At 67.5% G+C, this 54,658-nt stretch carries 55 protein-coding genes and 1 tRNA gene (1 of these 56 cut by a window edge); 31 read left to right on the top strand and 25 right to left on the bottom strand.

What is annotated here, in order from left to right:
- Together D8S75_RS11390 and D8S75_RS11385 are read left to right on the top strand one after the other, a co-directional pair.
- Window positions 1-338, top strand: partial view of a histidine kinase gene (locus D8S75_RS11390; RefSeq protein WP_119966462.1) — the final stretch only. Its footprint begins 796 nt before the window's first position; 338 of the gene's 1,134 nt are visible here — the last part of the coding sequence; the start codon falls outside the window, past its left edge; its stop codon occupies window positions 336-338.
- Between the two features lie 86 nt (window positions 339-424).
- Window positions 425-1,105 (top strand): prepilin-type N-terminal cleavage/methylation domain-containing protein, encoded by a 681-nt coding sequence (locus D8S75_RS11385; protein WP_119966461.1) that lies wholly within the window; start codon window positions 425-427, stop codon window positions 1,103-1,105.
- Window positions 1,106-1,259: 154 nt separating this feature from the next.
- On the opposite strand, the gene rpmG is transcribed toward D8S75_RS11385, so the two are convergent.
- The 3 genes from rpmG to trxB form a co-directional block, all read right to left on the bottom strand.
- Window positions 1,260-1,430: a 50S ribosomal protein L33 gene (rpmG, locus tag D8S75_RS11380; protein ID WP_119966460.1), complete on the bottom strand. Its 171-nt coding sequence runs from the start codon at window positions 1,428-1,430 to the stop codon at window positions 1,260-1,262.
- Window positions 1,431-1,441: 11 nt separating this feature from the next.
- Complete coding sequence (rpmB, locus tag D8S75_RS11375) at window positions 1,442-1,675, bottom strand: 50S ribosomal protein L28 (protein WP_005797187.1); 234 nt, start codon at window positions 1,673-1,675, stop codon at window positions 1,442-1,444.
- Window positions 1,676-1,875: 200 nt separating this feature from the next.
- Entirely contained in the window at window positions 1,876-2,829 is a 954-nt protein-coding gene (gene trxB / locus D8S75_RS11370; protein ID WP_119966459.1) for a thioredoxin-disulfide reductase, read from the bottom strand.
- Window positions 2,830-2,999: 170 nt separating this feature from the next.
- On the opposite strand from trxB, the gene D8S75_RS11365 reads away from it, so the two are divergent.
- From D8S75_RS11365 to lolA, 3 genes are read left to right on the top strand one after another with little or no spacing between them, the layout of a single operon-like run.
- Window positions 3,000-3,674, top strand: coding sequence for a Crp/Fnr family transcriptional regulator (locus D8S75_RS11365; protein WP_119966458.1), 675 nt, complete (start codon window positions 3,000-3,002; stop codon window positions 3,672-3,674).
- Between the two features lie 48 nt (window positions 3,675-3,722).
- Complete coding sequence (locus tag D8S75_RS11360; protein WP_119966457.1) at window positions 3,723-6,062, top strand: DNA translocase FtsK; 2,340 nt, start codon at window positions 3,723-3,725, stop codon at window positions 6,060-6,062.
- A gap of 20 nt (window positions 6,063-6,082) precedes the next feature.
- Window positions 6,083-6,715: an outer membrane lipoprotein periplasmic chaperone LolA gene (lolA, locus tag D8S75_RS11355; RefSeq protein WP_119966456.1), complete on the top strand. Its 633-nt coding sequence runs from the start codon at window positions 6,083-6,085 to the stop codon at window positions 6,713-6,715.
- A 10-nt stretch (window positions 6,716-6,725) separates the two neighbouring features.
- Here the strand turns inward: lolA and D8S75_RS11350 are convergent, their stop codons facing one another.
- The 3 genes from D8S75_RS11350 to D8S75_RS11340 all read right to left on the bottom strand — a co-directional run bounded on the left by D8S75_RS11350 (window position 6,726) and on the right by D8S75_RS11340 (window position 8,123).
- Window positions 6,726-7,082 (bottom strand): DUF1304 domain-containing protein, encoded by a 357-nt coding sequence (locus D8S75_RS11350; RefSeq protein ID WP_119966455.1) that lies wholly within the window; start codon window positions 7,080-7,082, stop codon window positions 6,726-6,728.
- 67 nt (window positions 7,083-7,149) lie between these two features.
- On the bottom strand, window positions 7,150-7,737 hold the full coding sequence (locus tag D8S75_RS11345) for a uracil-DNA glycosylase family protein (RefSeq protein WP_119966454.1): 588 nt from the start codon (window positions 7,735-7,737) through the stop codon (window positions 7,150-7,152).
- Window positions 7,734-8,123 carry a DUF488 domain-containing protein gene (locus tag D8S75_RS11340; protein ID WP_119966453.1) on the bottom strand — a complete coding sequence of 130 codons (390 nt, stop codon included), beginning with the start codon at window positions 8,121-8,123 and terminating at the stop codon, window positions 7,734-7,736. The genes D8S75_RS11345 and D8S75_RS11340 overlap by 4 nt, the downstream gene beginning before the upstream one ends.
- Window positions 8,124-8,153: 30 nt before the next feature.
- On the opposite strand from D8S75_RS11340, the gene D8S75_RS11335 reads away from it, so the two are divergent.
- The 8 genes from D8S75_RS11335 (at window position 8,154) to D8S75_RS11300 (ending at window position 15,717) form a co-directional block, all read left to right on the top strand.
- Window positions 8,154-9,527, top strand: coding sequence for a replication-associated recombination protein A (locus tag D8S75_RS11335; RefSeq protein WP_232829025.1), 1,374 nt, complete (start codon window positions 8,154-8,156; stop codon window positions 9,525-9,527).
- Window positions 9,528-9,799: 272 nt separating this feature from the next.
- Window positions 9,800-10,729, top strand: coding sequence for a branched-chain amino acid ABC transporter permease (locus D8S75_RS11330; protein WP_119966452.1), 930 nt, complete (start codon window positions 9,800-9,802; stop codon window positions 10,727-10,729).
- Between the two features lie 13 nt (window positions 10,730-10,742).
- The gene (locus D8S75_RS11325) at window positions 10,743-11,819 is read left to right on the top strand and encodes an ABC transporter permease subunit (RefSeq protein ID WP_119966451.1); all 1,077 of its coding nucleotides are present in this window, start codon (window positions 10,743-10,745) and stop codon (window positions 11,817-11,819) included.
- Between the two features lie 21 nt (window positions 11,820-11,840).
- On the top strand, window positions 11,841-12,623 hold the full coding sequence (locus tag D8S75_RS11320) for an ABC transporter ATP-binding protein (protein WP_119966450.1): 783 nt from the start codon (window positions 11,841-11,843) through the stop codon (window positions 12,621-12,623).
- Between the two features lie 2 nt (window positions 12,624-12,625).
- On the top strand, window positions 12,626-13,351 hold the full coding sequence (locus D8S75_RS11315) for an ABC transporter ATP-binding protein (protein ID WP_119966449.1): 726 nt from the start codon (window positions 12,626-12,628) through the stop codon (window positions 13,349-13,351).
- A gap of 195 nt (window positions 13,352-13,546) precedes the next feature.
- Complete coding sequence (locus D8S75_RS11310; protein WP_119966448.1) at window positions 13,547-13,909, top strand: DMT family protein; 363 nt, start codon at window positions 13,547-13,549, stop codon at window positions 13,907-13,909.
- Window positions 13,910-14,036: 127 nt separating this feature from the next.
- Window positions 14,037-14,684, top strand: a complete 648-nt coding sequence (locus D8S75_RS11305) for a DUF47 domain-containing protein (protein ID WP_119966447.1) — start codon at window positions 14,037-14,039, stop codon at window positions 14,682-14,684.
- Window positions 14,685-14,706: 22 nt separating this feature from the next.
- Complete coding sequence (locus D8S75_RS11300; protein WP_119966446.1) at window positions 14,707-15,717, top strand: inorganic phosphate transporter; 1,011 nt, start codon at window positions 14,707-14,709, stop codon at window positions 15,715-15,717.
- 57 nt (window positions 15,718-15,774) lie between these two features.
- Here the strand turns inward: D8S75_RS11300 and D8S75_RS11295 are convergent, their stop codons facing one another.
- Window positions 15,775-16,242: a TM2 domain-containing protein gene (locus D8S75_RS11295; RefSeq protein WP_119966445.1), complete on the bottom strand. Its 468-nt coding sequence runs from the start codon at window positions 16,240-16,242 to the stop codon at window positions 15,775-15,777.
- Window positions 16,243-16,249: 7 nt separating this feature from the next.
- Window positions 16,250-16,771 (bottom strand): GNAT family N-acetyltransferase, encoded by a 522-nt coding sequence (locus D8S75_RS11290; protein WP_119966444.1) that lies wholly within the window; start codon window positions 16,769-16,771, stop codon window positions 16,250-16,252.
- A gap of 124 nt (window positions 16,772-16,895) precedes the next feature.
- Here D8S75_RS11290 and rpsP point away from each other — a divergent pair, with 124 nt between their 5' ends.
- The 7 genes from rpsP (at window position 16,896) to hisC (ending at window position 21,966) form a co-directional block, all read left to right on the top strand.
- Window positions 16,896-17,147, top strand: coding sequence for a 30S ribosomal protein S16 (rpsP, locus tag D8S75_RS11285; RefSeq protein WP_119966443.1), 252 nt, complete (start codon window positions 16,896-16,898; stop codon window positions 17,145-17,147).
- A gap of 74 nt (window positions 17,148-17,221) precedes the next feature.
- Window positions 17,222-17,791: a ribosome maturation factor RimM gene (gene rimM, locus D8S75_RS11280; RefSeq protein WP_119966442.1), complete on the top strand. Its 570-nt coding sequence runs from the start codon at window positions 17,222-17,224 to the stop codon at window positions 17,789-17,791.
- 9 nt (window positions 17,792-17,800) lie between these two features.
- Window positions 17,801-18,559 carry a tRNA (guanosine(37)-N1)-methyltransferase TrmD gene (gene trmD, locus D8S75_RS11275; RefSeq protein ID WP_119966441.1) on the top strand — a complete coding sequence of 253 codons (759 nt, stop codon included), beginning with the start codon at window positions 17,801-17,803 and terminating at the stop codon, window positions 18,557-18,559.
- Between the two features lie 119 nt (window positions 18,560-18,678).
- Entirely contained in the window at window positions 18,679-19,062 is a 384-nt protein-coding gene (gene rplS, locus D8S75_RS11270) for a 50S ribosomal protein L19 (protein ID WP_119966440.1), read from the top strand.
- Window positions 19,063-19,141: 79 nt separating this feature from the next.
- On the top strand, window positions 19,142-19,837 hold the full coding sequence (locus tag D8S75_RS11265) for a CoA pyrophosphatase (RefSeq protein ID WP_119966439.1): 696 nt from the start codon (window positions 19,142-19,144) through the stop codon (window positions 19,835-19,837).
- Between the two features lie 43 nt (window positions 19,838-19,880).
- Window positions 19,881-20,867, top strand: a complete 987-nt coding sequence (locus D8S75_RS11260) for a CobD/CbiB family protein (RefSeq protein WP_119966438.1) — start codon at window positions 19,881-19,883, stop codon at window positions 20,865-20,867.
- 16 nt (window positions 20,868-20,883) lie between these two features.
- Complete coding sequence (gene hisC, locus D8S75_RS11255; RefSeq protein ID WP_119966437.1) at window positions 20,884-21,966, top strand: histidinol-phosphate transaminase; 1,083 nt, start codon at window positions 20,884-20,886, stop codon at window positions 21,964-21,966.
- Here hisC and rsgA read toward each other — a convergent pair.
- From rsgA to D8S75_RS11240, 3 genes are read right to left on the bottom strand one after another with little or no spacing between them, the layout of a single operon-like run.
- The gene (rsgA, locus tag D8S75_RS11250; protein ID WP_119966436.1) at window positions 21,960-22,922 is read right to left on the bottom strand and encodes a ribosome small subunit-dependent GTPase A; all 963 of its coding nucleotides are present in this window, start codon (window positions 22,920-22,922) and stop codon (window positions 21,960-21,962) included. The genes hisC and rsgA overlap by 7 nt on opposite strands.
- A complete protein-coding gene (locus D8S75_RS11245) occupies window positions 22,922-23,257 on the bottom strand; it encodes a 4a-hydroxytetrahydrobiopterin dehydratase (protein ID WP_119966435.1) in 336 nt (111 codons plus the stop codon). Before D8S75_RS11245 ends, rsgA begins: the two co-directional genes overlap by 1 nt.
- Entirely contained in the window at window positions 23,254-24,570 is a 1,317-nt protein-coding gene (locus D8S75_RS11240) for a M48 family metallopeptidase (protein WP_119966600.1), read from the bottom strand. The genes D8S75_RS11245 and D8S75_RS11240 overlap by 4 nt, the downstream gene beginning before the upstream one ends.
- Before the next feature lie 28 nt (window positions 24,571-24,598).
- Here D8S75_RS11240 and orn point away from each other — a divergent pair, with 28 nt between their 5' ends.
- The 3 genes from orn to D8S75_RS11225 all read left to right on the top strand — a co-directional run bounded on the left by orn (window position 24,599) and on the right by D8S75_RS11225 (window position 28,889).
- Window positions 24,599-25,186, top strand: a complete 588-nt coding sequence (gene orn / locus D8S75_RS11235) for an oligoribonuclease (RefSeq protein ID WP_370807605.1) — start codon at window positions 24,599-24,601, stop codon at window positions 25,184-25,186.
- 256 nt (window positions 25,187-25,442) lie between these two features.
- Window positions 25,443-27,314: a DEAD/DEAH box helicase gene (locus tag D8S75_RS11230; RefSeq protein ID WP_119966434.1), complete on the top strand. Its 1,872-nt coding sequence runs from the start codon at window positions 25,443-25,445 to the stop codon at window positions 27,312-27,314.
- A gap of 147 nt (window positions 27,315-27,461) precedes the next feature.
- On the top strand, window positions 27,462-28,889 hold the full coding sequence (locus D8S75_RS11225; RefSeq protein ID WP_119966433.1) for a sensor domain-containing diguanylate cyclase: 1,428 nt from the start codon (window positions 27,462-27,464) through the stop codon (window positions 28,887-28,889).
- Window positions 28,890-28,905: 16 nt separating this feature from the next.
- Here D8S75_RS11225 and D8S75_RS11220 read toward each other — a convergent pair whose 3' ends face one another.
- From D8S75_RS11220 to D8S75_RS11200, 5 genes are all read right to left on the bottom strand, one after another.
- Complete coding sequence (locus D8S75_RS11220) at window positions 28,906-30,033, bottom strand: HD-GYP domain-containing protein (RefSeq protein WP_119966432.1); 1,128 nt, start codon at window positions 30,031-30,033, stop codon at window positions 28,906-28,908.
- Window positions 30,034-30,137: 104 nt separating this feature from the next.
- Window positions 30,138-31,373 (bottom strand): multidrug effflux MFS transporter, encoded by a 1,236-nt coding sequence (locus D8S75_RS11215; RefSeq protein ID WP_119966431.1) that lies wholly within the window; start codon window positions 31,371-31,373, stop codon window positions 30,138-30,140.
- A 140-nt stretch (window positions 31,374-31,513) separates the two neighbouring features.
- A complete protein-coding gene (locus D8S75_RS11210; RefSeq protein ID WP_232829023.1) occupies window positions 31,514-32,518 on the bottom strand; it encodes a sensor domain-containing diguanylate cyclase in 1,005 nt (334 codons plus the stop codon).
- 235 nt (window positions 32,519-32,753) lie between these two features.
- Window positions 32,754-32,829, bottom strand: a tRNA-Lys gene (locus D8S75_RS11205).
- Window positions 32,830-32,926: 97 nt separating this feature from the next.
- Complete coding sequence (locus D8S75_RS11200; protein ID WP_119966430.1) at window positions 32,927-33,823, bottom strand: NAD(P)-dependent oxidoreductase; 897 nt, start codon at window positions 33,821-33,823, stop codon at window positions 32,927-32,929.
- 126 nt (window positions 33,824-33,949) lie between these two features.
- On the opposite strand from D8S75_RS11200, the gene D8S75_RS11195 reads away from it, so the two are divergent.
- Entirely contained in the window at window positions 33,950-34,846 is an 897-nt protein-coding gene (locus tag D8S75_RS11195; RefSeq protein ID WP_119966429.1) for an alpha/beta hydrolase, read from the top strand.
- Between the two features lie 174 nt (window positions 34,847-35,020).
- Here the strand turns inward: D8S75_RS11195 and D8S75_RS11185 are convergent, their stop codons facing one another.
- Window positions 35,021-35,998 (bottom strand): GMP reductase, encoded by a 978-nt coding sequence (locus D8S75_RS11185; RefSeq protein ID WP_119966427.1) that lies wholly within the window; start codon window positions 35,996-35,998, stop codon window positions 35,021-35,023.
- Between the two features lie 206 nt (window positions 35,999-36,204).
- Window positions 36,205-37,023 (bottom strand): hypothetical protein, encoded by an 819-nt coding sequence (locus D8S75_RS11180; RefSeq protein WP_306419023.1) that lies wholly within the window; start codon window positions 37,021-37,023, stop codon window positions 36,205-36,207.
- On the opposite strand from D8S75_RS11180, the gene D8S75_RS11175 reads away from it, so the two are divergent.
- The 3 genes from D8S75_RS11175 to D8S75_RS11165 are packed head-to-tail and all read left to right on the top strand — an operon-like array spanning window position 37,022 to window position 41,101.
- The gene (locus tag D8S75_RS11175; RefSeq protein WP_119966426.1) at window positions 37,022-37,849 is read left to right on the top strand and encodes a motility protein A; all 828 of its coding nucleotides are present in this window, start codon (window positions 37,022-37,024) and stop codon (window positions 37,847-37,849) included. The genes D8S75_RS11180 and D8S75_RS11175 overlap by 2 nt on opposite strands.
- A gap of 1 nt (window position 37,850) precedes the next feature.
- Window positions 37,851-38,681, top strand: coding sequence for an OmpA/MotB family protein (locus D8S75_RS11170; protein ID WP_198673190.1), 831 nt, complete (start codon window positions 37,851-37,853; stop codon window positions 38,679-38,681).
- Window positions 38,682-38,725: 44 nt separating this feature from the next.
- Complete coding sequence (locus D8S75_RS11165; protein ID WP_119966425.1) at window positions 38,726-41,101, top strand: UvrD-helicase domain-containing protein; 2,376 nt, start codon at window positions 38,726-38,728, stop codon at window positions 41,099-41,101.
- 25 nt (window positions 41,102-41,126) lie between these two features.
- On the opposite strand, the gene D8S75_RS11160 is transcribed toward D8S75_RS11165, so the two are convergent.
- Window positions 41,127-42,884, bottom strand: coding sequence for a DUF3592 domain-containing protein (locus tag D8S75_RS11160; RefSeq protein ID WP_119966424.1), 1,758 nt, complete (start codon window positions 42,882-42,884; stop codon window positions 41,127-41,129).
- A 275-nt stretch (window positions 42,885-43,159) separates the two neighbouring features.
- Between D8S75_RS11160 and D8S75_RS11155 the strand changes: the two genes are divergently transcribed.
- Entirely contained in the window at window positions 43,160-45,367 is a 2,208-nt protein-coding gene (locus D8S75_RS11155; RefSeq protein ID WP_119966423.1) for a PhoX family protein, read from the top strand.
- Window positions 45,368-45,458: 91 nt separating this feature from the next.
- On the opposite strand, the gene D8S75_RS11150 is transcribed toward D8S75_RS11155, so the two are convergent.
- The 6 genes from D8S75_RS11150 to D8S75_RS11125 all read right to left on the bottom strand — a co-directional run bounded on the left by D8S75_RS11150 (window position 45,459) and on the right by D8S75_RS11125 (window position 50,276).
- Window positions 45,459-46,250 (bottom strand): FecR family protein, encoded by a 792-nt coding sequence (locus D8S75_RS11150; RefSeq protein ID WP_232829021.1) that lies wholly within the window; start codon window positions 46,248-46,250, stop codon window positions 45,459-45,461.
- Between the two features lie 10 nt (window positions 46,251-46,260).
- Complete coding sequence (locus D8S75_RS11145) at window positions 46,261-47,115, bottom strand: BPSS1780 family membrane protein (protein ID WP_119966422.1); 855 nt, start codon at window positions 47,113-47,115, stop codon at window positions 46,261-46,263.
- Window position 47,116: 1 nt separating this feature from the next.
- Entirely contained in the window at window positions 47,117-48,067 is a 951-nt protein-coding gene (locus D8S75_RS11140) for a homoserine kinase (RefSeq protein WP_119966421.1), read from the bottom strand.
- 67 nt (window positions 48,068-48,134) lie between these two features.
- Complete coding sequence (locus D8S75_RS11135) at window positions 48,135-48,488, bottom strand: hypothetical protein (RefSeq protein ID WP_119966594.1); 354 nt, start codon at window positions 48,486-48,488, stop codon at window positions 48,135-48,137.
- A gap of 59 nt (window positions 48,489-48,547) precedes the next feature.
- Window positions 48,548-49,756 (bottom strand): serine hydrolase domain-containing protein, encoded by a 1,209-nt coding sequence (locus D8S75_RS11130; protein ID WP_232829020.1) that lies wholly within the window; start codon window positions 49,754-49,756, stop codon window positions 48,548-48,550.
- A 100-nt stretch (window positions 49,757-49,856) separates the two neighbouring features.
- Entirely contained in the window at window positions 49,857-50,276 is a 420-nt protein-coding gene (locus tag D8S75_RS11125) for a hypothetical protein (RefSeq protein ID WP_119966420.1), read from the bottom strand.
- A gap of 142 nt (window positions 50,277-50,418) precedes the next feature.
- Here D8S75_RS11125 and polA point away from each other — a divergent pair, with 142 nt between their 5' ends.
- From polA to D8S75_RS11110, 3 genes are all read left to right on the top strand, one after another.
- The gene (polA, locus tag D8S75_RS11120) at window positions 50,419-53,211 is read left to right on the top strand and encodes a DNA polymerase I (RefSeq protein ID WP_119966419.1); all 2,793 of its coding nucleotides are present in this window, start codon (window positions 50,419-50,421) and stop codon (window positions 53,209-53,211) included.
- 250 nt (window positions 53,212-53,461) lie between these two features.
- Window positions 53,462-54,196, top strand: coding sequence for an AzlC family ABC transporter permease (locus D8S75_RS11115; protein WP_119966418.1), 735 nt, complete (start codon window positions 53,462-53,464; stop codon window positions 54,194-54,196).
- Window positions 54,193-54,498, top strand: coding sequence for an AzlD domain-containing protein (locus tag D8S75_RS11110; protein WP_119966417.1), 306 nt, complete (start codon window positions 54,193-54,195; stop codon window positions 54,496-54,498). Before D8S75_RS11115 ends, D8S75_RS11110 begins: the two co-directional genes overlap by 4 nt.
- Window positions 54,499-54,658: the final 160 nt, after the last annotated feature.

The following is a 54,658-nucleotide window of genomic DNA, read 5'->3' as shown; positions in this document are numbered from 1 at the left end:
CCATGGCCCAGGCGCTGGAGCGCGCGCTCGACAACATCTTCTCCAACATTGCCCGTGACCCGGTGGCCCGCCAGGCCGGCCACGCCCTGCGCAGCCTCTGGGCGGTGCGGGAAGGGTGCCTGCAGGGCGAACTGCATACGCCGCACCTGTCCACCCCCTGGCCCCGCCGGGCTTTCGAGCCCCTCAAGTCGCCTTCCGGCTCCGGCATGGGTCTATACCAGGCCCGGCGCAGCCTGCGCGATGTCGGGGGCGACCTGCATGCGCACAGCGGCCCTGGAGGGGTGGTTTTCGGCGTGCGGATGCCCTTGCCATTGGAAGCACAGCGTCAAGAAATTTGACTGTGCCGGCATGCAGCGGCTGGGCACAATGTTTTGCAGGAAGCGGCCAAAGGGGCCGCGGTTCCATGCAACCAGGAGACCCATCCATGAAATCATTGCCCGTGCGCCGCACGCGTCGCCAAGCCCAGTCCGGCTTCACGCTGGTCGAAATCGCCATTGTTCTGGTCATCATCGGCCTGCTGCTCGGCGGCGTGCTCAAGGGTCAGGAGCTGATCGAGAATGGACGCGTGAAGAATGCCGCCAACGACATGAACGGCATCAGCGCGGCCTACAACAGCTACCTGGACCGCTATCGCAAGCTGCCTGGCGATGATGGCCCGATCGCGACCTTGACCGGGCGCGGTGGCCAATGGACGACCGCAGGCATTGCAGCCGGCGACAACAACGGTGTGCTGGCCGTGACGGCTGCCCAGACCTTCACCGGCGGTGGTGAAAATGATAACTTCTTCCAGCACCTGCGGGCCTCGGGCTTCATCACCGGGAACCCGGGCGATGTGGGCGCCAACGCCATGCCGGTCAATGCCTGGGGTGGCCGCCTCGGGGTGACCAATGCCGTGGCCCAAGGCCGCCCTGCAGCGCGGGTGCTGGTGTGCCTGGGCAATGTGCCGGGCAAGGCCGCCGCCGCCCTGGATGTGCAGTTGGATGATGGCCTGCCGAACAATGGCACGTTCCGTGCGACCCAAGGTGCAAACAACGCTGTACCGGCAGGCGCTGCTGCGGCGTACAACGAATCGCAGACCTACACCGTCTGCCGCGATCTGGGCTGATGCCCTCAGCGCCCTCTGGGGTGCTGGTCTCGCGCTGCCCATGCCCGCCGGCCCCTGGCCTGCGGGCATTTTTCATGGGCGTGTGTGCTGGGTGCGGGCGAAAAAAAACCGCCGGGCTCGCGCCGGGCGGTTTTTTTGGCAGGGGCCGGGCTGATTACTTCAGCTTGGCTTCCTTGTACTCGACGTGCTTGCGAGCCTTGGGGTCGAACTTGATGATCGACATCTTTTCAGGCATCGTCTTCTTGTTCTTGGTGGTGGTGTAGAAGTGACCGGTGTCGGCCGTGGACACCAGCTTGATCTTGTCGCGTCCGCCTTTGCTTGCCATGGTGCTTCTCCTTAAGCCTGGCCGCGTGCACGCAGGTCTGCGAGCACGGAGTCGATGCCGTTTTTGTCGATCAGGCGCAGGGCAGCGCTGGAAACGCGCAGGCGCACCCAGCGGTTTTCGCTCTCGACCCAGAAACGACGGTATTGCAGGTTCGGCAGGAACCGGCGCTTGGTTTTGTTGTTGGCGTGGGAAACATTGTTCCCGACCATGGGCTTCTTGCCCGTGACGTCACATACGCGTGCCATTGTGGACACTCCGATAGTTCAACGGCTGTTACTGGCGACAGACACCTCGTGGCGCCTGTCTCGCTTCAGCCTCACCTCGCCATGAAAAGGGTGGCGGTATCCCGATCTGCCGCGGCTCTCACGAGCCCTTGGTGCAGCAAAGCCGACTATTATAGCGTATTCGCCTCTTGTCTGGCCAGCCCCCCAAGGGCGGTCTTGGGTCAGCCCAGCTGTTCCAGGTAGCGCTGCGCGTCCAGCGCGGCCATGCAGCCCGTACCCGCGCTGGTGATGGCCTGCCGATAGACATGGTCCTGCACGTCTCCGGCGGCGAAGATGCCGGGCACCGAGGTCTGGGTGGCGAAACCCTTGATGCCACCTTGCGTGACGATGTAACCGTTCTCCATCTCCAGCTGGCCCTGAAAAATCTCGGTGTTGGGCGCGTGGCCGATGGCGATGAAGCAGCCTTGCAGCGCGATGTCTTCGGTGGCGCCACTCTGCGTGTGCTTGATGCGGATGCCGGTGACGCCGGTCTGGTCGCCCAGCACCTCGTCGAGCGTGTAGAAGGTCTTGAGGTCGATCTTGCCCGCGGCCACCTTTTCCATCAGGTGGTCCACCAGGATGGGCTCGGCCTTGAACTTGTCACGGCGGTGCACCAGCGTGACCTTGCTCGCGATGTTGGAGAGGTACAGGGCTTCCTCCACGGCGGTGTTGCCGCCGCCGATCACGCAGACCTCCTGGTCGCGGTAGAAGAAGCCGTCGCAGGTGGCGCAGGCCGAAACGCCACGGCCCATGAAGGATTCTTCCGAGGGCAGGCCCAGGTACTTGGCCGAGGCGCCCGTGGCGATGATGAGCGAGTCGCAGGTGTACGTGCCGCTGTCGCCCATGAGCGTGAAGGGGCGCTGGCTGAAATCGACCTTGTTGATGTGGTCGAAGATGATCTGGGTCTTGAAGCGCTCGGCGTGCTCCAGGAAGCGCTGCATCAGCGCCGGGCCCTGCACGCCGTGCACGTCGGCGGGCCAGTTGTCCACCTCGGTGGTGGTGGTGAGCTGTCCGCCCTGGGCCATGCCGGTGATGAGTACGGGGTTCAGGTTGGCGCGGGCCGCGTAGATGGCGGCGGTGTAGCCGGCCGGGCCGGAGCCGAGGATGAGAACTTTGGCGTGCTGGGGGGTGGACATGGTAAAAGTTCGGGTTTGTGCGCCCAGGGCGCATGAAGAGAGAGGACTCAGCAATTGTGGGGGCGAGGCCGTAAGTATCAACCAAGCCGCGCTATGCCCCGTTTCTGTCACGGAAATTGAAAAAAGCAATCGGCTGCTGCTGGAGCGGCTTTTCACGAGGAGATGTTGCGATGGCGATGTTGTCAAACCTGGACTTGCTGCGCCGCGTGCCGCTGTTCTCGCGGCTCACGGTGGCGCAGGCCGAGGCGATCAGCAATGCGGTGGTCAAGCGCCGCTTCAAGCGTGGCGAGGCGCTGGTGGAGCAGGGGCAGAAGTCCGACGCGCTGTTCCTGCTGCTCACCGGTCGTGCCCGTGTCACGGCGTCCGACAGCCGGGGGCGCGAGGTGATTCTGGCCACGCTGGGGCAGGGCGACTACCTGGGCGAGATGAGCATCATCGACAACGAGCCCCATTCCGCCACCGTGCGCGCCGAAGTGCAGACCGATGTGCTGACGCTCGGGCGTGCCGAGTTCACGCGCTGCCTGTCGGAAAACGCCGCCATGTCGCTGGTGGTGATGCGCGGCCTCGTCAAGCGCCTGCGCCATGCCGACCGCAAGATCGAGTCGCTGGCCTTGCTCGATGTGTATGGCCGCGTCGCCCATGCGCTGCTGGAGCAGGCAGAGACCAATGCCCAGGGCCAGCAAGTCATCGCGGGCAAGGTGTCGCGCCAGGACCTGGCCAAGACCATCGGTGCCTCGCGCGAGATGGTCAGCCGTGTCATGAAGGACCTGGAGACCCGGGGCTTTATTGAAACCCTGCCGTCCGGTGCCATGCTGCTGAAGACCCGTTTGGCGACACTGGGCTGACGCCCTGCGTCGCACGGGGTGGATGGGGTAAGCTTCGCCCGCACGCCTATGACCTATTCCCTCAACACCCTGAATGCTTCTCCGGGCGACAAGGCCGCCGCCCGTTCCGTGGGTTCCCGTTTCGGCCATGAGATCGCCCTGGTGGCCGGGCTGCTGGCGCTGGTGTTCTGGCTGCTGGCGCTCTTGAGCTACTCGCCGCAGGATGCCGCCTGGTCCACCTCGGGCGCGACCGCGCAGCCCCTGGTGCGCAACTGGGCGGGCCGCCTGGGCGCCTGGCTGGCCGATGGCAGCTATTTCGCGCTGGGCTTCTCGGTCTGGTGGTGCGTGGCGGCCGGGGTGCGTGCCTGGCTGGCGTCGCTGGCGCTGTGGATGCGCGGCGGCGAGGCATCCGAGACCGAGGCCGTGCGCCACCCCCTGGTCTGGCGCGCCCTGTTCTGGTTGGGCCTGGCCTTGCTGCTGTGCGCCAGCACGGGGCTGGAATGGACGCGGCTCTACCGTTTCGAAGGTGCGCTGCCGGGCCATGCCGGCGGCGTTCTGGGCTACATCACGGGGCCGGCCGGCATGAAATGGCTGGGCTTCACGGGCTCCGGGCTGGCGGGCATCGTGCTGGCCGTGCTGGGTGCGGCGCTGGTGTTCCGTTTCTCCTGGGGCCATCTGGCCGAGGGCCTGGGCGCGCGCGTCGATGCCCTGGTGCAGTCGGGCCGGGCTCGGCGCGAGGTGGCCAAGGACCTGGCCGAGGGCAAGCGCGCGGCGCGCGAGCGTGAGGAAGTGGTGTTCGAGGAGCGCGCCGAGATCGAGGTGCAGCACCCGCAGCCGGTGCAGATCATCGAGCCGGTGCCGATTGAGGTGCCGCAGAGCCCGCGCGTGGTCAAGGAGCGCCAGAAGCCCCTGTTCTCCGACATGCCCGACAGCCGCCTGCCGCTGGTGGACCTGCTCGACGCGGCCCAGCAGCGCCAGGAGTCGGTGTCGCCCGAGACGCTGGAGATGACCAGCCGCCTGATCGAGAAGAAGCTCAAGGATTTCGGCGTGGAGGTGCGCGTGGTGGCCGCCATGCCCGGCCCGGTGATCACGCGCTACGAGATCGACCCGGCCACCGGCGTCAAGGGTTCGCAGGTGGTGGGGCTGGCCAAGGACCTGGCGCGCAGCCTGAGCCTGGTGTCGATCCGCGTGGTCGAGACCATTCCGGGCAAGAACACCATGGCGCTGGAGCTGCCCAACGCCAAGCGCCAGACCATCAAGCTCAGCGAAATCCTGGGCTCGCAGGTCTACCACGAGGCCAAATCCATGCTCACCATGGGCCTGGGCAAGGACATCGTGGGCAACCCGGTGGTGGCCGACCTGGCCAAGATGCCGCACGTGCTGGTGGCCGGCACCACGGGCTCGGGCAAGTCGGTGGGGATCAACGCCATGATCCTGTCGCTGCTCTACAAGGCCGAGGCCAAGGACGTGCGCCTGCTGATGATCGACCCCAAGATGCTGGAAATGTCGGTCTATGAGGGCATTCCGCACCTGCTCGCGCCCGTGGTGACCGACATGAAGCAGGCCGCGCACGGCCTGAACTGGTGCGTGGGCGAGATGGAGCGCCGCTACAAGCTCATGAGCAAGCTGGGCGTGCGCAACCTGGCGGGCTACAACGCCAAGATCGACGAGGCCGCAGCGCGCGAGGAATCCATCCCCAACCCCTTCAGCCTCACGCCCGAGCAGCCCGAGCCGTTGCAGCGCCTGCCGCACATCGTGGTGGTGATCGACGAGCTGGCCGACCTGATGATGGTGGTGGGCAAGAAGATCGAGGAACTCATCGCCCGCCTCGCGCAGAAGGCACGTGCCGCTGGCATCCACCTCATCCTGGCCACGCAGCGCCCGAGCGTGGACGTGATCACCGGCCTGATCAAGGCCAACATCCCGACCCGGATCGCGTTTTCGGTCGGCTCCAAGATCGACAGCCGCACCATCCTCGACCAGATGGGCGCCGAGGCGCTGCTGGGCATGGGCGACATGCTCTACATGGCCAGCGGCACCGGCCTGCCGATCCGCGTGCACGGCGCCTTTGTCAGTGATGAGGAAGTGCACCGCGTGGTCAGCTACCTCAAGGCCCAGGGCGAGCCCGATTACATCGAGGGCGTGCTTGAAGGCGGAACCGTGGACGGCGATGGCGATCTCACCACCGAAGGCGGGGGTGATGGCGGCGAGAAGGACCCCATGTACGACCAGGCGGTCGAAGTGGTGCTCAAGGACCGCAAGGCCAGCATCTCCTACGTGCAGCGCAAGCTGCGCATCGGCTACAACCGCTCGGCCCGCTTGCTGGAAGACATGGAGAAGGCAGGCCTGGTCAGTTCCCTCACTGCCAGTGGCCAGCGCGATGTGCTGGTGCCCGCGCGCGGCGAGTAGCCGCCGTTTTCGGAGCCCTGATGAAACGTATTTTTGCTGCTGTTTTGATAGCTTGTGGCGCCCAGTGGTCTTGGGCTGATGGCCTGAAAAGCCTGGAATCCTTCATGAAGGGAACCCAGGCCGCGCGTGCCGACTTCACCCAGGTGGTCACCACGCCCGCCAAGGACGGGCAGGCGGCGCGCCAGAAGACGTCCAGCGGCAGCTTCGAATTCCAGCGCCCAGGGCGTTTCCGCTTCGTCTACAAGAAGCCTTTCGAGCAGACCATCGTGGCCGACGGCACGAGCCTGTGGTTGTATGACGTGGACCTGAACCAGGTCACCCAGCGCCCGCAGGCCCAAGCCCTGGGCAGCACGCCGGCGGCGCTGCTGGCCTCGGCGCCCGACCTGCAGGCGCTGCGGGCCGATTTCACGCTCGAATCCGCGCCCGCGCAGGACGGGCTGGAGTGGGTACAGGCCACGCCGAAGACCAAGGATGGCCAGTTGCAGAACGTGCGCGTGGGCTTCCGCGAGGGGCAACTTGCGGTGCTGGAGATCCTCGACGGCTTTGGCCAGCGCTCCTCGATCCGCTTCGCCAATCTGCAGGCTAACCCGCAGCTGCCCGCAAGCACCTTCCAGTTCAAGCCGCCGGCCGGGGCCGACGTGCTCAAACAGTAAGGCGCAGTGCTCAGGCCAGCAGCACCAGCGCCAGGCCGATGGCGGCCGGCAGCGCCTGGATGAACAGGATCTTGCGGCTGGCCGTGGCGGCGCCGAAGACGCCCGCCACCAGCACGCACAGCAGGAAGAACACCTTCACCGGCTGCCCGGCGTCGCCCAGCCAAAGCCCCCAGAACAGGCCCGCCGCGAGGAAACCGTTGTACAGCCCCTGGTTGGCCGCGAGCGCCTTGGTGGCCGTGGCCATTTCCTGCGTCAGGCCGAAGGCGCGCCGTCCGGCGGGCTTGTCCCAGAGGAACATCTCCAGCACCAGGATGTAGACATGGAGCAGGGCGATCAGGGCGACGACGGCGTTGGCGGCAAGGGACATGGCGGTGTATCCAAAGGGAGAAGGGGCACAGGATAGCCGTGCCGCGCGAAACGTGCTGGCGCTGCGTTCAAGCAAGGGCCCGGGCCACCCGCGCGCGCAGCTCGGGCAGCAGCTCGGCCTCGAACCACGGGTTCTGGCGCAGCCAGCCGTTGTTGCGCGGGCTGGGGTGCGGCAGCGCCAGCAGGGCAGGGCCGTGGCTGCGCCACTGGCGCACGGCGTCGGTGAGCGGGCCGCGGTGGCCGGGCAGGTGCCAGGCCAGTGCGTACTGGCCCAGCACCAGGGTCAGGTGCAGGTGGGGCAGATGGTCCAGCAGGGGCTGGCGCCAGGCCGGGGCGCACTCAGGGCGCGGCGGCAGGTCGCCCGAGCGGCCGTGGCCGGGGTAGCAAAAGCCCATGGGCAGGATGGCGACCTGGTGCGGGTCGTAGAAGGTTTCGCGCGTGATGTCCAGCCATGCGCGCAGGCGCTCGCCGCTGGCGTCGTCGAACGGCAGGCCAGAGGCATGCACCTTGCGGCCCGGCGCCTGGCCGGCGATGAGGATGCGCGCACTGGTATGGGCCTGCAGCACCGGGCGCGGGCCGTGGGGTAGGTGCGCGGCGCAAAGCTGGCAGGCGCGCACGCGGGCCAGCAGTGTGTCGAGCGGCTCGTCTGGAGTCACGGCACGATCTGGGCTCCAGCCTCGGCGAGCAGTTCGCGCAGCACCGAGCGGTGGCAGTGCGACTCGTCCTCGCAGTAGCAGCCGACGGAGAAGTTTGCGTCTTGTGACATGCGGGCCAGCAGCGCCAGGGTGTGGCGGTTTTCCGGCGAGGCCATTTCGGCGCGGTACTTGCGCGCGAAGGCCGCCCATTCCTGGGGCGTGGCGGCGGCCTGGGCCTGCTTCACGGTCTCGGGGCTGGGCGCGAGGTTGGGATACCAGACGTCGTACCAGTTCTGCGCCGCGAACTGCTCTTTGGGCACGCCGCGCGGCGGGCGGCGCACGGTGCCGATGCGCGTGCCTTCGTCGGGCGCGCGCGGACTGCCGAGTTGAACGATGCGGATTGCCATGGGAAACCTCCGTGGCGAGCATTCTGACCCATGGCAAACCCGGTCGGCTGGCATTTGCCCGCTACCATCGTGGCTACCGTGAAACCGTCCGTTGCACCCCACCAGCCCCTGGCCGAGCGCCTGCGCCCGCGCCAGCTTTCCGAAGTCATCGGCCAGCAGCATGTGCTGGGGCCGGGCATGCCGTTGCGTCTGGCGTTCGAGTCGGGCCGGCCGCACAGCTGCATCCTGTGGGGGCCGCCGGGTGTGGGCAAGACCACCATCGCGCGGCTCATGGCCGATGCCTTCGACGCGCAGTTCATCAGCATCAGCGCCGTGCTCGGCGGCGTGAAAGATATCCGCGACGCTGTGCAGCAGGCCGAAAGCGCACGCGACGGCCTGATGCAGCAGCGCACCCTCGTGTTCGTCGATGAGGTGCACCGCTTCAACAAGAGCCAGCAGGACGCCTTTTTGCCGCATGTCGAGAGCGGCCTGTTCACCTTCATCGGTGCGACCACCGAGAACCCTTCGTTCGAGGTCAACTCGGCCCTGCTGTCGCGCGCGGCGGTGTATGTGCTGCAGCCCTTGTCGGCCGATGATTTGAAGCAAATTGTGGCTTTGGCCCAATCACAGCAAGCGCTGCCAGCTATCGAAAACGAAGCAATCGAGCGCCTGGTGGCCTATGCCGATGGCGATGCCCGGCGCCTGCTCAACACGCTGGAAACGCTGGAGATGGCGGCGGCTCAGGAGGGCCTGACCGAAATCACCGATGCCTGGGTGGTCCGTGTGCTGGGCGAGCGCATGCGCCGCTACGACAAGGGCGGCGAGCAGTTCTATGACACCATCAGCGCGTTGCACAAGTCGGTGCGCGGCTCCGACCCCGATGCGGCGCTGTACTGGCTGGTGCGCATGCTCGATGGTGGCGCTGACCCACGTTACATGGCGCGCCGCCTGGTGCGCATGGCGAGCGAGGACATCGGCCTGGCCGATCCGCGCGCGCTGCGCCTGGCGCTGGACGCCGCCGAGGTCTACGAGCGCCTGGGCAGCCCCGAGGGCGAGCTGGCGCTGGCCGAGTGCGTGGTCTATCTGGCCGTGGCGCCCAAGTCCAACGCGGTCTACAAGGCCTACAACGCGGCCCGCGCTTTCGTGAAGCAGGATGGAACGCGTCCCGTGCCCATGCATCTGCGCAATGCGCCCACCAAGCTCATGAAGGAGCTGGACTACGGCAAGGGCTACCGCTACGCGCACGACGAGGAGGGCGGCTTTGCCGCAGGGGAAAACTACCTGCCCGAGGGCATGCGGGACCCCGGTTTCTACCAACCCGTGCGGCGCGGGCTGGAGATCCGCATCGCCGACAAGCTGGATGAATTGCGCGCGCGCAACGCGGCCGCGCGGCCGCAGGGGCCAGGCGCGGAACCCGCTGTGTAAAAAACAGGGGGTTGATAAGTCCGCGCATCAATAACCGGCGGTGCATAAATCATTCTTATGCATCACGAACCTCACTGATGGGCGGGGAACCCAAGGGAAAACCCCTCCGTGGGCGCTAGGGGGGGCGAGTTTGCAAGTCGCTACAATTCCGTCCTCAAACCCGCATGGCTGCATTCCCGGCGGGTTTTTTGCTAGATGGCAGGCGGGCTCAAAAGGCTGTACCGATCTTGGTGCCTCCAGCGCGGACCCGTCACAAACGAAGGACTTTTCTTATGGACATTTTGCTGCAGCAGATCATCAACGGTCTGGTTCTCGGCAGCATGTACGCCTTGATAGCCTTGGGCTACACCATGGTGTACGGCATTATTCAACTGATCAATTTCGCCCACGGCGAAGTGTTGATGATCGGTGCATTGACCAGCTGGAGCTGCATCGGCCTGATGCAAGGAGCCATGCCTGGCGCACCGGGTTGGGTCATCCTGCTGTTGGCCACCCTGATCGCCTGCGTGGTGGCCGCCACGCTGAACTTCTCGATCGAGAAAATCGCCTACAAACCGCTGCGCAACAGCCCGCGTCTGGCGCCCCTGATCACCGCCATCGGCATGTCCATCCTGCTGCAGACGCTGGCCATGATCATCTGGAAGCCCAACTACAAACCGTATCCGACGCTGCTGTCCACGACGCCGTTCGAGATCGGTGGCGCCTACATCACCCCCACCCAGATCCTGATCCTGGGCGTGACGGCCATCGCCCTGGCGTCCCTGGTGTACCTGGTGAACCACACCAACCTGGGCCGCGCCATGCGCGCCACGGCCGAGAACCCGCGCGTTGCCTCCTTGATGGGTGTCAAGCCTGACATGGTGATCTCGGCCACCTTCATCATCGGCGCCATCCTTGCAGCCATCGCCGGCATGATGTACGCCTCCAACTACGGCACGGCGCAGCACACCATGGGTTTCCTGCCCGGCCTGAAGGCCTTCACGGCAGCCGTGTTCGGCGGCATCGGCAACCTGGCCGGCGCCGTGGTGGGCGGCATCCTGCTGGGCCTGATCGAAGCCATCGGCTCGGGCTACATCGGCACCCTCACGGGCGGCCTGCTGGGCAGCCACTACACCGACATCTTCGCGTTCATCGTGCTCATCATCATCCTGACGCTGCGCCCCTCGGGCCTGCTGGGTGAGCGTGTGGCGGATCGCGCCTGAGGAGCACCACACCATGAAGAACACCAAAGTCAACTGGATCCTGGGCGGCATCGCGCTGCTCGTGTTGCCGCTCATCCTGCAATACTTCGGCAACGCCTGGGTGCGTATCGCCGACCTGGCGCTGCTCTACGTGCTGCTGGCCCTGGGCCTGAACATCGTGGTGGGCTATGCCGGTCTGCTCGACCTGGGCTATGTGGCCTTCTACGCCGTCGGCGCCTACCTGTTCGGCCTGATGGCCTCGCCGCACCTGGCGGACAACTTCGCTGCGTTCGCGGCCATGTTTCCCAACGGGCTGCATACCTCGCTGTGGCTGGTGATACCACTGGCGGCGGTGCTGGCTGCGTTCTTTGGGGCCTTGCTGGGCGCGCCCACGCTCAAGCTGCGTGGTGACTACCTGGCCATCGTGACGCTGGGCTTCGGCGAGATCATCCGCATCTTCCTGAACAACCTGGACCACCCCGCCAACCTGACCAACGGCCCCAAGGGCATCGGCCAGATCGATTCGGTGAAGATCTTCGGCCTGGACCTGGGCAAGCGCCTGGAACTGTTCGGTTTCGACATCAATTCCGTCACGCTGTACTACTACCTGTTCCTGGCGCTGGTGCTGATCTCCATCGTGATCTGCTACCGCCTGCAGGATTCGCGCATCGGCCGCGCCTGGATGGCCATCCGTGAAGACGAAATCGCCGCCAAGGCCATGGGCATCAACACCCGCAACATGAAGCTGCTGGCCTTCGCCATGGGCGCGTCGTTCGGCGGCGTCTCCGGCGCCATGTTCGGTGCCTTCCAGGGCTTCGTCTCGCCCGAGTCCTTCAGCCTGATGGAGTCGGTCATGATCGTCGCCATGGTGGTGCTGGGCGGCATCGGCCACCTGCCGGGCGTGATCCTGGGCGCCGTGCTGCTGTCGGCCCTGCCCGAAGTGCTGCGCTACGTCGCCGGCCCGCTGCAGGCCATGACCGACGGCCGCCTGGACTCCGCCATCCTGCGCCAGCTGCTCATCGCCCTGGCCATGATCATCATCATGCTGCTGCGCCCCCGTGGCCTCTGGCCCTCGCCCGAACACGGCAAGAGCCTCACGCAGAAGTCCTGAACACCGCAGAAAGTCAGAAACATGGCAGAGAAATCCAACGATGTGGTGCTGAAGGTCGCCGGCATCTCCAAGCGCTTCGGCGGCTTGCAGGCCCTCTCCGACGTGGGCATCACCATCCAGCGCGGTCAGGTCTATGGCCTGATCGGCCCCAACGGCGCGGGCAAGACCACGTTCTTCAACGTGATCACCGGCCTGTACACGCCCGATAGCGGCAGCTTCGAGCTGGCCGGCAAGCCCTACGAGCCCACCGCGGTGCACGAAGTGGCCAAGGCCGGCATCGCCCGTACCTTCCAGAACATCCGCCTGTTCGCCGAAATGACGGCGCTGGAGAACGTGATGGTGGGCCGGCATATCCGTACCGGCTCGGGCCTGCTGGGCGCCGTGCTGCGCACCAAGGGGTTCAAGGAGGAAGAAGCCGCCATCGCCAAGCGCGCCCAGGAACTGCTGGACTACGTGGGCATCGGCCGCTTCGCCGACTACAAGGCGCGCACGCTGTCCTATGGCGATCAGCGCCGCCTGGAGATCGCCCGCGCCCTGGCCACGGACCCCCAGCTGATCGCGCTGGACGAGCCCGCCGCCGGCATGAACGCCACCGAGAAGGTGCAATTGCGGGAGCTGATCGACCAGATCCGCAAGGACAACCGCACCATCCTGCTGATCGAGCACGACGTGAAGCTGGTGATGGGCCTGTGCGACCGCGTGACGGTGCTCGACTACGGCAAGCAGATCGCCGAAGGCACGCCCGCCGATGTGCAGAAGAACGAAAAAGTGATTGAGGCCTATCTGGGCACCGGAGGACACTGAGCATGGCCGACAAGACGAATGTATTGCTGAAGGTCAAGGGCCTGAAGGTGGCCTACGGCGGCATCCAGGCCGTCAAGGGCGTGGATTTCGAGGTGCGCGAGGGTGAACTGGTGTCGCTGATCGGCTCCAACGGCGCCGGCAAGACCACCACCATGAAGGCCATCACCGGCACGCTGGCGATGAACGATGGCGACATCGAATACCTGGGCCAGAGCATCAAGGGCCAGGGCGCCTGGGATCTGGTCAAGAAGGGCCTCGTGATGGTTCCGGAAGGCCGTGGCGTGTTCGCGCGCATGACCATCACCGAGAACCTGCAGATGGGCGCCTACACGCGCACCGACAAGGCGGGCATCCTGGCCGACATCGAGAAGATGTTCACCATCTTCCCGCGTCTGCGCGAGCGCAAGGACCAACTCGCCGGCACCATGTCCGGCGGCGAGCAGCAGATGCTGGCCATGGGCCGCGCGCTGATGAGCCAGCCCAAGGTGCTGCTGCTGGACGAGCCCTCCATGGGCCTGTCGCCCATCATGGTGGACAAGATCTTCGAGGTGGTGCGCGACGTGTACGCCCTGGGCGTGACCATCGTACTGGTGGAGCAGAACGCCAGCCGCGCGCTGGCCATCGCCGACCGTGGCTACGTGATGGAGTCCGGCCTGATCACCATGACCGGCCCCGGCCAGGATCTGCTGAGCGACCCCAAGGTGCGCGCCGCCTACCTGGGCGAGTGACACTCCGGCGCCTGCGGGGAATCCGCGGCGCACCCCCAAGGCACCGTCAGCAATGCGGTGCCTTTTTTGCATGCCAGGCCCACAAGCGGCGTTTTGCTATTGTTTTAATAGCTTTTCGCGCTTGTCGGTATTGCGGGAAAGCCGATTTTCGTTCAATAAAATGAGCGGTCAGCGGCCCAGCCGTTCCGGAACACCATGAACACACTGCAAACCTTGCCGGTCTCCGTGCAGACCGTGCTGCTGCTGGTGGCCAGCAACGTCTTCATGACCTTCGCCTGGTATGGGCATCTGAAGAATCTGGCGACCGCGCCCTGGTATACCGCCGCGCTGGTGAGCTGGGGCATCGCGCTGTTCGAGTACCTGCTGCAGGTGCCGGCCAACCGTATCGGATTCACGCAGTTCGATGTGGGCCAGCTCAAGATCCTGCAGGAGGTGATCACCCTGACGGTGTTCGTGCCCTTCGCGGTGTTCTACCTGGGCCAGCCGCTCAAGTGGGATTACCTCTGGGCCGGCCTGTGCATGGTGGGCGCCGTGTATTTCATCTTTCGCGGAGCCTGAGGAGCGGCGCCGCGTCAGCTTCGTGGAGACAGCCGTTTGAAACAGGCGGTTAAACTTCTCCTATTCACGGGTCGGTCACCGTCCCGCCTCTTTTCTGTCATTTTTCGATTTCACCCCGGGAGCCCCTATGCTGTTTGGCAAGCTTTTGCCGCGCGAAGGCAATTTTTTCGAGATGTTCAACCAGCACGCCGACCGCATCGTGGAGGCCGCGCGGGCCTTTTCGCAACTGGTGGCCAACTACAACGATCCGCACCTGCGCGAAAAGTATGCCCAGGACGTGGACAACGCCGAGCGTGCCGCCGACCGCGTGACGCACGACATCAACAAGGCGGTGCACAAGACCTTCATCACGCCGATCGACCGTGAGCAGATCCACTCGCTCATCAACACCATGGACGACGTGGCCGACCTGATCCAGGACTCCGCCGAGACCATGGCCCTGTACGACGTGCGCCACATGACGGAAGAGATCTCCCGCCTCACGGACCTGAGCGTCAAGTGCTGCGAGCGCCTGCGCGACGCCGTGAAGCTGCTCAACAAGCTGGCCGATCCGGCCACGGCCGAGGCCGCGCTCAAGACCTGCGAGGAGATCGACAAGCTGGAGAGCGATGCCGACCGCGTGCTGCGCAGCGCCATGAGCAAGCTGTTCCGCGAGGAGCCCGACGTGCGCGAGCTGATCAAGCTCAAGGCCATCTACGAGCTCCTGGAAACCATCACCGACAAGTGCGAGGATGTCGCCAACCTCATCGAGGGCATCGTCCTCGAGAATTCCTGATCCGCGCGGAAACGGTCCTGCCATGGAAACCGTACAAACCGCCCTGTGGGTCGTGGTGCTGCTGGTGGCCCTGGCCATCGTGTTCGACTTCATGAACGGGTTTCACGACGCCGCCAACTCCATCGCCACGGTCGTCTCCACGGGGGTGCTGCGTCCCGGCCAGGCCGTGGTCTTCGCGGCCTTCTTCAACTTCATCGCCATCTTTGTCTTCCATCTCAGCGTGGCGGCCACCATCGGCAAGGGCATCGTGCAGCCGGGCGTGGTGGACACGCACGTGGTGTTCGGCGCGCTCGTGGGCGCCATCACCTGGAACGTGATCACCTGGTACTACGGTATTCCGAGCAGCTCCTCGCATGCGCTGATCGGTGGCATCGTGGGGGCCGTGATCGCCAAGGCCGGCGCTGGAGCCTTGATCTCCAAGGGCATTCTCAAGACCGTGGCGTTCATCTTCGTCTCGCCGCTGCTGGGTTTCCTGCTGGGCTCGCTCATGATGGTGGCGGTGGCCTGGGCCTTCCGCCGTGCCCGTCCGAGCGGGGTGGACAAGTGGTTCCGGCGCCTGCAATTGGTGTCGGCCGGTGCCTACAGCCTGGGCCACGGCGGCAATGACGCGCAGAAGACCATCGGCATCATCTGGCTGCTGCTGATCGCCACCGGCTACACCTCGGCCAGCGACACCTCTCCGCCCACCTGGACCATCGTGGCCTGCTACGCGGCCATCGGCCTGGGGACCATGTTCGGTGGCTGGCGCATCGTCAAGACCATGGGGCAGAAGATCACCAAGCTCAAGCCCGTGGGGGGGTTCTGCGCCGAAACGGGTGGCGCCATGACGCTGTTCCTGGCCACCATGCTGGGCATCCCGGTGTCCACCACGCACACCATCACGGGCGCCATCGTGGGCGTGGGCTCCACGCAGCGCGCCAGCGCCGTGCGCTGGGGCGTGGCGGGCAACATCGTCTGGGCCTGGATACTCACCATTCCGGCCAGCGCCTTCGTGGCTGCCATTGCCTACTGGGTGAGCCTGCAGCTGTACTGACCACCGGGTTGCTATCCTATCAATAGCTTCCAGCGCTTGTTCGGCAAGCGCTGGAAGCTATTTTTCATTGGGGCCGGCAGGCTGGGAGATCTTGCGCGCCTCCGCGATCTGGTACTCGAAGTAGTGCTGAAAGCCATAGGCCAGGCTGGCCATGAGCACCGCCGTGCCGACCAGCAGCGCGGCCACGATGGCCCCGATGGTCAGCCAGTTCGTGTGTCCGGGAGCGGCATCCGGGCTCGCAGACGGGTTGAAGCGGGCATTCCAGCGCTCCGGCGTGGCCAGGCCGTAGAGGATGGCACGCAGCGCGCAGCCCGCGATGGTGAAGCCCAGCAGCGGAATCAGCAGCCAGCTGAGCTGGTCGTCCAGACCGAACTGCCGCACGCGCTCGATGCCGTACAGTCCCAGCGCCGTGGGCACGGGCAACAGCCAGCCCAGAGGGTCGGCCGGGCCGTGCAGGTAGAAGCGGTGCAGGCCCAGCGGCCCGCCCAGGAAGGCCAGCCACGCGGCCAGGGTCTTGTCTTTCATGCCCCCATTATTCGGGGGATGTGGTGTCTGCGGCGCCCAGGGGCTTTTCCATGAGCACCACATCGCGCCAGGCGCCAAACTTCCAGCCCACCGAGCGCATCACGCCGATGTGCGTGAACCCCGCCGCGCGGTGCACCCCGGTGGAGCCCGTGTTGGCCGAGTCGCCGATCACGGCCAGCAGCTTGCGCACACCCGCTGCCTCGGCGGCGGAGCACAGCGCATCGAGCAATTGCCGTCCAATGCCCAGGCCGCGCGCTGCGTCCGCCACGTAGATCGAGTCCTCGGCCGAGAAGCGGTAGGCCGGGCGCGGCTTGAACCAGTTGCAATAGGCGAAGCCCAGCACCTGTCCATCCTGCTCGGCGACGAGGTAGGGCAGGCCCTTGCCGAGCACGTCGGCGCGGCGCGCGGCCATGTCGGCCTCGGTGGGGGGCTCGGTTTCGAAAGTGCCCGTGCCGTGCAGCACATGGTGGGCATAGATGGCGGTGATGGCGGGGAGGTCGGCGTCGCGGCTGGGGCGGATATGTGGCATGGATGGCAAACGAAGATATAATCGGCGGCTTTGCAGCGTGTCGCTGGCCGGGTGGCCATGTCGCGTGTCTCAAACGCAGCAAAAAACCTGCAGCAGTTGCTGTGAACCACCCGAAGGATAAATCATGGTCGTCATTCGACTCTCCCGCGGCGGCTCCAAGGGCCGTCCTTTCTTCAACATCGTCGTTGCCGACAAGCGCGTGCGCCGCGATGGCCGTTTCATCGAGCGTCTGGGCTTCTACAACCCCACCGCCAAGGAAACCGAAGAAGGCCTGCGCATTGCCCAGGACCGCCTGGCCTACTGGACGGGCGTGGGCGCCCAGACGTCCGCCACCGTGGACCGCCTGATCAAGCAGGCCGCCAAGAAGGCTGCTTAAAGCTCCCCGAGAAGGGCGGGTTCCGTCGGCTTGCCGAAGGGAACCCGCCCTTTTCCTATTCTGGAATCCCTGACATGGCTACCCACCTGACCCTCGAACCCACGGAACTGCCTGCCGATGCCATCGAAGTGGGGCGCATCGCGGATGCCTGGGGCGTCAAGGGCTGGTTCAAGGTGCTGTCCCACAGCAGCAGCCCCGAGGCCTTGTTTTCGTCCAAGCAGTGGTACCTGCTGCCGTCCGAGCGCGGCGCCAAGACCTTCACCGGCACGGTGCTGCTGCCCATTCGCCAGGCCAAGGACCACTCCGACACCGTGGTCGCCTGGGCACAGGGCATTGACGACCGCAACGCCGCCGAGGCGCTGCGCGGCGCACGCATCTTCGTCCCGCGCTCCAGCTTCCCCTCCACCACCGAAGACGAGTACTACTGGGTCGACCTGATCGGCCTGTCGGTGGTCAACCGCGAGGGCGTGGCCCTCGGCCAGGTGCGCGACCTGCTCTCCACCGGGCCGCAGACGGTGCTGGTGGTCGCCTACGAGCAGGACGGCAAGCCGCAGGAGCGCATGATCCCCTTCGTGTCGGCCTATGTCGACAAGGTGGATTTGCCCGGACGCTGCATCACGGTCGACTGGCAGCCGGATTACTGACCCGCGCCCATGCGCTTCGATGTCATCACGCTGTTCCCCGAGCTGTTCGGCCCGTTCCTGGCCAGCGGCGTGACGCGCCGCGCCTACGCCTCGGGCCAGGTCGACGTGCGCCTGTGGAACCCGCGCGACCATGCCGAGGGCAACTACCGGCGCGTGGACGACCGGCCGTTTGGCGGGGGGCCGGGCATGGTGATGATGGTGCAGCCGCTGGCGCGTTGCCTGGATGCCATCCGCGCCGACCGCGCCGAGGCTTTGGACGCGCAGGCACCGCTGGTGCTGTTTTCCCCCATCGGCACGCGCCTGGACCATGGCGCTGTCGAGCACTGGTCGGCCGGCAGCGGTGCCATCTTGCTGTGCGGGCGCTACGAGGGCATCGACCAGCGCTTCATTGATGCGCATGTCGACGTGCAGCTCAGCCTGGGGGACTTCGTGCTTTCGGGCGGCGAGATCGCGGCGCTGGCGTTGCTCGATGCCGTGGCGCGGCTCCAGCCCGGCGTGCTCAACGACGAGGGCAGCCACCAGCTCGACAGCTTCAACCCGCTGCTCGATGGCCTGCTCGATTGCCCGCACTACACGCGCCCCGAGGAGTGGGAGGGCCGCGCCGTGCCGCCCGAACTGCTCTCGGGCCACCACGCGCAGATCGAACGCTGGCGGCGCGCCCAGCGCCTGGCCGTGACGGCGCGGCACCGCCCCGACCTCATCGCGGCGGCGCGCGCAGCCGGGCGCCTGAGTGCCCAGGACGAGCAGGTGCTGGCCAGATTGCGCTGACGCGTTATAATCAAAGGCTTTTCGATCCTCTGGCCGGCCGCTCTGCCTTTGATGGCAGGGCCTGAACGTCAATCCCGACGCTGCCACTTATGGCGCGGACATGATCGCGAGATGAAACCATGAACCTGATCCAGACCCTCGAAGCGGAAGAAATCGCCCGCCTCGGCAAGACCATTCCTGAATTCGCACCCGGCGACACGGTGATCGTGAGCGTCAACGTGGTCGAAGGCAACCGCAAGCGCGTGCAGGCCTACGAAGGCGTCGTGATCGCCAAGCGCAATCGCGGCATCAACAGCGCCTTCACCGTGCGCAAGATCTCCAGCGGCGAAGGCGTGGAGCGCACGTTCCAGACCTACAGCCCCCTGATCGCCAAGATCGAAGTCAAGCGCCGTGGTGACGTGCGCCGTGCCAAGCTGTACTACCTGCGCGACCGCAGCGGTAAGTCGGCACGTATCAAGGAAAAGCTGCCTTCGCGCACCAAGTCGGTGGAAGCCGCAGCGTAAATCGTTGCCGTATCCAGCCGTTCAAAGCCGCTGCAGCTTCTGCCTGTAGCGGCTTTTTGCTTTTCATGACCGCGCCGCCATGAGCACTTCCTCCGAATCCGCGCCCCGGCTGCCCGACTTCGACCCGCGCACCGTGCCGGTGCTCGCGGTGGACGCGCACCTGCCCGCCGTGCCCCTGCAGCGGCAGACGCCGCAGGCGTTGCGCGAGCGCTTCCGGGCGCCGCCTGCGTGGACGCCCGAGGTGGCCTCGGAAAAGCGCTTCAGCAACCGCGAGCCCGCGCACGCCTCCGTGCTCGTGCCCATCGTGCTGCGCGAACAGCCCATGGTGCTGCTGACCGAGCGCACGGCGCACCTGTCCACCCATTCGGGCCAGGTGGCTTTCCCTGGGGGGCGCTCCGATCCGGAGGACGCGAACCCGGCCGCCACGGCGCTGCGCGAGGCCCACGAGGAAGTGGGGCTGGAGAGCCGTTTCGTCGAGGTGCTGGGCTCCCTCTCGACCTACCGCACCGGCTCGGCCTTCATCATCACGCCCGTGGTGGCGCTGGTGCAGCCCGATTGCGTGCTCCAGCCCAATCCCTACGAGGTGGCGGAGATCTTCGAAGTGCCGCTGTCTTTCCTGCTCGATCCGGCCCACCACCGGCGCCACGCCGTGGAATGGGAGGGTGTGCGCCGGGAGTGGTTTTCCATGCCCTACGACGACGGACGGCGCAGCCATTTCATCTGGGGTGCCACGGCGGGCATGCTGCGCAACTTCTACCGTTTCATGGCCGCCTAAGAGCGCGGCGGCCCGGCCCTCGCGGCCGGTATGATGCCTGCCCATGAGCTTTTTCGCCATCCTGTTCGCGCTGCTGATCGAACAGGCGCGCCCGCTGGCGCGCACCAACCCGATCCACGCCGGCCTGCGCGCCTGGGCGCTGTCGGTCAGCCGCAATTTCGACGCGGGCAAACCGCACCATGGCTGGGTGGCCTGGTGCCTGGCCGTGCTCACACCAGCGCTGTTCGTGCTGGGCGTGCACCTGGTGCTGCTGTGGGGCGTGGGCTGGCCCGTGGCCGTGCTCTGGAACGTGGCGGTGCTCTACATCACCCTGGGCTTCCGCCAGTTCAGCCACCATTTCACCGGCATCCGCGATGCCCTGGAGGAGGGTGACGAGGAGCGCGCGCGCGAGTGTTTGGCGCATTGGCAGCAGGTGGATGTGGGCGACCTGCCGCGCAGCGAGGTGGTGCGCCATGTGATCGAGTATTCCGTGCTGGCCGCGCACCGCTCGGTGTTCGGCGTGCTGGCCTGGTTCTCGGTGCTGGCGGCGCTCGGGCTTGGGCCCATGGGCGCGGTGCTCTACCGCATGGCGGAGTTTGTTTCGCGTTACTGGGCCGACCGGGGCGCCGAGGCGCAGCAGAAGGCCAGCCCTTTCCTCCAGCGCGCGACGGCCGAGGCCTGGACGGCCATCGACTGGATGCCCGCGCGCATGACGGCGCTGGGTTTCGCCGTGGTGGGCAGCTTCGAGGAGGCCATCGAGGGCTGGCGCTTCCATGCCCAGCGCTTTCCCAATGACAACGACGGCGTGGTGCTGGCCGCCACGGCGGGCGCCATCAACGTGCGTTTGGGGGGCGAGGCGCTCAAGTCCCGTCCCGGTCCGCTGGATGCGCAGGATTTCGAGGTGGACGCCAGCATTGGCGAGAGCGACAGCACCCCCGGGCGCGAGCCCGAGGTAGGGCATCTGCGCAGCGTGGTGGGGCTGGTCTGGCGCTCGGTCGTGGTCTGGATGTTGCTGCTGGCGCTGCTGACGCTGGCGCGTTTGTTGGGCTGAACGTGGAGGTGCACTCTTGAGTTTCCCATCCTTCTGGAGCCCCGTGGTGGGCGCCCTGGTGCCTTATGTGCCTGGCGAGCAGCCGCGCATTCCCAACCTCGTCAAGCTCAACACCAACGAGAACCCCTACCCGCCGTCGCCGCGCGCCATCGCGGCCATTCAGACTGCCGTCGCGCAGGGGATGGAGCTGTACCCCGATCCGCGCGCCCAGGCGCTGCGCGAGGCAGTGGCCGCCCACCATGGGCTGGATGCGGGCCGGGTGTTCGCGGGCAACGGCTCGGACGAGGTGCTCGCGCACGCCTTCTTCGCGTTCTTCCAGCAGGGCGCACCACTGGTCATGCCCGACGTGACCTACAGCTTCTACAAGGTCTATTGCCAGCTCTACGGCATCGCCGTGGATGCCGTGCCGCTGGACGCCGGCCTGCGCGTTGACGTTGACGCCATGGTGCGGCGCGCCAGCTCCGGCAGCGCGGGCGTGGTGATCGCGAACCCCAACGCGCCCACCGGCATCGCGCTGCCGCTGGCGGGCATCGAGCGCTTGCTGCGCGCCTGCCCGCAGCGCGTGGTGCTGGTGGACGAGGCCTACGTGGATTTCGGCGCCGACAGCGCCGTGGCGTTGATCAACCGGCATCCGAATCTGCTGGTGGTGCACACGCTGTCCAAGTCCCGCTCGCTGGCGGGCTTGCGCGTGGGCGTGGCCATGGGGCAGCGTCACTTGATTGATGCCCTGGAGCGCGTCAAGGACAGCTTCAATTCCTACCCGTTGGGCCGCCTGGCGCTGGCCGGGGCCGTGGCGGCGTATGGTGATGTGGAGCATTTCGAACGCACGCGCCAGGCCGTCATGCACAGCCGCGAAGGACTGGCGTTGCAGCTCGAAGACCTGGGCTTCGAGGTGCTGCCGTCGCAGGCCAACTTTCTCTTCGTGCGCCACCCCGGGCGTGATGCGGCGCAGCTTGCGGCTGCCCTCCGCGAGCGCGGTGTCCTGGTGCGGCATTTCAGCCGTCCCGAGCGCATCGCGCAGCACTTGCGCATCAGCGTGGGCACGCCCGCGCAGTGCGACGCGCTGGTGCAGGCCCTGGCGGCGGTGCTGGCTCAGTAGCGCGGCTGGTTCAGTTCGGCGAACAAATCGCTATAAATTTTGTAGCGATTGGCGCTTATTCCACCGGCTGAAAATCCACTTTTTACTGCATCGATTACCCCACAGCCGGGCTCGTGCAGGTGCGTGCAGTTGTAGAAACGGCATTCCGTCGCGTGGGCCGCGATGTCGGGCATGCAGGCCGCCAACTGCGTGGGTGCGATGTGGTGCAGGCCGAATTCCTGGAAGCCTGGTGAATCGATCAGCGCAGTGGTGCGCTCGCCGTCCACCCAGTACCAGGTGGTGCTGGTGGTGGTGTGCTTGCCCGAGTTGAGCGCCTGCGAGATCTCGCCGGTCAGCACCGAGGCGCCGGGCACCAGCAGGTTGATCAGCGTGCTTTTGCCCGAGCCCGAGGGGCCCAGTACCAGCGTGGTCTTGCCGCGCAGGTGCTCCATCAGCGTGGCGCGGTCCGCCTCGCCCGATTGCGCCAGCGACAGCGGCAGTACGCCGTAATGGCGGCCCTCGCCCATGTGGCGGTAGGGCAGCAGGCGCTCCCAGGCGCGCGCGAAGGGTTCGACCAGGTCGCTTTTGTTTAGCGCGATCAGCGGCGTGATGTGCTCGGCCTCGGCGGCGATCAGGGCGCGCGCGAGCTGGCTCTCGGAGAACACCGGCTCGGCGGCGATCAGGATCAGCACCTGGTCGAGGTTGGCGGCGAACGACTTGGTGCGGATCTCGTCCTGGCGGTAAAACAGGTTGCGCCGCTCCTGCACCTTCTCGATCGTGCCCTCGTCGCCCTGGCCGGGGGGCGCGGCCTGCCACAGCACGCGGTCGCCCACCACGGCCTGGCTTTTCTTGCCGCGCGGGTGGCAGATGCGGCGCGCGCCGTCGGGCGACTCCACCATGCAGTGGCGGCCGTGGCTGGCGACCACGAGGCCTTCATGGAGGGCGCTGCGTTCGGCCGTGGCGCGGGGGGCGGGCATCAGGCGAGCAGGGCGTCGAAGCGCGTGGCGCAGTCGAAATCGCTGGCTGAGAGGCCGCCCACGTCGTGCGTGTTCAGGCGCACCACGCAGCGGTCGTAGTGCACCGACAGGTCGGGGTGGTGGTCCTCGGTGTGCGCGATGAAGGCCACGGCGTTCACGAAGGCAATGGTCTCGTGGTAGTTGGCGAAGCGGTAGGTCTTCTCGATGGCCACGTTGGCGCCGTCGCCGCTCAGGCTCCAGCCTTCGAGCTGGGCCAGATTCGTTACAACTTCAGTAGCTGTCAGCGCACGCCGGGGCTGCGTGGACCAGTCTTTTTTCTTCAACATCGATGTCATGGGTGTGCGGGGGTTGGCATGCGCGCCAGCCGTTCGGTGGCGGGCGGGTGCGAGTAGTGGAACTTCACGTACACCGGGTCGGGTGTGAGCGTGGAGGCGTTGTCCTCGTAAAGCTTGAGCAGGGCCGAGGCCAGATCCGCGCCGCTGGCTTGCTGCATGGCGTAGGCATCGGCCTCGAACTCGTGGCGCCGCGAGAGCTGCGCGAACAGCGGGGCCAGGAATACCGTGAACACCGGCACTCCCAGCAGGAACAGCAGCAGCGCCAGCGCGTCGTTGGGCGCTGCGGGCACGTCGGCCACCAGCAGGGCGAGGCTGGGGCGCACGCCCAGGCCGGTGTAGAACCAGGGCTGCGCCGATAGCCAGCCGAGCAGCGCGAAGCCCGCCAGGCTCAGCGCGAACATGCCGGCCATGCGCTTGAGGATGTGGCGGTGGTGGAAGTGGCCCAGCTCGTGCGCCAGCACCGCCTCGACCTCGCCAGGCGTGAGCTGCTTGAGCAGCGTGTCATAGAACACCACGCGCTTGGCCGCGCCAAAGCCGGTGAAGTAGGCGTTGGCGTGCGCGCTGCGGCGGCTGCCGTCCATCACGAACAGGCCCTTGGCGGCGAAGCCGCAGCGCTGCATGAGGGCGGTGACGCGTGCCTTGAGCGATTCGTCTTCGAGCGGTTGGAACTTGTTGAACAGCGGTGCGATGAAGGTGGGGTAGACCACCATCAGCAGCAGATTGAAGCCCATCCACAGCGCCCAGGCCCAGAACCACCACAGCGCGCCGGCGGCACCCATGAGCCAGAGGATGGCCGCCGCGATCGGCAGCCCGATGAGCGCGCCCAGCAGCGTGGATTTGGCCAGGTCGGCCAGCCACAGGCGCAGCGTCATCTGGTTGAAGCCGAAGCGCTGCTCCAGCACGAAGGTCTGGTACAGCGTGGCGGGCAGATCGATCAGGCCATTGACCAGGGCGAAGGCCGCCAGCAGCGCCAGCTGCTGCGCCATGCCGCCGCCCAGCCAACCGAGCAGTGCCTGGTTCAGCAAGTCCAGGCCGCCCAGCAGTGTCCAGCCCAGCAGCACGGCGGTTCCCAGCGCCATCTCCAGCAGGCCGAAGCGGGCCTTGGCCACGGTGTAGTCGGCGGCTTTCTGGTGGGCCTCCAGCGGGATGTGCGCGGCGAAGGCGGCGGGCACTTCCTGGCGATGGCGCGCGACGTGGCGGACTTGGCGCGACACCAGCCACGCCTTGAGCAGGAAACCGGCCACCAGGGCCAGCGCGAAAGCCAGGGTGAGCGCGAAGGAGGGAGAGAGGGAAGCGGCAGAAACGGCAGGCATGTCGCGCGAGTGTAGGGCATCGGCGACAATGCCGCCCATGTCCGAAACCACCGCATTACAGGCCGCCGTGCTGGCCAAATCCGACCAGAACCTGGTCTGGCTCGATTGTGAAATGACCGGGCTCGACCCGGAGGCCGAGCGCATCCTCGAAATCGCCGTTGTCGTCACGGGCCCCGCCTTGGAGCCACGCGTCGAGGGCCCGGTACTGGTCATCCATCAGTCCAACGAGCTGCTCGACAAGATGGATGCCTGGAACAAGGGCACGCACGGCAAGAGCGGCCTGATCGACAAGGTCAAGGCCTCCACGCTCACCGAGGAAGAGGCGCAGCAGCAGATCATCGACTTCCTGTCGCGCTACGTGCCCAAGGGTAAGGTGCCGCTGTGCGGCAACAGCATCGGGCAGGACCGGCGCTTCCTCGCACGCTACATGCCCCAGCTCGAAGCCTTCTTCCACTACCGCAACGTGGACGTGAGCACCCTCAAGGAACTGGCCAAGCGCTGGAAGCCCGAGGCCTACAGCAGCTTCAAGAAGGCGCAGAAGCACACGGCGATGGCCGATGTGCACGAGTCCATCGAGGAGCTGGCGCATTACCGCGCGCATTTCCTCGCGCTCTAGCCGCTTGCGGGAAAACCCGGATCCGTGCCATAATCGCAGGCTTGCAGTGTGTTTGCGCTGCAAGATTTGTGCATCTCCCTTCACACACCGGGTCCGCAGCCTTTGGCGGTGGCATGGCCACCGCCCGGTTCTTGCGATGAATACCCACCCGCACCGGCGCGACGCCAGTGCAGGTTTCGTTTGATGGTTGATGTTTTTTGACCATTGACGAAGCCACCACGGGTCCCGCCCGTGGATGTTTTCGTGTGAGAAAAATATGACTGACACTTTCCTGGTGCAGGGCGACTTCGCGCCTGCTGACACTTCTGTTGCCGCCGATATTTCCACGCAGGGCCTTGCCGCCGACGTGACCGCCGAGCCCAATGGCTTCATCGAGCTGGGCCTGGCGCCCGAACTGGTGCAGGCCGTGGCCGACCTGGGCTATACCCAGCCCACCTCCGTCCAGCGCAAGGCCATTCCCCTGGCCATGGGTGCGGGCGCGCAGGGCGGCCGCTTCATCGACCTGATGGTTTCCAGCCAGACGGGCAGCGGCAAGACCGCCGCCTTCCTGCTGCCGGTGCTGCACACGCTGATCCGCCAGCAGGCCGAGGCCGAAGCGGCCGCGCGCGCCGAGTTCGAGCGCGCCGTGGCCGAAGCCGCCGCGCGCGGCGAGGCGCCCCCGAAGCGCCCCAAGCGCAAGGACCCCACCAACGCGCGCAATTTCAAGCCCGCCATTCCCGGTGCACTGATCGTCTGCCCCACGCGTGAACTGGCGCAGCAGGTGGCGCACGACGCCATCGACCTGGTCAAGCATGTGCGCGGCCTGCGCGTGGCCAACGTGGTGGGCGGCATGCCCTATCAACTGCAGATCGCCAAGCTGCAGAACGCCGACCTCGTGGTCGCCACCCCCGGCCGCTTGCTCGACCTGCAGCGCTCCATGCAGATCAAGCTCGACAAGGTGCAGTTCCTTGTGGTGGACGAGGCCGACCGCATGCTCGACCTGGGCTTCTCCGACGACCTGGCCGAAATCAACCAGCTCACGAGCCAGCGCAAGCAGACCATGATGTTCAGCGCCACGTTCGCGCCGCGCATCCAGCAACTGGCCCTGCGCGTGATGCACGACGGCGGCTCCTCGGTGCAGAAGGTGCAGATCGACACGCCCCAGGAAAAGCACGCCAACATCAAGCAGATGCTCTACTGGGCCGATAACGCCCAGCACAAGCGCAAGATGCTGGACCACTGGCTGCGTGACACCGCGATCAACCAGGCCATCGTGTTCGCCAGCACCCAGGTGGAGTGCGACGGCCTGGCCAACGACCTGCAGCAGGACGGCTTCTCCGCCGTGGCGCTGCACGGCGCCCTGAGCCAGGGCCTGCGCAACCGCCGCCTGATGGCGCTGCGCAGCGGCCAGGTGCAGATCCTGGTGGCCACCGACGTGGCGGCACGCGGTATCGACGTGCCCACCATCACCCACGTGTTCAACTTCGGCCTGCCCATGAAGGCCGAGGATTACACCCACCGCATCGGCCGCACCGGCCGCGCCGGCCGCGATGGCCTGGCCGTGACCTTCGCCGAGTTCCGCGACCGCCGCAAGATCTTCGACATCGAAGGCTACAGCCGCCAGCAGTTCAAGGCCGACGTCATCCCGGGCCTGGAGCCCGTGCAGCGCATGCCCTCGTCGCGCCCGGCGCCCGATTACGCCAACCGTGGTGGCCGTGACGGCCATTCGCGCGACCGCAAGTTCGGCGGCCCCGCGCGTGGTTCCGACCGTGGCGGCTTTGGCGGCGGCGGTTTCGGCGGCGGGTTCAACGACCGCCACCGTGTCCAGGGCCGTCCCTCCGACGACCGCAGGCCCGCTCCTGGCGGCTTTGGCGGCCGCGACGACCGAGGCCCCGGTGGCTTTGGTGGCCGTGATGAGCGTGGTTTTGCCGGCCGTGACGACCGTGGTTTCGCCCCGCGCCGTGATGGCGAGGGCTACGGCCGCAAGCCGGGCTTTGGCGAACCGGCACGTGGCGGCTTTGGTGGCCGCAACGAGAGTGCAGCCCCGCGTGGTGAGTTCGCTCCGCGCCCCTCGTTCTCCAAGCCTGGTGGCGGCAAGCCCTTCACGCCGCACGACGCCCGCAAGCGCCCGGCCCGTCCGGCCCGCTGATCGGCAGCCTCCATCGAAAACCGGCCTCGCGAGAGGCCGGTTTTTTTCGGCTGCGCCATGAAAAGCAGCCAGCGGTTGAGGACAATAGCCGTCCCAGGAGGGTACAGCGTGCAATCATCTCTGTCTTCGGGTGCCGATTTCGAGCACATGTTCGATCTTGCGCCAGTCTCGCTCTGGCTTGAGGATTACAGTGCTCTCAAGCGCTTGTTCGATGTTTGGCGCGCCGACGGCGTGACCGACCTTCTGGCGCACTTCGCCGAGGATCCGACCCGTATCCGGCAGTGCACGGCCTGCCTGCGGGTGCTGAGCGTTAACCGCCGCACCCTGTCGCTGTTCGCCGCGTCCAGCCAGGCCGAACTGCTCGACAATTTGGGCAGCGTCTTCCGTGACGATATGCTCGATCAGGTCGCCATCGAACTGGCCCAGCTCTGGTCGGGCTCGCTGGAGTTTTCCAACCAGACGGTGAATTACGCCCTGGACCGCCGGCGCCTGGATGTGCTGATCCATGCGCGCATCCTGCCGGGGCACGAGGACACCTGGAGCCGTGTGCTGGTATCCCTGGAAGACATCACGCCCCAGGTGCAGGGCGCGCAGCGGCTGCGGCGCAGCGAGCGCTATGCCCGTGATCTGTTCGAGCACTCGCCAGTATCGCTGTGGGTGGAGGATTTCTCGGCCGTCAAGCGGCTCCTGGACGAGGTGCGGACCCAGGGCATCCAGGATTTCAAGACCTTCATCAAGGTGCATCCCGAGTTTGTCTCGCGTTGCATGCAGGAAATCCGCGTCATCGATGTCAATCAGCAGACGCTGCAGATGTTTGGCGCCGTGAGCAAGGAAGATCTACTGAACAACATCGGCAGGGTCTTCCGGGGCGAGATGCATGATTCGTTCGCCGACCAGTTGCAGGACCTGTGGGAAGGCAAGCTCGTCCAGCAGCGCGAGGTGGTCAATTACGCGCTCTCGGGGGAGCCGGTGTACATCCACATGCAGTTCTCCGTGCTGGCCGACCACCAGGACCACTGGGGGCTGGTGCTGCTCTCGCTGGTGGACATCAGCGCGCGCAAGAAGGCAGAGGCCTACCTTGAATACCTGGGCAAGCACGATGTGCTCACGCAGTTGCGCAACCGGACGTTCTATGTTGAAGAGCTCAACCGCATCACGCGCAAGGGGCCCTGGCCATTGAGCGTGATCGCGATCGACCTCAACGGACTCAAGGTCATCAACGACGAGCATGGCCACGCCGCTGGCGACACCCTGCTGCGGCGCGTGGGCGAGGTGCTGTCCAAGGCCATGGATGCCTCGACATGCGCAGCCCGCATTGGCGGTGATGAGTTCTCGGTGCTGTTGCCCGGCATGGATGAACGCAGCGCGCTGGCGGTGCAGGAACGCATCACCTCGCTGGTGGAAATCAACAACCAGTTCTACCCGGGCCAGCCCTTGAGCCTGGCCATGGGCATCGCCACGTGCACCTCGGGTGCCGATGTCGAAGCGGCATTGCACCGCGCCGACAAGGCGATGTACGCCGAGAAATTGCGCTACTACAAGGAAAACGCCCTGGACCGCAGGCACACGCACTGAGTGTGCGCGGGGCCGGTCACGAGGCCACGCCAAAGCCGTAGAGCCGCTCGGGCGGCACCCGCGCGAGCAGGCCGCGATCCGCGGCGGGGCCGGTGATGGCGAATTCGGGCAGCGCCGTGTCGCGCTGCAGGGTGCTCGTCACGCTGCGGCCCTGGGTGTCGGTGATGGCGGCCACCAGCGGTGTGCGCGCTTCGGCCCCTCGCCGGATCACGACACCGAGTTCTCCATTGGCCAGTTGAACGAAATCACCCGGAGGGTAGATTCCCAGCTCCCGGATCAGCGCCCGGGCCAGCGGGCCGCCCTTGTCGTCGCGAAAGGCCTGGCGTGCGGCTTCCTGCACGCCCATCGCGGGGTGCAGTGTGCGGGGGCTGATGCGCGCCATGAACTGATCGGCCATGTGCAGCAGCTGGGCGGCTTCGTCCACGGTGCTGCTGCCCGTGGGATAGCCCGAGCCGTCGATCCGTTCATGGTGCTCGCGCACCGTGGCGAGCCAGGTGGCATCGGTGATGCCGATGCGTTCGAGCTGCGCAGCGCTTTCGAGCGGGTGCTTGCGGATCTGCGTGCGCTGGCGGTCGAGCACGGGGTAGTCCTGGAAGGCCATCTGCCCCTGCAGCTCAGCGATGCTGGCGTTCATGGTCAATGCCGCCAGCGCCAGGCGCTGCACCCGGTCTTCCTGCCAGCCCAGGCGCTGCGCCATCAGGATGCTCAGCAGCGCGGTATAGACCGTGTGGCTGTAGCCGTAGCGCAGGTGCCGTGCCTGGTCCTGGCGGATGGCCATGAAGAGGCCGATGTCCGGGTCTTGCGCCGCCAGCGCAATGATGTCGGCGGCCAGGGCGTGAATGCGCGCGATGAAGTCGGGCTTTGCTTCCAGCGCGGGCAGCAGGGCCTCCAGGGCATCGATGGCGCGGGTCCAGCGCTCGTAGATGCTGGCTGGCGGGGGCTGCGCGGCGGCCTGGAGGGCCTCGATGGCCCGTACCTCCTCGATGTCCACGTACATGCCCCGGTCCAGGAGCATTTCGAGCTGGCTCTCGTTCCGGACCACGTAGTCCTTGGCCAGCAGCAGGGTGCTGTCCTGGTTGCGCACATTCCAGGGCAGCGGAACGCCGATCTGTATCTGGGACTCCACCAGCTTCAGCAGTTGCATCCAGTGACCTCTGGCGTGCTTGACGGGGAGGGCGCCCAGGAAGCCGGGCGCCTACAGGCTTGCGGCCATGGTAGCGCGCTGGGAAGAAAACACCAGCCCTGGAATTACCCGTGGTGGCCCGCGGTCCGTCCGATGTCGGGCCAGCGCCGATGCAGGTAGAGCCACGCCAGCAGCCCGATGCCCATCATGAGCAGGGACGCCGTGGCGAGCTGCGCGGTCGAATGCATGACCAGGGGTGCCACCACGCCCGCCACTAGGCCGTTGGCGGCCGAGCCGACAAAGGCCTGCAGCGACGAGGCCATGCCACGCCGCTCGGGGTGCAGGTCGAGCACCAGCAGCGTCACCACCGGCACCATGAGCGCCCAGCCGAACGAAAAAATCGCGATCGGCAACAGGGCCCAGGACACATGCGCAGGCAGCAGGAGATTGGCCAGCAGGTTGAGCACGGAGATGGAGAACATCACCACGAAGCCGTGGCGGATCTGGCGCTTGGGCGCGATCCGTCCTGCCAGGCGGCCGCTGAGCCAGGCGCCGGCCATGATGCCCGAGATGGTCAGTACGAAGAACCAGAAAAACTGCGTCGGCGCCAGCCCCAGGTGGGTGCCGAGGAAAGCCGGGGCTGCCAGCACGTACAGGAACATGCCGTTGAAGGGCACGCCGCTGGCCAGCGCCAGCAGCAGAAAGCGCGGGCTTGAACCGAGCTCCCAGTAGCCGCGCATCAGGTGCGGCACGTTGAAGGGTTGCCGGTGGTCGGTGTGCAGGGTCTCGGGCAGCAGGCGGTAGTTGGCCGCCCACAGCGCCACGCCCACCGCCGTGAGGAACCAGAAGATGCTGTGCCAGCCCGCATGCACGTACAGCCAGCCGCCCACGATCGGCGCTACCGCCGGCGCCACGCCGAAATAGATGGTCACCTGGCTCATGACCTTTTGGGCCTGGGCGGGCGGGAACATGTCGCGGATCACGGCGCGCGAGACCACGATGCCTGCACCCGTGGACAGGCCTTGCAGCGCACGGAACAGCACCAGCTGCCCGATGCTCTGCGCCAGGGCGCAGCCCGCCGAGGCCACGGTGAACATGGCGATGCCCCACAGCACCACGGGGCGGCGCCCGAAGCTGTCGGACAGCGCGCCGTGGAACAGGCTCATGAACGCGAACCCGAGCAGATAGGCCGAGAGCGTCTGCTGCATTTCGACCGGCGTGGCGACCAGGGCCTGGGCGATCCCCGAGAAGGCGGGCAGGTAGGTGTCGATCGAGAACGGCCCCAGCATGCCCAACAGAGCCAGCAGCACGGCGAGGGCCCAGCGGGGTGCGCGCCAGAGTTCGTGCGCTTGCGGATTCATGGGTGGTGCGGGTGTGTGCTACGGGGCGTTTGCGTGGAAATGGGGTCGCCCACGGCAAGGGCGCGCCGGGTCGAGGAGGTGGTCCGGGGATTATGGTGGAAACCCGCGCCGGGACGGGATGCCGCCGCAAGGGCACCGGGTCAGTGCATGGCTGGCGGGCGTTGGCGGTAATGCGCCTGCTTGACGGCGTACATCCGCTGGTCGGCAAGGTCGATGAGCTGATTGACCTCGCTGGCATCGTTGGGGAACCGTGCCGCACCGATGCTGGCCTGCAGGTGGTGGGTCTTGCCCTCGAAGGTGAACGGCGTGGCGATGGCGGCCATGAAGCGCTGCACCGCGGCCTCTACCCCTTCGGGCATGTCGACGGGCATGAGGATCACGCCGAATTCATCTCCGCCCAGGCGCGCCACCGTGTCGGAGAGCCGGGCGCCTCCCTTGAGGCGCTGGGCCAGTTCGCGCAGCACGGCGTCGCCGGTGCGGTGGCCCAGGGTATCGTTGATGCCCTTGAGCCCGTCCATGTCGATCACCAGCACGGCGATCGGTCGCTGGTCGCGTGCGCTCTGCGAAAGCGCATTGCGCAGCCGGTCCATGAACAGCGAGCGGTTCGCGAGGTTCGTCAGGCCATCGTGCGTGGCCAAGTTGAAGAGGTTGTCATGGCTGTACTGCGTGGCGAAGTAGATCGCTGCACCCGCCAGGTCGGACATCAGGCCCAGCAGGACCATGTCATTGTCGAGAAACTTGGCGGGCTGTACCGACATGGCCTTGAGCACGCCGATCGTTTCGCCCCGGTGCCGCAGCGGGATGACGATCATGGAGCGCAGGCCCATGCGCCGGCAGGCCTCGCGGTCGACCCGGGGGTCGAGGTCTGAGTCGTCGCAGCGCTGGGGCTGCCCGGTCCGCACGCACAGGCCCGAGAGACTGTTGGCGCGCTTGAGGCGCAGGCCGATCTGTCCCTGGGCGATGCCGGAGGCGCTCTGGTAGACCATGTCTTCGCCCTCCACCAGTTCGATGGCGGCACCGTCCGCGCCGATCAGCGCCGGCATGCGCAGGACCAGAAGACTCATCATGCCTCCCAGATCCAGCCCGAGTTGGGCGATTTCCGTCTGGATGCGGATGATCTGCAGCAATTGCGCGCGTGACGGCACGGTGACACCACTCCGGCGGGTAGGGGAAAAATTCTTGCAGCCAGCAGTCTGGGCGCCGTTGCCATGCCCGTCCTGGGCCTTGGGCACTCGTGCGGGCTGTGCCGGTGCAAATGGTAACAAATTTGGGCGTGTCCGGGCACCGAAATCGGTTCGCGGAAGGCTGACGACCCGGGTGGTCGGCAAGGCAGGCCCGGAAAAACAAAAGGACCTGGCTTTGGGGCCAGGTCCTTGAAAGTGGTGGGTCCTGAGTGACTCGAACACTCGACCTACGGATTAAGAGTCCGCTGCTCTACCAACTGAGCTAAGAACCCACTTTTGAAACCGTTTCTGCATCACTGCAGAGACTCGAATTATGCACTAATTTTTGCCAGCTCCGCAACTCCGACGAAAAATTTTTGGTTTTTGGCGTCATTGCAGGGCATTGCGGCTGGCCAGTTCGACGAACAGGCCGCTGTGGTCCAGCTCGCCCAGGCCATGCTCCACGCCCTGGGCGTACAGCGTCTCGAACAGCGTGGTCACCGGGGCGTCGAAGCCGATTTCCTGCGCTGTGGCGAGGGCGTTGCGCATGTCCTTGAGCTGCACCGTCATGCGGCCGCGCGGGGCAAAGTCGCGCTCCACCATGCGCTGTCCATGCAACTGCAGGATGCGGCTGTCGGCGAAGCCGCCGGCCATGGCCTCGCGTACCTTGGCCATGTCGGCACCGCCCTTGGCGGCGAACAGCAGGGCCTCGGCCACCGCGCCAATCGTGATGCCCACGATCATCTGGTTGGCCAGCTTGGCCAGCTTGGCCAGTTGCCCCGCGCCATGCGGTCCGACATGGGTGGGCCGGCCCAGCGCCGCGAAAACGGGCAGGGCGCGCTGGTAGTCGGCCGGACGGCCGCCCACCATGATGGCCAGCGCTCCGGCCTCGGCGCCCACCGTGCCGCCGGAGACCGGCGCATCGAGGTGCGCGATGCCCATTTCCCCCAGGCGTGCCGCGTGGTCGCGCGCCTCGCGCGGCTGGATGGAGGCCATGTCGATGAACAGGCTGGCCTTGCGCATGGCCTGTGCAGCGCCCTGGGCGAACAGCACATCGCCGACCACCGGGCCGTTTTCCAGCATGCCGATCACGATGTCGGCCTCGCGCACGGCGTCTGCGGGCTGGTCGTGTACATGGGCGCCCGCTGCCGTCAGTGGCTCGGCCTTGGCGCGGGTGCGGTTCCATGCATGGACATGGTGCCCGGCCTCGCACAGGCGGCGGGCCATGGGCAGGCCCATCATGCCGATGCCCAGCACGGCGATCTGGAGAGGAGGGGAGGCTGTCATGGGGCTTCCTTGGCGCGGATGGATGGACTTTTCGCCATCATGGTCTTTTTCCGGCGGGCACCCTGTCACCGAGCTTGCAGCGCAATGCATATGCCGGGATGATGTGCTTATACCCAAACGGTGGGAATGAGGAGATTCGCCATGGCACAGCCCCTGTACGACCCGGTCTGGCTCGAACGCATGTACAACAACCGTGCCCTGGTGCCCGACCACATGGCCTATCTGGACCGCTGGGCGCAGGAGTCGGCCCAGGTGCGCGCCAGCCAGCCCTGCAGCCTGGATGTGCCCTACGGGGACGGCGAGGGCGAGCGGCTGGACATTTTCCCCGCCCAAGGCGCCGCGGCAGGGCGGGCTCCCGTGATGGTCTTCATCCACGGCGGGTATTGGCGCTGGTGGGACAAGGCGGGCCATTCCTTCGTGGCGCCTGCGTTCACGCAGGCCGGCGTGTGCGTGGTCGTGGTCGATTACGCCCTGTGCCCGGGCACGCCGCAGGCGCCCGTGACGGTTCCGCACATCGCCCGGCAGATGGAGCGGGCGTTGGCCTGGGTGGGGCGCCACATCGCCAGCCATGGCGGCGACCCGGGCCGCATCACGGTGGCGGGGCATTCGGCGGGCGGCCATCTGGCGGCGCTGCTGCTCACCAGCGTCTGGCCGCTGATCGACGCCGACCTGCCCGATGGCCTGGTGCGCAGCGCGCTGTCGATCTCGGGACTGCACGATCTGGAGCCGGTGATGCACACCCCATTCCTGCAGGAGGGCCTGCACCTGACCGAACAACAGGTGCTGCAGTACAGCCCGGCGCGCCTGCTAGAACCATCGTCGGGCCAGCTGGTCTGCGCCGTGGGGGGCGATGAGAGCGCGGAATTCCTGCGCCAGAACCGGCTGTTGCAGGAGGCCTGGGGCTCGCACCGGGTGCCGCGCTGCCAGGTGCTGGAGGGGCTGAACCACTTCAGCATCCTCGACACCCTGGCGCGGCCGGGCAAGGACCTGTACCACATGGCGCTGAATCTGCTGCGCGCTTGACGCAGAGACAACCCCCTGAGGCGCTGCGCGCCTTCCCCCTTCTCTCGCGCTGCGCGCGGGAAGGGGGACGCCACCAGCGCGGCGGGGCGGCCCTTGCGCGGTGGCCGCTGGTTTTGGTAGCGCCAGTGACACGCGCCATGGCGTGGCGCATGGCCTCTGCGGCCGCAAGAGCCGCTACATCAGCAGGTGTTCGCCCGCGTTGTCGCCGCCCAGGATCACGTAGTTGACCTTGCGGATGTCCATCAGCTTCTTGCCGCCGGCATAGCTGATGGAGCTTTGCACGTCCTGCTCCATCTCGATCAGCGTCTCGGCCAGCTTGCCCTTGATGGGTTCGAGGATGCGCTTGCCCTCGACGTGCTTGTACTCGCCCTTGTTGAAGTCGCTGGCCGAGCCGTAGTACTCCTTGAACAGCTCACCGTCCACCTCCACGGTCTTGCCGGGCGATTCCTCGTGGCCGGCGAACAGCGAACCGATCATCACCATGGTGGCGCCGAAGCGGATGCTCTTGGCGATGTCGCCGTGGCTGCGGATGCCACCGTCGGCGATGATGGGCTTGGTGGCCACGCGCGCGCACCACTTCAGGGCCGAGAGCTGCCAGCCGCCGGTGCCAAAACCCGTCTTGAGCTTGGTGATGCACACCTTGCCCGGGCCCACGCCCACCTTGGTGGCGTCGGCGCCCCAGTTCTCCAGGTCGATCACGGCCTCGGGCGTGGCCACGTTGCCAGCGATCACGAAGGCCTGCGGGAGCTTGTCCTTCAGGTAGCCGATCATGGCCTTCACGGTGTCGGCATGGCCGTGGGCGATGTCGATGGTGATGTACTCGGGGCACAGGCCCTCGGCCACCAGCTTGTCCACGGTGTCGTAGTCGGGTTGCTTCACGCCCAGCGAGATCGAGGCGTAACAGCCCTTGGCATGCATGTCCTTGACGAACTGGAGGTTGTCCAGGTCGAAGCGGTGCATGACGTAGAAATAGCCGTTCTGCGCCATCCAGACGCAGATCTTTTCGTCCACCACCGTCTTCATGTTGGCGGGCACCACGGGGATGCGGAAGCTGCGCCCGCCCAGCTCGACGCTGGCGTCGCACTCCGAGCGGCTCTCCACGCGGCACTTGCGCGGCAGCAAAAGGATGTTGTCGTAGTCGAAGATTTCCATGGGATTCCAAGCTCCTGTGAAAGGGTCGCGGCGGAAGGATGTCCGGCGCGATGGGCGCTTGGCTTGAAAACCGGCTTCGTGGGGGCTGGCGTGGTGGCCGCTCCGGACCCCGCTGTGCGCGGGCACAAAAAACCGGGCTGCAAGAAACTTGGGCCCGGTGCTTGATTCTACCCGCCGCCGCGCCGGCCGGCATAACGGAGGCCGTATCACCGGCATAAGGATTGCGCGGCCGCCACCACGCGGCCCTGCGGGTCCTGCACCCAGCCCACGGTGTGCAGGCGCTCGGGCTGGGCGCCCTCGGGGATGCGCATGGGGCGCAGCTCCGTCCAGCGCATGTGCTCCCTTAACAATAGCGCCTGGCGCTTATCCCATATGCCTTGGAGCATGTTTCTGACCACATTGCGGGCCACCGGCGTGCCCTCCGTGCCTGCAGGAATGTGTTCCACCAGCAGCAGATGGAAGCTCCAGTCCGTGCCGCCTCGCGCTGCCGTGAACGTGGCGGTGGTGCCCAGGTAGTCGTTGACGGCGGGCCCTTGCCCCACGCGCAGGCGCAGGCCGCGCGCGTGCTCCACCGGGGCAGTGTGCACATCGGTGGCGGCGGGTGCGGTGCGGCCCAGTGCCTGCAGGCGCGCCAGCGCATCGCGCGTGGCGGCGGCCGACAGCGGGGCCTCGTCCTCCTGGCGGCCCGGCACGATCCAGTCGAGCACCAGGGCGCCGGCGCCGGGCGCGGGCGTGGCGGCGTCCCGCCAGCAGGCCTCGCAGTCGGCGCTGGTGAAGCGCTCGAACAGCGCCAGCGGGGCGCGCGCCCCCCCGCTGGCGCAGCCGGTCTGCGCCAGGGCCTGCGAAGCGCAGAGCATGAGCACGGGGGCGAGGGCATGGGTGAAGGAGTTCATGGCGTGATCGGTGGGCATTGCGGCGTTGTGGCGGCCATGTTCCCACAGGCCCGCGCCGGCCGCCGCCGCGTGTGGCGCAAACCCCTTGAGCACAGGGGCCTGCGGCACAATGGGCGGCAGGAGTACCCACATGAACCCGTCCACGCTGATCGGTATCGTGGCCAGCTTCCTTCTGCTGGGCATCGTGGTTTTCTTTGCGGCGGAAGACCCGCGCCTGTATGTGGACTGGCCAAGCCTGGGCATCGTGCTCGGCGGCACGCTGGCCGCCACTTTCCTGAGCTACCCCCTCAAGGAGGTGCTGCGCGTCTTCGGCCTGATCGCCACGGTGCTGCGCAACGAGCGCACCTACATCAAGAACGACATCGACGAACTCGTCCGCATCTCCAAGCTGTGGATCAACGACGACCTGCATGCCGTGGAAAAGGCGCTGGAGAGCGTGACCAACCCCTTTCTGCGCACCGGCGTGCAACTGGTGATCGACCAGACCCCCGAGGAAGACATCCTGGACCTGTTGCAGTGGCGCATCCTGCAGCTGCGCGCCCGCGAGGCGGCCGAGGCGCAGCTCTTTCGCGTGATGGCCAGCTTCGCGCCCGCGTTCGGCATGATCGGCACGCTGGTGGGCCTGATCAACCTGATGGGCGTGCTGGGCGGCGGCAACATGCAGATCATCGGCCAGCAACTGGCGGTGGCGCTCATGACCACGTTCTACGGCATCCTGCTGGCCAACCTGCTGTTCAAGCCCGTGGCCGTCAAGCTGGAGCGCCGCACCGAGCAGCGCGTGGTGCTGATGAACATGGTGCTGCAGGGCATTTCGATGATGTGCGAGCGGCGCAGCCCGGCGCTGATGCGCGAGACGCTCAAGTCGTTCATCGTGCAGTTCGACGACGAAATCTTCGATGGGCGCAAGCCCGCCGCCAAAGCCAAGGCGCTGCCGCCACGACCTGGCAAGGAGGGCTGAGATGCAGGAGCCGGCCCCGGTCCCGGTCCCGGCGCCGCAAGACGCCATGCCCGACAGCCCCGACGCCATCCACGCGCTGGCACGCCTGGCGGCCCTGTCCGCCCGTGGTGGCCGCTCCCGGGCCGCGAACCGCCTGGGCGCCGCCACGGGGCGTTTTGCCCGCTGGCACCTGGCCCCCACCCCCGTCGCCGAAGAGGAAGGCTGGCTGCTCACCTACCTGGACATGGTCACGCTCATCCTGGTGATGATGGTGGTGATGCTCTCGTTCGCCGGCCCCGGCACGCGGGGGCTGCCGGAGCAATCGCCATCGCCGGTCGTGGCGGTGGGGGAGCATCCCGAGCACGCCAGCATCGTGCCTCCGGTCGCGCCCCCGGTCACGCCGCCGCCGGCCCAGCCCGAGGAGGACCCGCTCGCCGGGCTGCCGCTCGACCGTCTGGACAAGAACATCGAGGTCATCGTGAACCAGGGCAGCGTGAGCTTCCGCATCAGCAACGAAATCCTCTTCGCCTCGGGCGACGCACGCCTCAGCGGCACGGGGCTGGCGGTCCTGGGGCGGCTGGTGCCGGTGCTCGGCAGCGCGGCGCGGCACCGCATCGTCGTGGAAGGGCATACCGACAACGTGCCCATCCAGACCGAGCGCTTTCCCTCCAACTGGGAGCTGTCCACCGGCCGCGCGGCCAGCGTCGTGCGCTACCTGCAGGGCCAGGGCATCGACCCGGCCCGCATGCGCGCCACGGGTTTCGCCGACACCCGGCCCCTGGCATCCAACGACACGCCGCAGGGCCGGGCGCAGAACCGGCACGTGGAAGTGATCCTGGAAGCGCCGAAGTAGGGCGCCTCGCGCGCCGCAGGGGCCGGGCTTCCTACAATCGTCCCATGTCCGAATCCCCCTTGCTCCAATCGCTCAACCCCGAGCAGCTCGCTGCCGTCACCCTGCCCGCCGGCCATGCGCTCATCCTGGCCGGCGCCGGTTCGGGCAAGACACGCGTGCTCACCACGCGCATCGCCTGGCTGCTCTCGACCGGCCAGGCCACGCCCGGCGGCATCCTGGCCGTCACCTTCACCAACAAGGCCGCCAAGGAAATGGTGGCGCGGCTCTCTAGCATGCTGCCGGTGAACGTGCGCGGCATGTGGATCGGCACCTTCCACGGCCTGTGCAACCGCCTGCTGCGCGCGCACCACAAGGCCGCGGGCCTGGCGCAGACCTTCCAGATCCTGGACACGCAGGACCAGCTTTCGGCCATCAAGCGCCTGTGCAAGCAGCACAACGTGGACGACGAGCGCTTTCCGCCCAAGCAATTGCAGTATTTCATCGCAGGTTGCAAGGAAGAGGGCCTGCGCCCGCGCGACGTGCAGGCGCATGACCAGGATGCGCGCAAGAAGGTCGAGATCTACCAGCTCTACGAAGACCAGTGCCAGCGCGAGGGCGTGGTCGATTTCGGCGAACTGATGCTGCGCAGCTACGAACTGCTGCGCGACAACGATCCGATCCGCGCGCACTACCAGCGGCGCTTCGCGCACATCCTGGTGGACGAGTTCCAGGACACCAACCGCCTGCAGTACCTGTGGCTCAAGCAGCTCGCGGGGGACGAGGTGAACGGCCGCTACGAGGCGCATGGCAGCGTGATCGCCGTGGGCGACGACGACCAGAGCATCTACGCCTTCCGGGGCGCGCGCGTGGGCAACATGCAGGACTTCGTGCGCGAGTTCGACGTGCAGCAGCAGATCAAGCTGGAGCAGAACTACCGCAGCTACAGCAACATCCTCGACTCGGCCAACCACCTCATCAGCCACAACAGCCGCCGCCTGGGCAAGAACCTGCGCACCACGCAGGGCGCGGGCGAGCCGGTGCGCGTGGTCGAGGCCCCGAGCGACTTCGCCGAGGCGCAGTGGATGGTGGACGAGATCCGGCAACTGGTGAAGAACGACGGCTTCGCGCGCCACGAGATCGCCGTGCTCTACCGCAGCAACGCGCAAAGCCGCGTGATCGAAACCGCGCTGTTCAACGCCGCCGTGCCCTACCGCGTATACGGCGGCCTGCGCTTCTTCGAGCGCGCCGAAATCAAGCATGCGCTGGCCTACCTGCGCCTGCTGGAGAATCCGCACGACGACACCAGCTTCACCCGCGTGGTCAACTTCCCGCCGCGCGGCATCGGCGCGCGCAGCATCGAGGTGTTGCAGGACGCCGCGCGTTCGGCGGGCTGCTCGCTGCACGACGCGGTGAGCGCCGTGCCCGGCAAGGCGGGCGCCAACCTGGGTGCCTTCGTGGCCATGGTCGATGTGCTGCGCGAGCAGACGCAGGGGAAGAACCTGCGCGGCATCATCGAGCAGATGCTCGAAGCGAGCGGCCTGGTCGAGCATTTCCGCACCGAGAAGGAGGGCCAGGACCGCATCGAGAACCTGGAGGAACTGGTCAACGCCGCCGAGAGCTTCGTCACGCAGGAGGGCTTCGGCCGCGACGCGGTGGCCCTGCCGCTGGACGAGCACGGCAGCCCCCTCACGCAAAGCCCCGCCAGCCAGGGCCTGGACCCCGACGCGCCGATGGCCCCGGCCGCCGCGCCCGGCGTCCTGGATGCCGACACCGGCGAAACCCTCTCGCCCCTGGCCGCCTTCCTGACCCACGCCGCGCTCGAAGCCGGCGACAACCAGGCCGAGGCCGGCCAGGACGCCGTGCAGCTCATGACCGTGCACGCCTCCAAGGGCCTGGAATTCGACGCCGTGTTCATTGGCGGCATCGAGGAGGGCCTGTTCCCGCACGAGAACGCCATGAGCGACCCGGGCGGCCTGGAGGAGGAGCGCCGCCTGATGTACGTGGCCATCACCCGCGCGCGCAAGCGCCTGTACCTGAGCCACTCGCAGACGCGCATGCTGCACGGCCAGACGCGCTACAACCTGCGCAGCCGTTTCTTCGACGAGCTGCCCGAAAGCGCCCTCAAGTGGATCACGCCCCGGCAGCAGGGGTTTGGCTCTTTTGCTCCTGATTCAGGAGCTGGTGGCGCTTACCAGAAGGGCGTTAGAAGCCCATTTGGCTTCAAATCCGAAACCTTCGCCAGCCCGCCCGTGCCGCCCCAGAAGGCCGCGCCCGCGCACGGCCTGCGCGTGGGCCTGGCGGTGTTCCACACCAAGTTCGGCGAAGGCAAGGTACTGGCGCTCGAAGGCCAGGGCGATGACGCGCGCGCGCAGGTCAACTTCCCGCGCCACGGCACCAAGTGGCTGGCGCTGTCGGTGGCCAAGCTGACGGTGGTGGAGTGAGCCGCAGGATTCGCGTCCCATAAGATCATTGGCCGCCGCTGTATCCCGTGCGCTCTGTCAGCGTGCGCAGCAGGTGTTCGGCCGTCTCGCGCCCGCGCAGGCTGTCGGCCACGGTGATGGCCTGGCCGTTGCGCAGTTCCACCTGCACGCGGTAATACGTGGTGCTTCGGGTGCCTGCCTGGGTGGTGTAGCTCTCTTTCAGGCGCAGGCGGGCGATGTCCTGCGGGGGCACCTGGCGCCAGCGCAGCATCAGGCCCAGAATGCGGCGCTCGGTGCGCAGGCCGCGCGTGCCCAGTTCCACGCGCAGGCTGTTGGTGAGGCAAAACAGGGCATAGAGCAGCAGCGCACCGCCCAGGGTGCCGAAGACGATGGGGAAGAGCAGGGGCGCGCCCTTGGCGCCGGCAAACAGCCCGATGCCCGCGAAGGCGCCGCCCATCAGTGCCAGCGGCAGGTGCGTGCGCCACCCCCGGGCATAGGGCTGGTAGAGCCGCACCCCGCCCGCGATGGCCTCCAGGTCGCTGATTTCGTCGATCTGCGCTTCGCGCAGGGGCTGCAGGGCCGGGTGCTGGGCAGCGTCGGGAATGAGGTGGTGGGCGCTGGCGCCGGTGGCGTACACCGGCACGTCAAAGATGCGGTCCAGGCCGAGGTCCGAGCCGGTGCTTTCCACCCGCAGGCGCCAGGCGTGATAGTCGTTCGCCGGGGCCTCGGAGGCGGGCAGATCGCCCGGTACGGCAAAGCGAAAGCGCAGCCGGCTGCCGCCGGCGTGCGGCTCCACCTGGGCCATGCCTTCGGCCTGCCATATGGTTTGCTCGCGCGCCTCGGTGCTGTTCTCGCCCGCCGAGCGGGTGCGATAGTGCTGGATGCAGCGCAGGGTGACCAGGTACTGCTGGCCGCCCTGCCAGGGCACGGTGGGCAGGTCCAGCGTGGCGCCAAAGTCGCCGCCGATGGCGCCGGGGAAGGGGTCCAGCACCAGGCGCAGGTCGCCAAAGCGGCGCGCGTCGCGCGTGGCGCGCACGGCCCAGGCGAGCAGGCCCAGGCCCACGGCCACGAAGGTGGCCAGCGCGGCGGCGGCGGGCCAGTTCTCCTGGCGCCACAGCCGCGGCAGGCTGGCGGCGGCCATGGGCAGGGCGATCAGGTTCCAGACGGTGGCGAAGCCCCAGGCCACCATCACCTCCAGCCGCTTGCTGGAGCGGATCTGGTTGCCCGCCCATTCGCGCCGCGCCAGCCAGGGGCTCGGCCCTTCGTCGCCGGGGGCGGGCGTGTCCGCCGGGTTGCGCCAGGCGAACACCAGCAGGCCCACGCCAAAGCCGCCGAACAGCAGCACGAACACCATCTTGAAGGCCAGCAGCCCGCCGCGCAGGCTGCGGTCGATCACCGCGTCGGACGGGTTGGCGGGGTCGGCCCAGGCGCGCACCGTCTCGCCCCGGGCCTGGGCCCGCTCCAGCCGCGCGCCCAGGCGCTGCTGGAAGTCGCCGATGTTGTCCGAGCCTTCCGAGATGGCCACGCGCCGGCCCTCCACCTCGCGGCCCGCCACCTGGAAGCGGTAATGGGCCGACACGCTGTAGCTGCGCGACTTGCCCGTGTGCACGTTCAACCGGGCGGACAGCAGCGTGGCCTCCACCGGCTGCCAGGACTGCATGCGCGTCCAGTCGTGCAGCGTGGGCAGCACGCTCAGCAGCAGCATGCCGATGCCCACCGCCGCGAAGGGCAGGGCGAACAGGGCGACCAGCCAGCGGCTGGTCTTGGCGGAAGGGGCCTTGCGCAAGGGCTTGCGTGGGGACATGGGCGGTGCGTGGATGCGCCCATTCTGTCTGCCCCGGGGCGCCGCGCCAAACGGCTGTGGCTTTGGCGCCGCGCCGCCCTGGGCGGGGGACGGCCGGATTTGGTGTGAAATAGGCCTCGGAGGCAATCAGGTAAAGCGCTAAAAGCTATCAAAACAATAGCATTTAGGGCCGCTGGATGGGGCTGTCATGGGGCCGTCACGCATCCTTCATGCCGCCGTCATGGGGGCTTTCTACGCTCGTGGAGTTTGCAACCCCAACCCCACCGAGGAACCCCATGACCCATCGCGGCGAGCCCACGCAGGCCATCGACTTCAACGACGAGAACTCCAACACCTCCGCCAACCCCACCTTTGATGCGGTGCTGGGCGCACGCCTCTCGCGCCGGGGCCTGCTGCGCGGCGGCGTGGGCACCGTGGGCACGGCCATGCTGGCCGGTTTTGGCGTGAGCGCCTGCGGCGGCAGCGACGACCCGGTGGTACCGGCCGAGAAACTGCTGGGCTTCGCCGCCGTGCCCAAGAGCCTGGCCGACATGGTGAGCGTGCCCGCGGGCTACACCGCCAGCGTGCTCTATGCGCTGGGCGACCCCATCATCGCGGGCACGGCCGCCTACAAGAACGACGGCACCGACACCGACTTCGACAAGCGCGGCGGCGACCACCACGACGGCATGGAATGGTTCGGCCTGGGCGCCGACGGCAAGCGCAGCGACAGCGCCACCGATCGCGGCCTGCTGGCCATCAACCACGAGGCCACCACCGACGAGAAGCTCTCGTCCTTCTTCATCCACGCCGACGGCGGCACCTCCACGCTGCCCCGCCCGGCCTCGGAAGTGGACAAGGAAGTGGCCTTGCACGGCATCGCCGTGATCGAGGTGACCCGGACGGCCGGCAAGTGGGGCTACGTGCCCGGCTCGGCGATGAACTTCCGCCTCACGCCGCTCAGCCCGATCGAGATCGCCGGCCCGGCGCGCGGCCATGCGCAGATGGTCACCAAATACTCGCCCACCGGCACCATGACGCGCGGCACGCTGAACAACTGCGGCACCGGCAAGACGCCCTGGGGCACCTTCCTGACGGGCGAGGAAAACTGGTTCGGCTACTTCACGCGCGGCGCCGCCGACGACGCCGCGCGCGGCAACGACAAGAGCGTGGCCGCGCTCAAGCGCTACGGCCGCAACCAGGGCGCCGCCTCGCGCCACGGCTGGGAGAGCGGCGGCACGGCCGACCAGTACGCGCGCTGGAACAACAGCAAGACCGGCGCGTCCGCCGACGGCAGCGACGACTACCGCAACGAGATGAACGGCCAGGGCTACATCGTCGAGATCGACGCCTACGACAAGACCCGCGCGGCCAAGAAGCGCACCGCCCTGGGCCGCTTCGCCCACGAGAGCGCGGCCTTCGGCAAGGTGGAAGCGGGCAAGCCGCTCACCGTCTACATGGGTGACGACTCGCGCGGCGAATACATCTACAAGTTCGTCTCCACCGCGCCATGGAACGCGCAGGATGCCAACGCCGCCGACCGCCTGGCCGTGGGCGACAAGTACCTCGACAGCGGCACGCTCTACGTCGCCAAGTTCAACGCCGACGGCACGGGCGCCTGGGTGGAGCTGTCCATGGCCAACGCCGCCATCGCCAGCTATGCGGCCTACAAGTTCAGCGACGCGGGCGACATCGCCATCAACACGCGCCTGGCCGCCGACGCCGTGGGCGCCACCAAGATGGACCGCCCCGAGTGGAACGCCGTGAACCCCGCCAACGGCGAGATCTACTTCACGCTCACCAACAACAGCAACCGCAGCATCGACCCCGCCAGCGGCCAGTACCTGCCCGACGCCGCCAACCCGCGCGCCTACACCGACATGAAGGGCACCTCCAAGCAGAACGGCAACCCCAACGGCCACCTGGTGCGCATGAAGGAAGGCGCGGGCCAGGCGTTCACCTGGGACGTGTACCTGTTCGGCGCCGAGGCCAACGCGGACAAGGGCATGGTGAACATCTCGGCGCTGACGGCCGATCAGGACTTCTCCAGCCCCGACGGCCTGGTGTTCAGCAAGGCCACCGGCATCTGCTGGATCCAGACCGACGACGGCGCCTTCACCGATGTCTCCAACTGCATGATGCTCGCCGCCCTGCCCGGCAGCGTGGGCGACGGCGGCAAGAAGACGCTGAGCTACACCAAGGCCGACGGCAGCAAGCTCGACGTGGCCACCCATGTCGGCAAGGCCGCCACGCCCGACACGCTCAAGCGCTTCCTGGTCGGCCCCAAGGGCTGCGAGATCACCGGCCTGGCCGAGACGCCCGACGGCAAGACCATCTTCGTGAACATCCAGCACCCCGGCGAATCGACCAAGATGGCCGACGTGGCCGACCCCACCAAGTACCAGAGCCAGTGGCCCGCCAACGCCGGCTACGGCGCGGGCAAGCGTCCGCGCTCGGCCACCATCGTCATCACCAAGAACGACGGCGGCCGCATCGGTAGCTGAACGATTCCACCCGCGCCGCGCCTGCCATGGGCAGGGGTGGCGCAGGCCCCCTTCAACGCCCCTGCAGGCCTCCCGGCCCGTGGGGGCGTTGTCAGTTGGGGCTGTAGTGCGGCTCGTGGGCCGCAGGGGCGGGGGCCGCGCGCGGGGGGGGCGCTGGTGCCGGTGCCGCCGGTGCGGGCGGCGCCTGTTCCGGGCGGTAGCGGTAGGGGCCGTATTGCCGGCCGCGCCCGTCCTTGGGGCCCCTCACGCCGCTGATCTGCCAGGCCGTGCGCTGCCGCAGCAGCGCCGCGAGCATTTCCATCTCTTCGTCGGTGTGGTTGATGGCCTCGGCCGGGAACAGGGTGCGCCCGTTGCGCGCCGTGGCCTCGGCCCAGAAGGACTGGTGGTAGCTCGATTCGCTGACCACCTTGTCCGCGCCCGCCGCGATGTCCACCGTGCCGTAGCAGTTGCAGAAGTAGCTGCGGAAGTCCTGCGCCGGGAACACCTCGGCATACACGCCCGTGCCCCGGATGCCCGCCGTCAGCGTGGGCGTGACGACCTGGCGGTCGGTGCCCCGGTTCCACACGCTGGCCACCGCGCCCGAGAGCAGGCGCAGCAGCCGCACGGCCACGGGGCTGTCGCCTTCCAGCGAAAGGCGGGTGTTCTCGCGCACCAGGTAGGCGCTGTCGCCCACGGTGAACACGGCGCTGGCGCCCGGGCCGGTTTCCACGCGGTCGCCCACGGCGATGCGGTCCTGGGCGGTGAGGCGCGCGCCGTTGCGCCGCACCTCGCCGCGCAATTCGACCACGCGGCCCGGCGGCGCGTCCTGCGCCCGGGTGGCCCGCCAGCCGCCCGTGGCCGTCCACAGGGCGGCGGCCTGCGCCAGGCGGCGGCGCTGAAGCAAGGGAGGTCCGTCAGTCGTCGCTGGCGGCGGGGGGGACGGTGGCTGTGTCATCGGCGGGCCTTTCCTCGCGCCGCTCCGGGGGATCGAAGCAGTCGCGGAAGGTGAAGACGATGGAGCTGAAGAACATGCTCGCCATCACCATCGCCAATCCCACCATGATGCCACCCATGGTGGCGGTTGCGTTGCCCGGATTGAGCAAGCCCACGGCGGCCAGCAGGCCCGACAGCAGGCTCACGGCCAGGCCGCCCAGCGCGAACACCGCCAGCCAGCCCAGGCCGTAGACCATGAAGGCGCCGATGTTGCGCACGCAGGCCACGAGGCTGAAGAACAGGCTCTTGACCGGCGGCACGCCGTGCCAGTGCACCAGCCCCGGCGCATGCCAGAACAGCAGCGACAGCGGCAGGTACAGCCCCATGGCGACCCACATGGCGAGCTGGAAGTCGCCGTCGGCCACCACCTCCTCGCTCAGCGGCACGGTGCCCAGGTAGACCTGGGCGAACTGGCCGCCGTCGAACAGCGCCGAGAGGGCGATGGTGGCCAGGAAGCCGGCAGCGTAGAGCGCGCCGAGCTGCAGCATGTGGCGCAGCCGCTCGCGCCCGGTGCGGAAGGCCACCAGCAGCACGGCGGGCGTGGGCGCCCGGCCCTGCAGGGCCTCGGCCGAGGCCACCATCATGGCCAGCGTGACCGAGGGCAGCAGCGCCAGCGCCAGCACCGGCCCGATGAGCGGCACGACCGAGGCCAGCGACATGGCCGCCATGGCCATGAAGAACAGCGCCGCCATGGCCATGGGCTGGCGGCGGAAGACGAGGACGCCGCTCTTGACCCAGTCGATGCCGGTGCGCGCGGGAACGATGTGCAGTTTCATGTCAGGCGTGAACAGGGTGCTCCACGCGCTGGCGCAGAACGCGCTCGAAGTGCGTGGGGTCGTGCGGCGTGAGCATGGAGGCCTCGCGCGGCAGGTGGAAATCCCACAGCCGCGAGATCCAGAAGCGCAGCGCGCCCGCGCGCGCCATGGCGGGCAGCAGCTCGCGCTCGGCGGCGGTGAGGGGGCGCACGGCCTGGTAGGCGTCCAGCATGGCGGCGGCGCGCGCGGCGTCGTGCGCACCCGTGGGCAGGTCCACGCACCAGTCGTTCAGGCACACGGCCAGGTCGAACAGGAAGGTGTCCACGCCGGCGAAGTAGAAGTCGAAGAAGCCGGTGAGCCGCTCGCCCTCGAACATCACGTTGTCGCGGAAAAGGTCGGCGTGCACCGGGCCGCGCGGCAGGGCGGCATAGGCGGCCGACGCGGCGACGTGGTTCTGGTAGGCCAGCTCGGCGCGCAGCAGCGCGGCCTCTTCCTGCCCGATGTGCGGCAGCACCACGGGCACGGTTTCGTTCCACCACGGCAGGCCGCGCAGGTTGGGCTGCTGGCGCTCGTAGTCGCGCCCGGCCAGGTGCATGCGCGCCAGCATGCCGCCCACGGCGGCGCAGTGCGCGGCCTCGGGGGCCAGCTGGCTGCGGCCCGCCAGGCGGTTGACCACGGCGGCGGGTTTGCCGCAGACGGTGTGCAGGATGTCGCCGGCCTTGTCGGCGCGCGGGTCGGGCACGGGGATGCCCTTGTGCGCCAGGTGCTTCATCAGGTACAGGTAGAAGGGCAGCTGCTCGGCCGTGAGGCGCTCGAACAGCGTGAGCACGAACTCGCCCTCGTCGCAGGTGACGAAGTAGTTGGTGTTCTCGATGCCGCCCTCGATGCCGCGCAGCGCGTGCAGTTCGCCCAGTTGCAGGCGGCGCAGCAATGCGCGCGCCTCGGTGTCAGAGACTTCAGTGAATACGGCCATCGGTCGGAGCGGAAAAAAACGGGGGGTCGGAGGAGGCAAGGGCGGGCGTGGCGCCCGCCGGGGCGGGTCAGAACTTCATCACGTTCCAGACACGGGCGCCCGTGGTGGACTCGGCGCCGTTGCGCGCGCGGTTGCGCACGCCGTCGGAGGGCTGCAGCTCGTATTCGGGCAGGTTGCCCACCTTGGGCTGCACGGTGATGCTCTGCGTTTGGCCGCCCACGCGCAGCTCGTCCACGCGGCTGCCGCCGTCCTCGACGCGGATGCGCTCGGTGCGCTGGTTCAGGCGGTCGGGTTTTTGCTCGCTTCTTGATAGCTGCTCACGCCCGTCTGGCGCGCCTTGCGAGGCATTTTGGTTTGAATTCTGGGCGAGGGCGGGGGTGCTGGCCAGGGCCAGCAGCAGGAGGGAGTGAACGGCGCGCATGGCGCGATTGTAGGCGGCGCGGGGTGGCGAGGCCGCCCGGGCGCCCGCCACGGCGCGGTTCACCTGGATGGGGCGGCCTCGGCGTCCACGGCCTGCTGCACCGCCTTGTAGAAGGCTTCGCGCGCCTCGCTCTCCTTGGGCGAGCTGGCGCCCCCGGCCCAGTTGGCGTTGGAGGCGATCACCAGCTGGCGCTTGGGGTCGATGAAGATGCCCTGGCCGAAGATGCCGCGCGCGGCGAAGCTGCCGTCGTCGTAGGTCCACCACTGGTAGCCGTAGCCGCGCCCGGGCTTGCCGATGTCGGCACGCTTGGTGGTGGCGTCCTGCAGCCAGCCCTCGGGCAGGATGCCCTGGCCCTGCACCTTGGCGCCTTCCAGGATGAACTGCCCCATGCGCGCGTAGTCGCGCGCCGCCGCCTGGATGCAGCAGCCGCTGATCTCCTGGCCCGTCTTGCTCAGAATCCAGGTGGCCTGCTGCTCCATGCCGGCGGGCTTCCAGATCTTTTCTTCCAGGTACTGCGCCAGCGGACGTTTCGTGGCCTCGCTCACGAGGATGCCCACCAGGTTGGTCTCGCCCGTGCTGTAGAGCCAGCGCTCGCCCGCCGGGGCCTGGCGCGGCAACTGGCGCAGGTAGCTGACGATGGAGGGCACGCCGGCTTCGGGCGGGTGGTTGTTGAACTTGGCGACGTCGGAGTTCGGGTCGCCGTAGTCCTCGTTCCAGCGCACGCCCGAGGTCATGGTGAGCAGCTGGCGGATGCTCACATCGTCGTAGGCCGAGCCCTTCATGCTGGTGATGTAGTCGCTCACCTTGTCGTCCATGCTCTTGATGTGGCCGTCTTTGAGCGCGGCGCCCACCAGGGTGGAGGTAAAGGACTTGGCCACGGAAAAGCTCGTCCAGCGGCCGTCCGGGCCGTAATCGAGGCCGTAGCGCTCCACGCGCAGCTTGCCGCCCTGCACGATGAGAATGGCGCTGCTGCGCTGGCCCGCCATGTAGGCGTCCAGGTCCAGCGGCAAGGCCAGCGGCGAACCGGGGGGCAGGCTGCGCGGCGTGCTGCTGGGCTGCACCACGCGCCACTTGGCCAGCAGTGGAATGCGGTCGAGCGCGCGGAAGGCCGCGTCGCGCTGCGGCACGCTCCAGAACAGCAGGTCGCGGTTGGTGGGCACGGTCTTGAGCAGGCCGCGCGTTTCCTTGTCCAGGCTGAACCAGCCGGCGGTGGCCGTGGCCGCGAGGGCCAGCAGCATGCCCAGCGCGATTTTCTTCAGGGGTTTCAACGGTGCACTCCTCGGGCGGTGAAAAGCCAACAAGGATTGAACACCAAGCCCCCCGGGCCAGGGCAGCGGGTTTCCCCGGCTGACGTAACCGGGCCGTGCGTCAGGGGCGGGGGCAGGTGCCGCCTTCGCACTTCACCGTGTACTGGTTGATGAAGGTGCGGTAGTTCTTGCCCATCTGCCCCATCTGCACGCAGACATCGCCGCGCGCGTCGAACGCGTAGCCCTGGGTGGCGTTGGTGTTGAGCAGCTCCACCCGCGCCAGGTTCACGCCGGTGAAGCGCTCCGGGCTGCGCCACTGCTCGGCGCAAATGCCGTGGTAGATGAAGGTGGTGTACACCAGCTCGGAGACCTCGGGCTTGTCCATCTGCAGCCGCAGCACGCCGTTGTCCAGCTGCGCCGTCTTGAGCCCGTGGTGCGACAGGGATTTTTGCAGCGGCGCGGGCACGTTCTTGAATTCCGGCGCCGCCGCGATCGCCAGCGTGGACACCGTGCCGATCAGCAGGGCGAGCAGTTTTTTCATGGGATGACCTTTCGTGTGGCAGGCCGCCGCGCGGCAGGGCGCAGGGCCTGGATGGCGGGTATTTTGCCGGTTTTCAGATGCAGCGCCCCGGCCGGGGCGCGCGGGCGCCCGGCGCTGGCGGCTTCCTGTGACAATCGCCCGCATGAGCGACAAAAAGACCCTGCTGCTGGTGGACGGCTCCAGCTACCTCTACCGCGCCTTCTTCGCTGGCGGCGAAACCATGAGCACCACCTTGCCCGACGGCACGGTGCAAAAGACCGGCGCCATCCGCATCATGATCAACATGGTGCAGAAGCTCCTCAAGGACTACCCCTGCACCTACGCGGCCTGCGTGTTCGACGCCAAGGGCCCCACGTTCCGCGATGCGCTCTATCCCGAATACAAGGCGCAGCGCAGCCCCATGCCCGACGATCTGCGCAGCCAGATCGCGCCCATCCACGAAGTGGTGCGCCTCATGGGCTGGCCGGTGCTCGACGTGCCCGGCGTGGAGGCCGACGACGTGATCGGCACCCTGGCCGTGGCGGCCGCGCGCCAGGGCATCGACGTGGTCATCTCCAGTGGCGACAAGGACCTGGCCCAACTGGTCAACGAGCACATCTCCATCATCGACACCATGAGCGGCAAGGTGCGCGACCTGGCCGGGGTGGAGGCCGAGTTCGGCGTGCCCGCCCGCCTGATGCTGGACTACCAGATGCTGGTGGGCGACACCGTGGACAACGTGCCCGGCGTGCACAAGGTGGGGCCCAAGACCGCCGTGAAACTGCTGCAGGAATACGGCTCGGTGGATGCATTGGTGGCGCAGGCCGACCAGGTGAAGGGGGCCGTGGGCGAGAACCTGCGCAAGGCGATCGACTGGCTGCCCACCAGCCGCCAACTGCTCACCATCAAGACCGACTGCGACCTGGACGGCTGGGTGCCCGGCATGCCCGCGCTGGAGGCCATCCGCATCGGCCAGCCCCAGGTCGAACCGCTCAAGGCCTTTTGCGACACCTACGGCTTCAAGGGCCTGGCGCGCACGCTGGGCGGTGATGCGCCGACCGCTGCACCCGCGCCCGTGGTCGCCATGCCGGGCGAGAGCGGCGACCTGTTTGCGGACCATTCCGCCAGCCCCGTGGCCGAGGCCGCGCAGCACCGCGCGGTGGTGTACGACACCATCCTCAACTGGACCGATTTCGACCACTGGTTGCAGCGCCTGATGAAGGCTGAGCTGGTGGCGCTGGACACCGAAACCACCTCGCTCGACGAAATGCGCGCCGAGATCGTGGGCATATCTTTCAGCGTGCAGCCCGGCGAGGCCGCCTACATTCCGCTGGCCCATGCCGGGCCCGACGCGCCCGCGCAACTGCCGCTGGGCGAAGTGCTGGCGCGCCTCAAGCCCTGGCTGGAGGACGGTCGCCACCACAAGCTGGGCCAGCACGTGAAGTACGACCGCCATGTGTTCGCCAACCACGGCATCGAGGTGCAGGGCTATGTGCACGACACCATGCTGCAAAGCTACGTGCTCGAAGTGCACAAGCCCCACGGCCTGGCCAGCCTGGCCGAGCGCCACACGGGCCGCACCGGCATCAGCTACGAAGACCTGTGCGGCAAGGGCGCGCACCAGATCCCGTTCGCCCAGGTGCCGGTGGACAAGGCGGCCGCCTATTCGTGCGAAGACTCGGACCAGACGCTGGACGTGCACCTGGCCCTGTGGCCGCTCTTGCAGGCCGACGAAAAGCTGCGCTTCATCTACGAGCTGGAGATCGCCAGCAGCGAGGCGCTCTACCGCATCGAGCGCAACGGCGTGCTGATCGACGCACCCACGCTGGCCGCGCAAAGCCACGAGCTGGGCCAGCGCATCCTGCAGCTGGAAACCGAGGCGTATGAAATCGCCGGCCAGCCCTTCAACCTCAGCAGCCCCAAGCAGCTGGGCGAAATCTTCTTCGACAAGCTGGGCATGCCCGTGGTGAAGAAAACCGCCACCGGCGCGCGCAGCACCGACGAGGAGGTGCTGGAAAAGCTCGCCGAGGACTACCCCCTGCCCGCCAAGCTGCTGGAGCACCGCAGCCTGGTCAAGCTCAAGGGCACCTACACCGACAAGCTCGCGCAACTGGCGCTGCCGCGCACCGGCCGCGTGCACACGCACTACGCGCAGGCCGTGGCCGTGACCGGGCGGCTGTCGAGCAACGACCCGAACCTGCAGAACATCCCTATCCGCACGGCCGAGGGCCGGCGCGTGCGCGAGGCCTTCGTGGCGCCGCCGGGCTGCGTGATCGCCAGCGCCGACTACAGCCAGATCGAACTGCGCATCATGGCCCACATCAGTGGCGACCACGCGCTCTTGCACGCCTTCCACGCCGGGCTGGACGTGCACCGCGCCACCGCCGCCGAGGTGTTTGGCGTGGCGTTGGACCAGGTAACCAGCGAGCAGCGCCGCTACGCCAAGGTCATCAACTTCGGCCTCATCTACGGCATGAGCAGCTTCGGCCTGGCCAAGAACCTCGGCATCGAGACCAAGGCCGCCGCCGCCTATATCGACCGCTACTTCCAGCGCTACCCCGGCGTGAAGCAGTACATGGACGAAACCAAGGCCGCTGCCCGGTCCATGGGCTATGTGGAAACGGTGTTTGGCCGCCGCCTGTACCTGCCCGAAATCGCCGCCAGCGGCCCGCGCCGCGCTGGCGCCGAGCGCGCCGCCATCAACGCCCCCATGCAGGGCACGGCGGCCGACCTCATCAAGCTGGCCATGGTGAAGGTGCAGCAGGTGCTGGACGCCGAGAAGCCCGCCATCAAGATGATCATGCAGGTGCACGACGAACTGGTGTTCGAGCTGCCCGAGGCCGAGGTGGAATGGCTGCGCGGCCACATCCCGCGCCTGATGGCCGGCGTGGCCGACCTCAAGGTGCCCCTGCTGGCCGAGGTGGGCGTGGGCCCGAACTGGGACAAGGCGCATTGAAGCCCCAGCGCCGGAACCGACACGGCGCAGGCATGGGGTCAGATCACGATTTCGCGCAGCGAAACGCGGGCTCTGACCCCATTCCGGACCACCAGGCGCGGCATGACCAAGCCCCCATGCCGGGCCCTGGGACGCAGCCTTGTCGGGTCGCCCGACATCCCATCATTCGCTGGCCACCCTAAGAATTTTAGGTGTTTTCAGCTTCCAAAGCTTATGCAGAAAGCGCTGCTAGCTATCAAATTTGAAATCCATGGACCCCTCTCCGCCCACCCTCCACCCCGCCACCTGGACCCCCGCCATCCGCATGGGCCTGTCGATTGCCGTCGCCACCGGGCTCTACGGCATCTCCTTCGGCGCGCTCGCCGTGGCGGCCGGCCTCACCGTGGGCCAGGCCATGGCGCTGAGCCTGCTCATGTTCACCGGCGGCTCGCAGTTCGCCTTCATCGGCGTCATCGCGGGCGGCGGCGCGGGCTCGGCCGCGCTGGGCGCGGCGGCGCTGCTGGGCGTGCGCAACGCCGTCTACGGCATGCAGATGAACCGCATGCTCGCGCCGCGCGGCTGGCGCAAGCCCGTGGCGGCGCAGCTCACCATCGACGAATCGGCCGCCACGGCCTCGGGCCAGCAGACGCCCGACGAGCAGCAACGCGGCTTCTGGACCGCCGGCGTGGGCGTGTTCGTGCTCTGGAACCTGTTCACCCTGCTCGGCGCCGTGCTCGGCGACGCCCTGGGCGACCCGCGCCGCTGGGGCCTGGACGGCGCGGCCGTGGCCGCCTTCCTGGGCCTGCTGTGGCCGCGCCTGCAGCAGCGCGAACCTGTGGCGCTGGCCGTGGTCTGCGGCGTGGCCACGGCCCTGGCAGTGCCGTTCGTACCGCCGGGCCTGCCCATCTTGCTGGCGGCCGTGCTCGGTGCCGCCTGGGGCTGGTGGGGCCGCGACCCCGACGCCGACGCGGCCACGCCGCCCGCCCGCGAAGGAGGTGCGGCATGACGCTCTGGGGCTACATTCTGCTGGCCTGCGCGGCCACGTACCTCACCAAGCTGGCGGGCTACGCCATCCCCGCCCGCTGGCTGCAAAACCCGCGCATGACCCGCGTGGCCGGCGCCATGACGGTGGCACTGCTGGCCTCGCTCACGGTGATGAACACCGTGGCCTCGGGCACGGCGCTGGTGCTCGATGCCCGCCTGGCGGCGCTGGCTGCGGCGGCGCTGGCGCTGTGGTTGCGTCTGCCGTTCTTGCTGGTGGTGGTGCTGGGGGCGGTGGCGTCGGCGGCGGTGCGGTGGTGGGGGTGAGAGGTGAGCTTGTGTCTTGGCGCCGCCTTGACACGCTGCAGACATGGCGGTCTCAAATCTGAAGTGCAACACCACCATTGAGAATCAGTGAATGGTAGCGCCCTGGCGCTGCGCAATGGCCTGCATGAACTGCTGGAATGCTTGGTACGGAGACTTCCAG

Source organism: Simplicispira lacusdiani, from assembly GCF_003604195.1.
In the GTDB taxonomy this organism is placed as follows: domain Bacteria; phylum Pseudomonadota; class Gammaproteobacteria; order Burkholderiales; family Burkholderiaceae_C; genus Simplicispira; species Simplicispira lacusdiani.
The sequence above is the reverse complement of the archived record's forward strand: the minus strand, read 5'-3'. Positions and strand labels throughout refer to the sequence as shown.

Excerpts from the sequence above, each read along its gene's own strand:
- D8S75_RS11230 (WP_119966434.1), top strand. The coding sequence starts at position 25,443 with ATGACTGACACTTTCCTGGTGCAGGGCGACTTCGCGCCTGCTGACACT.
- D8S75_RS11180 (WP_306419023.1), bottom strand. The coding sequence starts at position 37,023 with ATGTGGGTACTCCTGCCGCCCATTGTGCCGCAGGCCCCTGTGCTCAAG.
- D8S75_RS11245 (WP_119966435.1), bottom strand. The coding sequence starts at position 23,257 with ATGACATCGATGTTGAAGAAAAAAGACTGGTCCACGCAGCCCCGGCGT.
- rimM (WP_119966442.1), top strand. The coding sequence starts at position 17,222 with ATGGCTACCCACCTGACCCTCGAACCCACGGAACTGCCTGCCGATGCC.
- D8S75_RS11135 (WP_119966594.1), bottom strand. The coding sequence starts at position 48,488 with ATGCGCGCCGTTCACTCCCTCCTGCTGCTGGCCCTGGCCAGCACCCCC.
- D8S75_RS11335 (WP_232829025.1), top strand. The coding sequence starts at position 8,154 with ATGGCAAACCCGGTCGGCTGGCATTTGCCCGCTACCATCGTGGCTACC.
- D8S75_RS11185 (WP_119966427.1), bottom strand. The coding sequence starts at position 35,998 with ATGGAAATCTTCGACTACGACAACATCCTTTTGCTGCCGCGCAAGTGC.
- lolA (WP_119966456.1), top strand. The coding sequence starts at position 6,083 with ATGAAACGTATTTTTGCTGCTGTTTTGATAGCTTGTGGCGCCCAGTGG.
- D8S75_RS11265 (WP_119966439.1), top strand. The coding sequence starts at position 19,142 with ATGAGCACTTCCTCCGAATCCGCGCCCCGGCTGCCCGACTTCGACCCG.
- D8S75_RS11225 (WP_119966433.1), top strand. The coding sequence starts at position 27,462 with ATGTTCGATCTTGCGCCAGTCTCGCTCTGGCTTGAGGATTACAGTGCT.
- D8S75_RS11195 (WP_119966429.1), top strand. The coding sequence starts at position 33,950 with ATGAGGAGATTCGCCATGGCACAGCCCCTGTACGACCCGGTCTGGCTC.
- trmD (WP_119966441.1), top strand. The coding sequence starts at position 17,801 with ATGCGCTTCGATGTCATCACGCTGTTCCCCGAGCTGTTCGGCCCGTTC.
- D8S75_RS11290 (WP_119966444.1), bottom strand. The coding sequence starts at position 16,771 with ATGCCACATATCCGCCCCAGCCGCGACGCCGACCTCCCCGCCATCACC.
- D8S75_RS11170 (WP_198673190.1), top strand. The coding sequence starts at position 37,851 with ATGCAGGAGCCGGCCCCGGTCCCGGTCCCGGCGCCGCAAGACGCCATG.
- D8S75_RS11220 (WP_119966432.1), bottom strand. The coding sequence starts at position 30,033 with ATGCAACTGCTGAAGCTGGTGGAGTCCCAGATACAGATCGGCGTTCCG.
- rpsP (WP_119966443.1), top strand. The coding sequence starts at position 16,896 with ATGGTCGTCATTCGACTCTCCCGCGGCGGCTCCAAGGGCCGTCCTTTC.
- D8S75_RS11325 (WP_119966451.1), top strand. The coding sequence starts at position 10,743 with ATGAAGAACACCAAAGTCAACTGGATCCTGGGCGGCATCGCGCTGCTC.
- polA (WP_119966419.1), top strand. The coding sequence starts at position 50,419 with ATGAGCGACAAAAAGACCCTGCTGCTGGTGGACGGCTCCAGCTACCTC.
- D8S75_RS11385 (WP_119966461.1), top strand. The coding sequence starts at position 425 with ATGAAATCATTGCCCGTGCGCCGCACGCGTCGCCAAGCCCAGTCCGGC.
- D8S75_RS11295 (WP_119966445.1), bottom strand. The coding sequence starts at position 16,242 with ATGAAAGACAAGACCCTGGCCGCGTGGCTGGCCTTCCTGGGCGGGCCG.
- trxB (WP_119966459.1), bottom strand. The coding sequence starts at position 2,829 with ATGTCCACCCCCCAGCACGCCAAAGTTCTCATCCTCGGCTCCGGCCCG.
- rpmB (WP_005797187.1), bottom strand. The coding sequence starts at position 1,675 with ATGGCACGCGTATGTGACGTCACGGGCAAGAAGCCCATGGTCGGGAAC.
- D8S75_RS11365 (WP_119966458.1), top strand. The coding sequence starts at position 3,000 with ATGGCGATGTTGTCAAACCTGGACTTGCTGCGCCGCGTGCCGCTGTTC.
- D8S75_RS11110 (WP_119966417.1), top strand. The coding sequence starts at position 54,193 with ATGACGCTCTGGGGCTACATTCTGCTGGCCTGCGCGGCCACGTACCTC.
- rsgA (WP_119966436.1), bottom strand. The coding sequence starts at position 22,922 with ATGCCCGCCCCCCGCGCCACGGCCGAACGCAGCGCCCTCCATGAAGGC.
- D8S75_RS11140 (WP_119966421.1), bottom strand. The coding sequence starts at position 48,067 with ATGGCCGTATTCACTGAAGTCTCTGACACCGAGGCGCGCGCATTGCTG.
- D8S75_RS11125 (WP_119966420.1), bottom strand. The coding sequence starts at position 50,276 with ATGAAAAAACTGCTCGCCCTGCTGATCGGCACGGTGTCCACGCTGGCG.
- D8S75_RS11175 (WP_119966426.1), top strand. The coding sequence starts at position 37,022 with ATGAACCCGTCCACGCTGATCGGTATCGTGGCCAGCTTCCTTCTGCTG.
- D8S75_RS11165 (WP_119966425.1), top strand. The coding sequence starts at position 38,726 with ATGTCCGAATCCCCCTTGCTCCAATCGCTCAACCCCGAGCAGCTCGCT.
- D8S75_RS11305 (WP_119966447.1), top strand. The coding sequence starts at position 14,037 with ATGCTGTTTGGCAAGCTTTTGCCGCGCGAAGGCAATTTTTTCGAGATG.
- rplS (WP_119966440.1), top strand. The coding sequence starts at position 18,679 with ATGAACCTGATCCAGACCCTCGAAGCGGAAGAAATCGCCCGCCTCGGC.
- D8S75_RS11300 (WP_119966446.1), top strand. The coding sequence starts at position 14,707 with ATGGAAACCGTACAAACCGCCCTGTGGGTCGTGGTGCTGCTGGTGGCC.
- D8S75_RS11200 (WP_119966430.1), bottom strand. The coding sequence starts at position 33,823 with ATGACAGCCTCCCCTCCTCTCCAGATCGCCGTGCTGGGCATCGGCATG.
- D8S75_RS11115 (WP_119966418.1), top strand. The coding sequence starts at position 53,462 with ATGGACCCCTCTCCGCCCACCCTCCACCCCGCCACCTGGACCCCCGCC.
- D8S75_RS11310 (WP_119966448.1), top strand. The coding sequence starts at position 13,547 with ATGAACACACTGCAAACCTTGCCGGTCTCCGTGCAGACCGTGCTGCTG.
- D8S75_RS11160 (WP_119966424.1), bottom strand. The coding sequence starts at position 42,884 with ATGTCCCCACGCAAGCCCTTGCGCAAGGCCCCTTCCGCCAAGACCAGC.
- rpmG (WP_119966460.1), bottom strand. The coding sequence starts at position 1,430 with ATGGCAAGCAAAGGCGGACGCGACAAGATCAAGCTGGTGTCCACGGCC.
- D8S75_RS11350 (WP_119966455.1), bottom strand. The coding sequence starts at position 7,082 with ATGTCCCTTGCCGCCAACGCCGTCGTCGCCCTGATCGCCCTGCTCCAT.
- D8S75_RS11215 (WP_119966431.1), bottom strand. The coding sequence starts at position 31,373 with ATGAATCCGCAAGCGCACGAACTCTGGCGCGCACCCCGCTGGGCCCTC.
- D8S75_RS11155 (WP_119966423.1), top strand. The coding sequence starts at position 43,160 with ATGACCCATCGCGGCGAGCCCACGCAGGCCATCGACTTCAACGACGAG.
- D8S75_RS11360 (WP_119966457.1), top strand. The coding sequence starts at position 3,723 with ATGACCTATTCCCTCAACACCCTGAATGCTTCTCCGGGCGACAAGGCC.
- D8S75_RS11330 (WP_119966452.1), top strand. The coding sequence starts at position 9,800 with ATGGACATTTTGCTGCAGCAGATCATCAACGGTCTGGTTCTCGGCAGC.
- D8S75_RS11315 (WP_119966449.1), top strand. The coding sequence starts at position 12,626 with ATGGCCGACAAGACGAATGTATTGCTGAAGGTCAAGGGCCTGAAGGTG.
- D8S75_RS11320 (WP_119966450.1), top strand. The coding sequence starts at position 11,841 with ATGGCAGAGAAATCCAACGATGTGGTGCTGAAGGTCGCCGGCATCTCC.
- D8S75_RS11240 (WP_119966600.1), bottom strand. The coding sequence starts at position 24,570 with ATGCCTGCCGTTTCTGCCGCTTCCCTCTCTCCCTCCTTCGCGCTCACC.
- D8S75_RS11260 (WP_119966438.1), top strand. The coding sequence starts at position 19,881 with ATGAGCTTTTTCGCCATCCTGTTCGCGCTGCTGATCGAACAGGCGCGC.
- orn (WP_370807605.1), top strand. The coding sequence starts at position 24,599 with ATGCCGCCCATGTCCGAAACCACCGCATTACAGGCCGCCGTGCTGGCC.
- D8S75_RS11340 (WP_119966453.1), bottom strand. The coding sequence starts at position 8,123 with ATGGCAATCCGCATCGTTCAACTCGGCAGTCCGCGCGCGCCCGACGAA.
- D8S75_RS11145 (WP_119966422.1), bottom strand. The coding sequence starts at position 47,115 with ATGAAACTGCACATCGTTCCCGCGCGCACCGGCATCGACTGGGTCAAG.